47 protein-coding genes (2 of these 47 cut by a window edge) are annotated in these 57671 nt (G+C 41.6%); 19 read left to right on the top strand and 28 right to left on the bottom strand.

Features of this window, described 5'->3' with window-relative positions:
• The 3 genes in view from H0U71_01140 to H0U71_01130 are tightly spaced (at most 50 nt apart) and all read right to left on the bottom strand, a layout consistent with a single transcriptional unit that may run on beyond the window.
• Nucleotides 1-1105: the 5' portion of an enoyl-CoA hydratase/isomerase family protein gene (locus tag H0U71_01140; protein MBA2653659.1), read on the bottom strand. Its footprint begins 5 nt before the window's first position; only the first 1105 of its 1110 coding nucleotides appear in the window; its start codon is at nucleotides 1103-1105; its stop codon lies off the left edge, out of view.
• A 50-nt stretch (nucleotides 1106-1155) separates the two neighbouring features.
• Entirely contained in the window at nucleotides 1156-2793 is a 1638-nt protein-coding gene (locus H0U71_01135; GenBank protein MBA2653658.1) for an ABC transporter ATP-binding protein, read from the bottom strand.
• Nucleotides 2793-4199: an ABC transporter permease gene (locus H0U71_01130; protein MBA2653657.1), complete on the bottom strand. Its 1407-nt coding sequence runs from the start codon at nucleotides 4197-4199 to the stop codon at nucleotides 2793-2795. Before H0U71_01130 ends, H0U71_01135 begins: the two co-directional genes overlap by 1 nt.
• A gap of 140 nt (nucleotides 4200-4339) precedes the next feature.
• Between H0U71_01130 and H0U71_01125 the strand changes: the two genes are divergently transcribed.
• Nucleotides 4340-7159: an AMP-binding protein gene (locus H0U71_01125; protein ID MBA2653656.1), complete on the top strand. Its 2820-nt coding sequence runs from the start codon at nucleotides 4340-4342 to the stop codon at nucleotides 7157-7159.
• Nucleotides 7160-7186: 27 nt separating this feature from the next.
• Here H0U71_01125 and H0U71_01120 read toward each other — a convergent pair whose 3' ends face one another.
• The 4 genes from H0U71_01120 to H0U71_01105 are packed head-to-tail and all read right to left on the bottom strand — an operon-like array spanning nucleotide 7187 to nucleotide 11756.
• Nucleotides 7187-8161 carry an ABC transporter permease gene (locus tag H0U71_01120; protein MBA2653655.1) on the bottom strand — a complete coding sequence of 325 codons (975 nt, stop codon included), beginning with the start codon at nucleotides 8159-8161 and terminating at the stop codon, nucleotides 7187-7189.
• A gap of 24 nt (nucleotides 8162-8185) precedes the next feature.
• Nucleotides 8186-10333: an ABC transporter substrate-binding protein gene (locus tag H0U71_01115; protein MBA2653654.1), complete on the bottom strand. Its 2148-nt coding sequence runs from the start codon at nucleotides 10331-10333 to the stop codon at nucleotides 8186-8188.
• Nucleotides 10334-10365: 32 nt separating this feature from the next.
• A complete protein-coding gene (rimK, locus tag H0U71_01110) occupies nucleotides 10366-11277 on the bottom strand; it encodes a 30S ribosomal protein S6--L-glutamate ligase (GenBank protein MBA2653653.1) in 912 nt (303 codons plus the stop codon).
• A gap of 17 nt (nucleotides 11278-11294) precedes the next feature.
• On the bottom strand, nucleotides 11295-11756 hold the full coding sequence (locus H0U71_01105; protein MBA2653652.1) for an ATP-dependent zinc protease: 462 nt from the start codon (nucleotides 11754-11756) through the stop codon (nucleotides 11295-11297).
• A gap of 95 nt (nucleotides 11757-11851) precedes the next feature.
• Here H0U71_01105 and H0U71_01100 point away from each other — a divergent pair, with 95 nt between their 5' ends.
• The 8 genes from H0U71_01100 to H0U71_01065 all read left to right on the top strand — a co-directional run bounded on the left by H0U71_01100 (nucleotide 11852) and on the right by H0U71_01065 (nucleotide 23272).
• Nucleotides 11852-12808, top strand: a complete 957-nt coding sequence (locus H0U71_01100; GenBank protein MBA2653651.1) for a magnesium transporter CorA family protein — start codon at nucleotides 11852-11854, stop codon at nucleotides 12806-12808.
• A 263-nt stretch (nucleotides 12809-13071) separates the two neighbouring features.
• The gene (gene priA / locus H0U71_01095; GenBank protein ID MBA2653650.1) at nucleotides 13072-15273 is read left to right on the top strand and encodes a primosomal protein N'; all 2202 of its coding nucleotides are present in this window, start codon (nucleotides 13072-13074) and stop codon (nucleotides 15271-15273) included.
• Nucleotides 15274-15279: 6 nt separating this feature from the next.
• Entirely contained in the window at nucleotides 15280-16107 is an 828-nt protein-coding gene (aroE, locus tag H0U71_01090) for a shikimate dehydrogenase (protein ID MBA2653649.1), read from the top strand.
• A gap of 97 nt (nucleotides 16108-16204) precedes the next feature.
• A complete protein-coding gene (locus tag H0U71_01085; GenBank protein ID MBA2653648.1) occupies nucleotides 16205-19411 on the top strand; it encodes a hypothetical protein in 3207 nt (1068 codons plus the stop codon).
• Between the two features lie 57 nt (nucleotides 19412-19468).
• Nucleotides 19469-21508, top strand: coding sequence for an oligopeptidase A (gene prlC, locus H0U71_01080; protein ID MBA2653647.1), 2040 nt, complete (start codon nucleotides 19469-19471; stop codon nucleotides 21506-21508).
• Nucleotides 21509-21526: 18 nt separating this feature from the next.
• Nucleotides 21527-22210, top strand: a complete 684-nt coding sequence (rpiA, locus tag H0U71_01075; GenBank protein ID MBA2653646.1) for a ribose-5-phosphate isomerase RpiA — start codon at nucleotides 21527-21529, stop codon at nucleotides 22208-22210.
• 39 nt (nucleotides 22211-22249) lie between these two features.
• A complete protein-coding gene (locus tag H0U71_01070; protein ID MBA2653645.1) occupies nucleotides 22250-22705 on the top strand; it encodes a YbaK/EbsC family protein in 456 nt (151 codons plus the stop codon).
• Between the two features lie 39 nt (nucleotides 22706-22744).
• Nucleotides 22745-23272 carry an HPF/RaiA family ribosome-associated protein gene (locus H0U71_01065; protein MBA2653644.1) on the top strand — a complete coding sequence of 176 codons (528 nt, stop codon included), beginning with the start codon at nucleotides 22745-22747 and terminating at the stop codon, nucleotides 23270-23272.
• 60 nt (nucleotides 23273-23332) lie between these two features.
• Here the strand turns inward: H0U71_01065 and H0U71_01060 are convergent, their stop codons facing one another.
• The gene (locus H0U71_01060; protein ID MBA2653643.1) at nucleotides 23333-23788 is read right to left on the bottom strand and encodes a host attachment protein; all 456 of its coding nucleotides are present in this window, start codon (nucleotides 23786-23788) and stop codon (nucleotides 23333-23335) included.
• A gap of 279 nt (nucleotides 23789-24067) precedes the next feature.
• Between H0U71_01060 and H0U71_01055 the strand changes: the two genes are divergently transcribed.
• Complete coding sequence (locus tag H0U71_01055; GenBank protein ID MBA2653642.1) at nucleotides 24068-24925, top strand: purine-nucleoside phosphorylase; 858 nt, start codon at nucleotides 24068-24070, stop codon at nucleotides 24923-24925.
• Nucleotides 24926-24978: 53 nt separating this feature from the next.
• Here the strand turns inward: H0U71_01055 and H0U71_01050 are convergent, their stop codons facing one another.
• The 4 genes from H0U71_01050 to H0U71_01035 all read right to left on the bottom strand — a co-directional run bounded on the left by H0U71_01050 (nucleotide 24979) and on the right by H0U71_01035 (nucleotide 27506).
• Entirely contained in the window at nucleotides 24979-25767 is a 789-nt protein-coding gene (locus H0U71_01050) for a pentapeptide repeat-containing protein (GenBank protein ID MBA2653641.1), read from the bottom strand.
• The gene (locus tag H0U71_01045; GenBank protein MBA2653640.1) at nucleotides 25764-25934 is read right to left on the bottom strand and encodes a YheV family putative metal-binding protein; all 171 of its coding nucleotides are present in this window, start codon (nucleotides 25932-25934) and stop codon (nucleotides 25764-25766) included. The genes H0U71_01050 and H0U71_01045 overlap by 4 nt, the downstream gene beginning before the upstream one ends.
• The gene (locus tag H0U71_01040) at nucleotides 25934-26317 is read right to left on the bottom strand and encodes a DoxX family protein (protein ID MBA2653639.1); all 384 of its coding nucleotides are present in this window, start codon (nucleotides 26315-26317) and stop codon (nucleotides 25934-25936) included. Before H0U71_01040 ends, H0U71_01045 begins: the two co-directional genes overlap by 1 nt.
• Before the next feature lie 463 nt (nucleotides 26318-26780).
• Nucleotides 26781-27506, bottom strand: coding sequence for a 16S rRNA (uracil(1498)-N(3))-methyltransferase (locus H0U71_01035; protein ID MBA2653638.1), 726 nt, complete (start codon nucleotides 27504-27506; stop codon nucleotides 26781-26783).
• A gap of 50 nt (nucleotides 27507-27556) precedes the next feature.
• On the opposite strand from H0U71_01035, the gene H0U71_01030 reads away from it, so the two are divergent.
• Complete coding sequence (locus H0U71_01030; GenBank protein MBA2653637.1) at nucleotides 27557-28012, top strand: ArgR family transcriptional regulator; 456 nt, start codon at nucleotides 27557-27559, stop codon at nucleotides 28010-28012.
• On the opposite strand, the gene H0U71_01025 is transcribed toward H0U71_01030, so the two are convergent.
• On the bottom strand, nucleotides 28013-29383 hold the full coding sequence (locus tag H0U71_01025) for an NAD-dependent succinate-semialdehyde dehydrogenase (protein MBA2653636.1): 1371 nt from the start codon (nucleotides 29381-29383) through the stop codon (nucleotides 28013-28015).
• An 85-nt stretch (nucleotides 29384-29468) separates the two neighbouring features.
• Here H0U71_01025 and H0U71_01020 point away from each other — a divergent pair, with 85 nt between their 5' ends.
• Nucleotides 29469-30434 (top strand): RsmB/NOP family class I SAM-dependent RNA methyltransferase, encoded by a 966-nt coding sequence (locus H0U71_01020; GenBank protein ID MBA2653635.1) that lies wholly within the window; start codon nucleotides 29469-29471, stop codon nucleotides 30432-30434.
• 83 nt (nucleotides 30435-30517) lie between these two features.
• Here H0U71_01020 and H0U71_01015 read toward each other — a convergent pair whose 3' ends face one another.
• The 12 genes from H0U71_01015 to tkt all read right to left on the bottom strand — a co-directional run bounded on the left by H0U71_01015 (nucleotide 30518) and on the right by tkt (nucleotide 44670).
• Complete coding sequence (locus H0U71_01015; protein MBA2653634.1) at nucleotides 30518-31390, bottom strand: Kdo hydroxylase family protein; 873 nt, start codon at nucleotides 31388-31390, stop codon at nucleotides 30518-30520.
• Nucleotides 31391-31420: 30 nt separating this feature from the next.
• Nucleotides 31421-32740 carry a nitrate/sulfonate/bicarbonate ABC transporter ATP-binding protein gene (locus tag H0U71_01010; GenBank protein ID MBA2653633.1) on the bottom strand — a complete coding sequence of 440 codons (1320 nt, stop codon included), beginning with the start codon at nucleotides 32738-32740 and terminating at the stop codon, nucleotides 31421-31423.
• A gap of 16 nt (nucleotides 32741-32756) precedes the next feature.
• Nucleotides 32757-34460 (bottom strand): ABC transporter permease subunit, encoded by a 1704-nt coding sequence (locus H0U71_01005; GenBank protein MBA2653632.1) that lies wholly within the window; start codon nucleotides 34458-34460, stop codon nucleotides 32757-32759.
• Between the two features lie 61 nt (nucleotides 34461-34521).
• Complete coding sequence (locus H0U71_01000; protein MBA2653631.1) at nucleotides 34522-35130, bottom strand: YihA family ribosome biogenesis GTP-binding protein; 609 nt, start codon at nucleotides 35128-35130, stop codon at nucleotides 34522-34524.
• A gap of 113 nt (nucleotides 35131-35243) precedes the next feature.
• Nucleotides 35244-36374, bottom strand: a complete 1131-nt coding sequence (locus tag H0U71_00995) for an ABC transporter permease (protein ID MBA2653630.1) — start codon at nucleotides 36372-36374, stop codon at nucleotides 35244-35246.
• Between the two features lie 141 nt (nucleotides 36375-36515).
• Nucleotides 36516-37460, bottom strand: coding sequence for an ABC transporter ATP-binding protein (locus H0U71_00990; GenBank protein ID MBA2653629.1), 945 nt, complete (start codon nucleotides 37458-37460; stop codon nucleotides 36516-36518).
• Nucleotides 37439-38443: an HlyD family efflux transporter periplasmic adaptor subunit gene (locus tag H0U71_00985; GenBank protein MBA2653628.1), complete on the bottom strand. Its 1005-nt coding sequence runs from the start codon at nucleotides 38441-38443 to the stop codon at nucleotides 37439-37441. The genes H0U71_00990 and H0U71_00985 overlap by 22 nt, the downstream gene beginning before the upstream one ends.
• Nucleotides 38444-38710: 267 nt before the next feature.
• A complete protein-coding gene (locus H0U71_00980) occupies nucleotides 38711-38902 on the bottom strand; it encodes a hypothetical protein (protein ID MBA2653627.1) in 192 nt (63 codons plus the stop codon).
• Entirely contained in the window at nucleotides 38902-40329 is a 1428-nt protein-coding gene (gene pyk, locus H0U71_00975) for a pyruvate kinase (GenBank protein ID MBA2653626.1), read from the bottom strand. The genes H0U71_00980 and pyk overlap by 1 nt, the downstream gene beginning before the upstream one ends.
• A gap of 11 nt (nucleotides 40330-40340) precedes the next feature.
• On the bottom strand, nucleotides 40341-41531 hold the full coding sequence (locus tag H0U71_00970; protein ID MBA2653625.1) for a phosphoglycerate kinase: 1191 nt from the start codon (nucleotides 41529-41531) through the stop codon (nucleotides 40341-40343).
• 36 nt (nucleotides 41532-41567) lie between these two features.
• A complete protein-coding gene (gap, locus tag H0U71_00965; GenBank protein MBA2653624.1) occupies nucleotides 41568-42578 on the bottom strand; it encodes a type I glyceraldehyde-3-phosphate dehydrogenase in 1011 nt (336 codons plus the stop codon).
• A 97-nt stretch (nucleotides 42579-42675) separates the two neighbouring features.
• Nucleotides 42676-44670: a transketolase gene (tkt, locus tag H0U71_00960; GenBank protein ID MBA2653623.1), complete on the bottom strand. Its 1995-nt coding sequence runs from the start codon at nucleotides 44668-44670 to the stop codon at nucleotides 42676-42678.
• Nucleotides 44671-44825: 155 nt separating this feature from the next.
• On the opposite strand from tkt, the gene glmS reads away from it, so the two are divergent.
• Nucleotides 44826-46658, top strand: coding sequence for a glutamine--fructose-6-phosphate transaminase (isomerizing) (glmS, locus tag H0U71_00955; protein MBA2653622.1), 1833 nt, complete (start codon nucleotides 44826-44828; stop codon nucleotides 46656-46658).
• Nucleotides 46659-46736: 78 nt separating this feature from the next.
• Here the strand turns inward: glmS and polA are convergent, their stop codons facing one another.
• The gene (polA, locus tag H0U71_00950) at nucleotides 46737-49418 is read right to left on the bottom strand and encodes a DNA polymerase I (protein MBA2653621.1); all 2682 of its coding nucleotides are present in this window, start codon (nucleotides 49416-49418) and stop codon (nucleotides 46737-46739) included.
• 125 nt (nucleotides 49419-49543) lie between these two features.
• On the opposite strand from polA, the gene H0U71_00945 reads away from it, so the two are divergent.
• Nucleotides 49544-50170, top strand: coding sequence for a hypothetical protein (locus H0U71_00945; GenBank protein ID MBA2653620.1), 627 nt, complete (start codon nucleotides 49544-49546; stop codon nucleotides 50168-50170).
• 68 nt (nucleotides 50171-50238) lie between these two features.
• Here H0U71_00945 and H0U71_00940 read toward each other — a convergent pair whose 3' ends face one another.
• Entirely contained in the window at nucleotides 50239-51573 is a 1335-nt protein-coding gene (locus tag H0U71_00940; GenBank protein MBA2653619.1) for an MATE family efflux transporter, read from the bottom strand.
• 119 nt (nucleotides 51574-51692) lie between these two features.
• On the opposite strand from H0U71_00940, the gene H0U71_00935 reads away from it, so the two are divergent.
• Genes H0U71_00935 through H0U71_00915 form a run of 5 tightly spaced genes read left to right on the top strand, consistent with a single transcriptional unit; the run spans nucleotide 51693 to nucleotide 56999 of the window.
• Nucleotides 51693-53069 carry a cytochrome ubiquinol oxidase subunit I gene (locus H0U71_00935; protein MBA2653618.1) on the top strand — a complete coding sequence of 459 codons (1377 nt, stop codon included), beginning with the start codon at nucleotides 51693-51695 and terminating at the stop codon, nucleotides 53067-53069.
• Nucleotides 53062-54069 (top strand): cytochrome d ubiquinol oxidase subunit II, encoded by a 1008-nt coding sequence (gene cydB, locus H0U71_00930; protein ID MBA2653617.1) that lies wholly within the window; start codon nucleotides 53062-53064, stop codon nucleotides 54067-54069. Before H0U71_00935 ends, cydB begins: the two co-directional genes overlap by 8 nt.
• A gap of 12 nt (nucleotides 54070-54081) precedes the next feature.
• The gene (locus H0U71_00925) at nucleotides 54082-55008 is read left to right on the top strand and encodes a TIGR01777 family protein (protein MBA2653616.1); all 927 of its coding nucleotides are present in this window, start codon (nucleotides 54082-54084) and stop codon (nucleotides 55006-55008) included.
• Nucleotides 55009-55053: 45 nt separating this feature from the next.
• Nucleotides 55054-56067 carry a ferrochelatase gene (hemH, locus tag H0U71_00920; protein MBA2653615.1) on the top strand — a complete coding sequence of 338 codons (1014 nt, stop codon included), beginning with the start codon at nucleotides 55054-55056 and terminating at the stop codon, nucleotides 56065-56067.
• 59 nt (nucleotides 56068-56126) lie between these two features.
• On the top strand, nucleotides 56127-56999 hold the full coding sequence (locus tag H0U71_00915) for a hypothetical protein (GenBank protein MBA2653614.1): 873 nt from the start codon (nucleotides 56127-56129) through the stop codon (nucleotides 56997-56999).
• On the opposite strand, the gene glmU is transcribed toward H0U71_00915, so the two are convergent.
• Nucleotides 56996-57671: the final stretch of a bifunctional UDP-N-acetylglucosamine diphosphorylase/glucosamine-1-phosphate N-acetyltransferase GlmU gene (glmU, locus tag H0U71_00910; GenBank protein MBA2653613.1), read on the bottom strand. The gene runs 692 nt beyond the window's last position; the window shows 676 of its 1368 coding nt (coding positions 693-1368); its start codon lies beyond the right edge, outside the window — the gene reads right to left on this strand; the stop codon is at nucleotides 56996-56998. The genes H0U71_00915 and glmU overlap by 4 nt on opposite strands.

Here is a 57671-nt window from a genome sequence, read left to right as displayed (position 1 = left end):
TCACCACGGCTTTTTTCTCAAAGCTGAGTTCTTGTTTTAACGGTGCAAAAAACTCATTGATGATGTCAGGCGTTAATTCCTCTAGGTTATCCGGTTTCCACGCAGGGATATGCTCCTTGTCGATAATAGCTGAACGGATGCCCTCATAAAAATCGGGGTGCATTAAAAAACGTTGAGCAACACGATATTCGAGTTTCATACAATCATCAAAATCCATTTGCGAACCTAATAATAATTGTTTCAGGGTGACTTTGAGACTAGTAGGGGATTTCTCCAGCATTTTTGCAATGATGATTTGGCACCAATCGCTTTGTGATTTCACCAGTGCTTCTAAGATACCTTCAAGCGTATGAGCCGCAAAACACTGATTTATTTCTGCTCTATGTTCGAGTAGATGAGGTTTATAAATATCCATACTATCAGCATCCATGGTGTAGGAACCGATGATATCTGATACTTGCATATTAACATTGCCACTTAACTTCGTTTCAGCTAAGGCGGTAATGAGCGCTTCAAAATTTTCCTTCGGGACTAAATGATCAACCACTCCGGCATAAATCGCATCTGCGATATGCAACTTTGCGCCTGTCATTGCCATATAAATACCGGTATTGCCAGTGCATCGGGGTAAGAAATAACTGCCACCCACATCTGGGAAAAAACCAATACCTGTTTCGGGCATGGCAAAAACCAAATTTTCGGCAGCCACACGGTGGCTACTGTGCACAGAAAGTCCAACGCCACCGCCCATCGTAATACCATGCATAAGCGCTATGTAGGGTTTAGGAAAATGAAAAATACGTCGATTCATGCGATATTCATGCCAGAAAAATTTGCGAGATTTTTTGGCACCACTTTTACCTTGATCATAAACATATTTTATATCGCCCCCTGCACAGAAGGCTTTTTCTCCTTCACCCCGCACGAGGACGGCCTTAATGTGACCCATTTTTTCCCATTCCGCTAATTTGTCATCGATTGCGATACACATATCCAGCGTTAAGGCATTCAAAGCATCAGGACGATTCAAAGTGATAAGACCTACACTGCCTCCTGCGCCCATGATTTCTTCAAATAACAAATTGTCCTCAATGTTTTCTACCATGTTTTTAAACCTTCAATTCATTATGTTTGCTGATTAATTCATACCAAATGTTAGGTGCTTTCACTTATGATTTTTATACTCTTAGGAAGCATTGGTACCGCTTCGAGTAAATCTTGTGTATAGGGATTTTTGGGTCTACTCAATACTTCAGAGACTGAACCCGCTTCAACAATTTTACCCCCTCGCATCACTGCAACGTCATCTGCCATATAAGCCACCACAGCAATATTATGCGTAATGAGCAAATAAGTTAAGCCCATTTCTTTTTGTAATTTTAATAACAGCTGTAAAACTTGCATCTGCGCAGAAACATCAAGAGCAGACGTGGGTTCATCACATATTAACAGCTTGGGCTGCACGGCTAACGCCCTGGCAATGCATATCCGTTGTCTTTGACCCCCAGAGAATTCGTGGGGGTAACGAAATTTCACCTCGGGATCTAACCCCACCTGTTGTAAAAGAGTATTCACACGTTCATCTTTATTTTCGATGGGGATTTTTAAACTCCGTATTCCTTCCATAATAATGTCATTGATTACCATGCGGGGATTCATAGATCCATACGGGTCTTGGAATACAACTTGGATATCTTTTCTCGCTGAACGAAGGTTAACCCCCCTCAAATACGCCAAATCTGTATGGTCGAAATATATCTGTCCACCGGTAATTCTCGCTAGACGAGCAATTGCCATTCCAGTGGTTGTTTTACCCGATCCAGATTCTCCCACAAGTGCCAATGTTCTCCCAGCGCCCAGTACAAAATTAACATCATCTACCGCTTTAATGTAGTCCACTGTGCGCTTAAGAATTCCTTGTTTGATGGGATAATACACTTTGAGATTTTCAACCTTTAAGAGCGACTTTTCATTAGGGATGGCTTCACGTTTTGTATGTGCAAGCCAGGTCGGCAAGGAGGTGAATAATTTTTTACTGTAGGGATGCTGCGGTGATTCGAAGAAATTTTTGGAAGAAGCAGTTTCGACCACTTGACCTTTGTACAAAACCACAACTTGATCTGCAATTTCGTAAACAATACCCAAATCATGGGTGATGAAAATTAAACCCATTCCACGTTTAGCCTGGAGTGTTTTTAGCAATTTTATAATTTGAGCTTGCAAGGTAACGTCTAGCGCCGTTGTGGGTTCGTCTGCAATTAATAAACTTGGCTCCCCGGCCAATGCAATCGCAATCATTGCACGTTGTTTTAACCCCCCGGATAATTGGTGGGGGTAAGCTTTATAATAATATTCTTGTGTCGGCATTCCTACTTCTTGTAATAAAGAAAGCGTACGTTGGTAACTGTCTTTACGTGTTAAATCAAAGTGAAAATTTAGCACCTCTACAATTTGCTCGCCGATGGTCATTACTGGATTCAAAGCCGTGATAGCTTCTTGAAAAATGATAGCGATTTTCTTGCCGCGTACTTGTCGCATTTTCAATTCAGAAAAGGTGAGCAGATCTTGTCCTTGAAACAGTATGCTACTCGTAGGCACAATATTTATTCCGGGGGGCAATAACTGCATAATTGCAAGAGCGGTAAGAGATTTACCACTGCCTGATTCACCAACTAAAGCCAAGGTTTCGCTGCATTTAAGGGAAAAACTTACACTTTTAAGTAATGTTGTATCGTTATCTTCTAAGTGAAGTTTTAAGATGAGATCTTTTACATCGAGTAATAATTCGCTCATCACTCTTCATTCCGTAAACGAGGATCAAAGGCATCACGCAGCGCATCAGCAAACAAGTTTGCTGCCAATACTAATATGAACATGAAAATAAATGCGGCGCAAAGTGGCCACCAGACAATAGGTTCTCTAGCCAAATCTAATCGTGCACTATTAATCATGTTTCCCCAGCTGGGAGTAATAGGGTCAACCCCTACGCCAACATAGGAGAGCACTGCCTCAGCTAATACTAATGCACTAAAATCTAATACCACAGTGATTAAAATAATATGCATGACATTAGGGATAATATGGCGCCAAATTATTTTTATATTAACCACACCGAGTGCAACTGCTGCTTTCACATAATCCATCTCACGCAGCTTTAAAGTTTCTGCACGCAGTAAACGACAAAGACTCGCCCAACTCGTTATGCCTAAGATTAGGCATAGGGCTAATAGTCTTGCATCCGCTCTACTTTCAAGCGTGGGAAAAAATTCGGAATGATTAGAAATAAAAACTTGTAGTGAAAGTACCGAGGCAGAAATAAGCAGCACGCCCGGAACAGAGCTTAAAGTAGTATATACATATTGAATGATATCATCCCTCCAGCCCCCAAAATAACCGGCTTCAGTACCAAGTAAAATCGCAAAAGGAAGCATTACCAATGTGGTTAATGTCCCAATTATTAATCCTGTACGAATACTTTTGATTGTCTCGTACAGTATATCGTTTCCAATTTTATTCGTCCCAAATACATGGTAATAAGGAGATACCCCTTTGATAAAACAGACAACCCCTATGACAAAAAAAGTAGTGAATAAAATTTCACGCCATGCAATTTTAGTATCACCACGGACTATTTTGTTTAACGCGCTGAAGAAGGAAATTTTTTGTTTGCGAGCAAATCGAATGAGAAAAATGGTGAGTAGGAGAGAGGCGATGATTGAGCTAACAGCGACGGCTGCAACTGTTTTGTTAAATATATCAGCCGCTTTATCGTTAGGCGATTGCAAATACTTGCCCGCAAAAATTAACCGCGGATAAAATGTTTCTAACTTGCCATCAATAAACTCTGAGGTTTTTGTGCTGGCATAAATGGAAAAAGGAGCGGAATAGGTCTTTTCATCTTGTTGGCCTAGCGGACTTAATAAAACATCTAAAAGGCTCATCACTTGAGTAGATTCAATCTTGTGTGCGGTGGAATGAGGGTTTTGTATAATACGAAAATGAACTGAGTCAAGCACCGCTACTGCGCTATAAGCGACAAGAATGACCAACGCTATCATGCCCAACTTGCTTTGACCTACTCTAGCCCATTGTTCACGCCAGTGCTCTAAACGGCTTGTCCAAACCGTGAACAGCACCAACGTTGTGAGCAGAAGGTAAATGAGGAGGTCGCTCCATAATAAGACGAAATCAAATTTCACATTCTGTCCTTAGTTCACTAAATGTCGCCCCCCCTAAAGTAATTAGTTGGCTAGAGAGTAGCTATATATGTTCCAACATATATTTTTGTACATGATTTCATTACAATATTTCATTATATTACTCGGGATGAGCAATTGCGATGAAAAAACAAGCTCCGGCGCCCTCAAAGACGGAATTGCAAGTTCTTCATATTGTGAAAGACTTTTTAAATGAGCTCGAATCTGAACGAGCGTTGCGAGCAGTTGCTATCGATGCCTCCTTAGAAAAAGATCTGGGCATCGGTAGCCTTGAACGAGCTGAGCTTTTTCATCGCATTGAAAAAGCATTCGTCATTCAGTTACCTGATCAACTCATTGCAGAAGCAGAGTCTATTCGAGATATCATCCCTTTTATTGACGATGCTAATCCACCGGGGCGCATTCATTACCATGAATTCTTTCCCACTCTAGATGAGTCAATTGTCGACCCTTCCCAATGCGCGACATTAGTGGATGTGTTAATAAAATATGCTGAGCACGAGCCTAGCCGTATCCACCTCTATTTACAGGATGAGCAGGGCAAGGAAAAAATAATCCGTTATGGTCAGCTCTATGAAAAGGCACTGAAGGCTGCAAAGGGGCTTCGGCAACTGGGTCTTGAGCCTCGCCAGACGGTCGCTATAATGTTGCCTACTTGTGAAGCTTTCTTTTACGCGTTCTTTGGAGTGCTGCTTGCGGGGGGCTTGCCGGTTCCCATTTACCCGCCTTTCAGACCTGATCGCATTGAAGAATATGCGAAAAGAGAAGCTAAAATATTACGCAACGCTGAAGTTCGTATTCTGATTTCATTCGATGAAGTACAAATCCTCAATAGAATTTTGCGTAATTTTATTCCGACTTTAAAAGCAGTCGTTACCATTGATAACCTCATGACGGTCGATGCGCCTTTTGCCGAAACTTTACTCTCAGGCCCAGATAATGCGTTAATTCAATATACTTCGGGCAGCACAGGGGATCCGAAAGGGGTATTACTCACGCATTATAATTTACTCTCAAATATTCGCTCGATTGGGGAAGCGATCAATATTAAGCCAACCGATGTGACGGTAAGTTGGCTTCCTCTTTACCATGATATGGGGTTGATAGGATCATGGTTAGGTAGTCTCTATTTTGGAATTCCGATTACCATATTATCTCCCTTATCCTTCTTAAATCATCCCGAACGCTGGCTTTGGGCAATACATTATCATCGCGCTACACTTTCGGCCGGCCCGAATTTTGCTTATGAGCTCTGTGTGTCTAAGATCGAGGATCCTGTCATTGAGGGACTTGATCTCAGTTCCTGGCGCCTCGCTTTTAATGGTGCGGAGGCCATTTACCCGAAAACGGTTAGAAATTTCCTCCGTCGTTTTGGGCCATATGGTTTTAAGGCTGAGAGCCTTTATCCAGTCTACGGTTTAGCTGAATCTTCTGTGGCATTAACTTTTCCGCCTCTTAACCGACACGTGCGAATTGATAGAATTAATCGTGATCATTTTAATCATGAACAAGTAGCCACTCCTTGCGATAGTGCAGAACGAAATTGCATAGAATTTGTGTCATGCGGTAAGGCCCTACCTCATCACGAGATTCGAATTGTCAACGAGCAAGGAGCCGTGCTTAAAGATCGAGCCATAGGAACGTTGCAGTTTAAAGGTCCTTCCGCTATGCAAGGGTATTATCGACACCCGAAGGCCACTAAGGCAATTCATCATGATGGGTGGTGGGAAAGTGGCGATTTGGCATACCGTGCGGATGAAGAAATATTCATCACGGGTAGGAAAAAAGACATCATCGTAAAAGCGGGACGCAATTTGTATCCCCAGGAAATTGAGGAAATAACAGGTCAGATTAAAGGAGTAAGAAAAGGCTGCGTCGTTGCATTTGGGGCGGTTAATCTTAAGCATGGCACAGAACAATTGATCGTCATTGCTGAGACAAGAGAACAACGCTTACAGCAACAAGAAAAAATAATTAATGACATCATAGAAACTATCACCACCTCTATAGGTGATCCGCCCGATAGAGTGGTTTTAGTGCCCCCTAAATCAATCCCTAAAACCTCGAGCGGAAAATTACAACGATCCAATACAAAAGATTTATATCTTCAAGGCAGGTTAACCAAAAAAGTTACCCCCTCATGGTTACAGTTTGTAAAATTATTTTTATTGGGGGGAGGCAAAAGCATCAGCAGGGTAGCTGCAAAGTTATTCCGCACAATTTATACAGTGTATGTTTTGTTAATTATAATTATTACGATGCTGCCAACCTGGCTAGCATTATGGTTTTTACCGCAACACTCTGCGCGAGTGATCAGTAAATTCTGGGCGCGAACACTCTTGAGGCTAATGGGATGTCCGGTAACCATTAAGGGAGCCAAACATCTTCATAAAAATCAATCCACCATCTATGTCTCCAACCATATGAGTTACCTAGACACAGTTGTTTTGAGTGGCATTCTCCCCGCCGGCGTCTTAATCGTCGGTAAAAAAGAATTAGCTAAGGCTCCCATCATCAAAAAGTTCATCACTAAATTAGGGCACCTAACGGTAGAAAGAGCAGATTTTTTAGAAAGTATGTCAGATACTAATTTCATACTAACAAAGTTAATTGAGGGTAATTCTATATTATTATTTCCCGAGGGCACCTTCAGTTACGCGGCTGGTTTAAGACCTTTCAAACTGGGGGCCTTTAAAATCGCTACAGAAACGGGCTATCCCATTTGCCCCATAGCTATTCGTGGTACACGGCAAATTTTTAGAAGCTCGCGACTTTTTTTTCGACCCCATGCCATCCATCTCTGGATAGGAAAACCTATACACCCACGAAGTAGGGACTGGCGAGAAGCAACACGACTCAAAACAGTCACTCGGATAGAAATTGCCAAACATTGCGGCGAAAATGTTTTAGACATGGTCTCAACTCTTCCGGTCACCGAATAACAAAAAACCTGGCTAGTTAATATTATTTTAGAAACGCACTCGAGGATCAACAATCGTGTAGGAAAGATCTGTTAGAATCAGCCCTATAATATATAAGACTGTTCCCAAATAAACCATAACTCGTACAATTTCAAAGTCTTGCTGTCTTATTGCTTCAATCGTATAACTCCCCAAGCCAGGAATACCAAAAAAAGATTCCATAATTAAGCTACCTAAAAAAAGACTGGGAATTAACACAACAATGCCAGTTAAAATGGGAATGAGCGCATTACGTAACACATGCCGAAATAAAACAATTTGTTCTGATAAGCCTTTTGCCCGAGCGGTACGAACATAGTCTTTGTGAATTTCCTCTAAAAAAATAGTGCGGTACCATCGAGCACCTGCTCCTAAACCACTTATGATACCAACGACTACGGGGAGGATTAAAAACTTAATCGCCTGCACCCCGCTTTGATAACCTGAAATGGGAACCAGTTTTAGCACCCTCCCAATGACATATTGACCGCCAATAATATAAAACAGGGTAGAAATCGACATCATCGTCACACAGATTGTAAGACCGGTGATATCTAAATAAGTTCTGCGAAAGAAAGCTAAAAACATGGCAACAAAGATATAGACAAAGACGCCAACCACCAAGGTGGGAACCGCTAAAGCCAAGCTGGGCCACATCCGCTCACTAATATCAAAACTAATATCCCTTCCCGTATCAGACGTCCCAAAATCAAAAGCAAAGAGAGCGAGTGACTTATGAAAAAACAGTGTATCCGTAAATTTTTGAATACCACCCCGAGTAGGATTAACAAAAAGAGGTTTATCATAACCCTTGGATTGCTTCCAAAGACTTATCGCTTGAGGAGTCACATGTTTTTGCCCCAGCTGCATTCGCGCCATATCATCAGGTGAATTAACGATAAAAAATAAAACAAACGTTAGGAAATTAACTCCAATAATAATGGGTATTGCGTAAAGTATTCTGCGCAGAATATAAGCTAGCATGTAAAGGCTCTACATTGCTGTTGATTATTTAACACTCTTGCGCTCCTTTTGCGTGTAACGAATAAAAACCGGTAGGCTCACTATCAAAAAAATCAAAACTAGAACGCCAATCGGCCACAATACTTTCTTGTTCCACTCGTGGCGCAATTTATCGCGTAATACGGGATTAATTTTCTGGTACTTCAGCGCGTTATAACTCATCACATTAGGTTTTGAAGGATAGTCCCACACGTGATTTAGAATGAATTCTTCTTGATAGACACCCCAGACCCATGGCGCATCATGGCGTATAATTTCAAGCATTTTGTTAATTATTTGTTGCCTAGCATTACTGTTAGGCATGTTCTTCATGTGATCAAACAAAGCGTCAAATTCTTTATTGTAATAATTTGCAGCATTCTCACCCCCGTACAATGCCTTACTATTCGGGCCATAGAGTAAAAATAAAAAATTTTCAGGATCAGGGTAATCAGCAATCCATCCCCACATAAAAATTTGCCCTTTACCCAAACGGATTATTTCCTGGAAACGATTGTATTCGGTATTTCTAATATTTAATTGAATGCCTAACTTAGCAAATTGCTCTCGCATCCAGGCTAATAATGCCTTTTCATCTGGCCCACTTGTGGTAGCGACATCATAATTTAAGATGAGAGGCTCCCCGGTTACAGGATCAATACCATTGGCATAACCCGCCTCGCTCATCAAGCGTTTGGCCACTTCTATAGGTCGTCGGGTGGGTTTATTATTTTTCCAGGTAAAAAGATAATTATTAATTCCAGGTGCGCCAGTCTCATAGCCAAATATTCCCGGTGGAATAGGCCCCTGCGCTGGCAAGCCACGGCCATTTAAAAAGATATTAATGTACTCTTCGAAATCAACCGCTAAAGAAATCGCCAATCGTAATTTTCGAGCACGTTCGCTGTTACCGCCCACGACGTCATCCCGCATATTAAATCCCATGTAACTCATGGCCTGCATGACGGTGGTTTGTAGATAAACGCCCATTTTCTTTAAGCTCGGGGTTAAAATGGGTAAGCCACTACTATCGATTTGTATTGCTTGGTCAAAACTGTCTGAACTGATGGTCGATTGATCGTAATAGCCTTGTAAAAATTTGTTCCACCGAGGGATGGATTCTTTTTCTAACGTGAAAACCACTTGATTGATGAAGGGCAACTTTTTCCCCGCTTGATTTAAGTAGCCCAGGGATTTATCACCGGGCTCCCCTTCCACAGGAAAAAATTCCGGATGGAAGAGTGGATTTCGCACCAGGGTCATTCGCCGATTTGGATTGTTCTCTATTAGCATGTAGGGACCCGTACCTACTGGAAACCAATCGAAACTAATATTTTTTTCTCTCATCCCGGGTTGCGCATAGAATGCATCCACTTCCCACGGGATGGGCGCAAAAAAAGGCATAGCCAACCAGTACATAAATTGAGGGTAGACACCTTTTATAATAATTTGATAGCGATAGCGATCAATGGCTTTCGCACCCACTAGGGGGTATTTTCTTAAATCTAGCCATTTATTGTTGAGAGGTTTATTTTTTTGTAATAGCAGGGCGAAGTCAGATAACCCCACAATCTTGCTCGACATTATGCCAAAAATGGGCGAATTTATGCCAGGCGCGGCTAAACGTTTAATTTGATAAACATAATCATCCGCAATGAGTTCCCTCCTTTGTGCAAAGATAAATGCTTCCTTACCTGCGACTGATTGATGATCTTGAGCTTTTTGTTGATAAACAAAAGCTTCTTGCTGATTTTTTGCAAACGCGGGATGGGGTTGATAGTAAATTCCGGGTTTAATTTCCATTTCGTAAACGGTGAATGCAACCTGACTACTCGCTGCCGGTAATTTTTGTCCCGCTTGATCTAAATAAAAAACCTTCGGCATGTGTGCTGCCGTTAAAGGGATCAAGGTATAAGGTCTCTTCAGATAATGATATTGCAAGGGGGGTTCATAGATTTGGGCTATAAAGATGATTTCATCACTTGAATATGAACGAGCAGGATCGAGCGTCTTTGGTGATGCAGAAAATGACGAGTACCGAATGTTTGCTTTGGAATCTGTTTCGGAATAAGGATCATTCCAGGGATGATTATCACACGCCGCGAGAGAGAGTAATGCCAATGAAATTATTAAATTAATTATGAACCTTGGCATATAGCATCCATGCTGCTTACTAATACTTTATGTTATGACTTATCCTTGAGCTTTTTATCAGGGGGGCGTTTTTTAACATTGCTCTCGATAAATTTAATGATTTGACTGGCAACATCAATGCCAGTAGCACGCTCAATCCCTTCGAGACCGGGTGATGAATTGACTTCCATAATCAATGGCCCCCGCTCTGAGCGCAACATATCCACACCTGCGACCTGCAAACCTACACTTTTCGCCGCTAAAATAGCAGTATTTCTTTCTAGAGTGGTCAGCTTAATTTCTTTAGCGACTCCCCCTCGATGTAAATTCGAACGAAAACCACCGGGTTTTGCTTGACGCAACATTGCAGCTACCACTTTATTGCCAATAACAAAACAGCGTACATCTGCACCATTCGCTTCTTTAATATACTCTTGTACCAAAATATTCGCTTTCATCCCTAAAAAAGCCTCAATTACACTTTCTGCCGCAGTTTCTGTCTCCGCTAGTACCACCCCAATTCCCTGAGTGCCTTCGACTAGCTTAATGACCAATGGCGCTCCGCCAACCATCTTGATTAGATCACCAATATCATCGGGGGCGTGGGCAAATCCAGTGATAGGAAGACCCACTCCTTGCTGAGATAAAAATTGCAGTGCTCGTAATTTATCACGTGAATTAACAATTCCGGCAGAACCATTAAGGGAATATACCCCCATCATTTCAAATTGTCGTACCACGGCCGCGCCATAAAACGTGATTGAATTACCAATTCGGGGAATTACCGCGTCATAACAGTTAATTTCTTTACCTCGGTAATGAATGGTCGTTTTATTGGAGGCAATATTCATATAGCAACGCAGCGTGTTAACCACATGTACTTCATGGCCTCTCTTTTCGGCCGCTTCAATCAAGCGGGCCGTTGAATACAGTTTTGGTTTTCCAGATAAAATTGCTACTCTCATTGATTACGCTATTCTCGCTAGGTGTGGAATGACCGTGTAGGGTCAATAATGAAATGCTGTTGCAATGCTTTTCTGCCGAGCAACATCCGATAGATCATTGATGAACGATTCGTTAAAGTTATTTCGATGGAGCGAGAAAAATCCCCGATAATCATGGGTGTTTCTATCACATAACGCAATTCGCGATGCGCTCCTGAGTCGGTTACCATTCTAACATCGATCAAGTCTGAAACGCACTTTACTACCGTTTTGTCATTGCGTTGAATAGGGTGGATATCAAACCGGACTTTATCTCTTCCCTGTTGACTAAAACGCTCTATACCAAAGGCATGAAGTGAAGACGTGCGTGCGCCAGTGTCAATTTTAGCTTTTATACTGGAAACTCCCAGCTCTGGCAATATTACCCACTCTCTCCATCCTAAAACTATATACTTCTTCCCTCGATATTCGATTAATTTATGGGAGAACTTCTTGTCCATTTTACCTCTAATCAATTACAGTGATAATAAGATAATTTGATTTTAATAGCGATCTATAAAAGAATAAACGATGTTTCAATATAAAGAGCTTTACTATGGAAATCTGGCAATTTACAAAGCATAGCACTCAAATAATCAATGTACTCAATGATCTCCCAGAAGATAAATTAATCTGGATAGACGCTGAGGTGCGAGAGGTATTAAGTGTTATAGAAAAAATTGAGCACTTAACCACTTACCGCGTCCATGAGAACCATGTCGAAGATTGTTTAAATATAAATCATCCCTGCTTCTATGACAGCACCCAAGCCTATGACCTTCTTATTTTTCGCAGCTTAATTGCCAACAATACCCATAGCAGCATCGAAACAATGCCCGTTTCTTTTCTTATCTTCAAAAATTTACTGATAACTTTTAGCAATCACGATAACGCCATTGAGCGAGTAAAAAAACGGTTGCAAACAGCGCGCAAACATATCCCAACTGACTCACTTTTGCTAACTCTTTTACTTGTTGATGAGATTGTCGATAATTTCTTAGATTTACGTGGCCCCCTGTTGGAAAGATTTGACCAATGGCAACAAAAGCTTTTCACACAAACCAAGCAATCACTTGGTTGGATCAATTTTTTGAAATTTAAAACTGAAATTCGAAAGCTGAGAGTACAAAGTGAAGATCAACAAGAGGCGATGTATCAATGGCGCCAAGATAATGAAGTGGGCTTAGTTGAGAAGCTTGAAATTCATTTTAGTGACCTTGCCGATCATATCCATCGAATCATACGCTACACTACCCAGCTGGAAGGTGACCTCGATACCCTGATCCAACTTCATTATTCCCTCATTGGCAATCGAACCAACGAAGTCATGCGCACCTTAACAGTGCTCTCCGGAATATTCTTACCACTCAACTTAGTGGCAAGTATTTTTGGCATGAATTTTGCCCACATGCGAGTGTTTCAAATACCTGACGCGGAAAATATTACCCTCCTAGGAATGGCAATATTAGGTATCAGTTTATTGATATTTTTTAAATGGAAAAAATGGATCTAGATGAAAAGAGAGTGCCTTGGTGAGATATTGTCACCGCTGAGCTCTCTTTCGTATAATTTGGTAGTTCGTTGAGACACATTAGGCTTTTTACTTTACGTAAACTTGCTCACAATGTTTCAAACTAACTCCCCTTAATCATTCTAAAATGTTAGTTCAGGGATAAATACCTAACAACAAGGCACTTAATTAAAATATAGTACCGCTAGCTCTAAGATGCAAATAAATGTCGTACTCAGTGGATGAATTGATTATTATAGCCGACTATGGATAAAAAACACATTTTGCAAGTAGCACTTTCGACCCCCTTACGGCAGACCTTTGATTACTTATTGCCGCCAGAATTACTCAATCAGGATATAAAAGTAGGCACCCGAGTGAGAGTACCCTTTGGCCGTAGGCAGGTCATTGGAGTGATTCTCAACATTGTCGGGGCAAGCGCGCTCCCCGAACATAAACTTAAGCCTATCATCGAAATAATTGATACAGAACCCTTGTTTAACTCCACTATCCTTGAACTATATAACTTTGCTAGCCAATATTACCAGCACCCTATCGGTGACGTTATTTTTTCAAGTTTGCCGCCCTTGTTACGAGAAGGCGCGCCCGCTGTCTTGCCTGAAGATACTATTTTCACTTTAACGGAACTCGGGGCTGCCGCGACTGAATCAGCATTAAAACATGCCGTCCAACAACAAAAACTCATCCATTTACTAAAAGAACATCCCAATGGCTTGAGCCGAGAAGAATTGTTGGAAGCCTGCGGGCAGCAAAAAGCGCTTACCGCATTATTGGCGAAAGGTTTTATACGAAAGCATGTGCGTAAAGAATCCTCCTTATCGCCTAATAAAACCACCACCAGTTATTTCACTTTGAATGAATATCAAACCAAGGCCGTTGCAGCCATTCTGGATAATGAAGGATTTGCTACTTTTTTATTAGAGGGTGTGACAGGCAGCGGCAAAACAGAAGTATATCTACAATGTATTGATCAAGTGCTTAAGCAAAACAAACAAGCACTAGTTTTGGTTCCTGAAATTGGGCTTACTCCACAAACAGTCGCACGATTTCAATCTCGCTTTCCCGTCCCAATCAGTATATTGCATTCTGGGCTCAGCGATAAAGAAAGAGGCCATGCTTGGATAGCTGCACTCAAGGGAATCTCCCGTATTATTATTGGCACACGTTCTGCTGTCTTAACACCCTTACCCCAGCTTGGAATTATAGTTTTAGATGAAGAACACGATGCGTCCTTTAAACAACAATCAGGTTTTCGATATTCAGCCAAAGATTTAGCGATTATGCGCGGTAAGCTTGAATCTGCCCCTGTATTATTAGGGAGTGCCACGCCGTGCTTAGAGTCACTCTATAACGCTAAACATAAACGTTTTCAGCATCTCATCCTGCCTAAGCGTGCAGGAAATTCCGTTCAACCTCACTTCCACATCATTGATGTAAGAAATCAAAAACTCGATGAAGGATTTTCTAGCACTATCTTAGAAAGAATGCAGGAACATATTAAAAATTCTGGACAGGTATTAATTTTTCTCAATCGTCGCGGATTTGCTCCGACGCTGCTTTGTCATCATTGTGGTTGGATTGCAAGTTGTAGTCGATGTGACGCGAGATTAACTTATCATGCGCATCTCGAAAAATTGGTATGTCACCACTGCGCTAGCGTTCGCAGCGTCTTAAAACAATGCAATGCCTGCCAAAGCGCTGATTTATTATTTTTAGGTCTTGGCACGCAAAGATTGGAAAAGATTTTGCTGCAACATTTTCCAGGGGTAGCCATTACTCGAATTGACCGTGATAGTACCCGCAAGAAAGGCGCCATGGACAAAATGTTGTCCGGCATCCACAGTGGTGCCAGTCAAATCTTAATCGGCACCCAAATGCTAGCGAAAGGACATCACTTTCCTGATGTGACCATGGTAGCCATTGTGGACGTGGATAGTTGTTTATTTAGCTCGGACTTTCGGGCGAGCGAACGTCTGGGACAAATTATTGTTCAGGTCGCTGGGCGAGCGGGAAGATCAGACAAGCCCGGGGAAGTGTATCTCCAAACCCATAATCCCGAGCACCCCGTTTTAGCGCACCTACTAAAATCAGGCTATTCTAATTTTGCCGCTCATCTTTTAAGCGAACGAAAGTCTGCTGATCTTCCGCCGTATTCTCATTTAGTATTATTCAGGGCAGAAGCAACCGATGCCACGCTACCGCAACTTTTCTTAAATGATGTGCGTAGTTTGTTACTAGAAAATGAGCATCCCCTGCAAATATTCGGCCCCATCCCTGCACTTATGGAAAAGAAAGCAGGGAAATTTAGAGCACAGCTTTTAATACAAACTAAACAACGCAGTTTTTTGCAAAAATCCTTACATCCTAGAATAGAGGCTATTGAAGCACTTCCCTCTGGTCGAAAAGTGCGATGGTCTTTAGACGTAGATCCTATCGAAGTCTTTTAGAATTAAATGAAAGATCTGTACGCAGTCATGGGCAACCCTGTCACTCACAGCCAATCTCCTTTTATCCACACGCAATTCGCAAAACAAACCGGCCAATCGTTAAGGTATCTTAAAATTGAAGTCCCATTGCATGGTTTTCAAGTGGCACTACAAGAGTTTATTGTGCGAGGCGGCAAGGGTTTAAATATAACCGCCCCCTTAAAACAACAGGCTTTCACTGCAATGACGCAGAATACAAAAAGCGCCACAATTGCTCATGCGGTCAACACAATTAGTCTTCAGACCAAGGGAGAACTCTTTGGAGACAATACTGATGGCATAGGTTTACTGCGTGATTTAACGATTAACCATCGCTACTCAATTGCCAACAAAGCTGTCTTAATATTAGGCGGGGGCGGGGCAGTGCGTGGAATTTTGTTTCCTTTGCTGTCAGAAAAGCCTAAATTACTTATGTTAGCAAATCGGACCCTAGAAAAAGCAATCGCTATTCGTGATGAATTTCACGACATCGGTAAGATCGAGGTGAGTCGGTTAGACGACATTGAGGGAAGTTTTGACCTCATCATAAATTGCATGAACTTAGCGGATGAAACCCTAGATTTAAAATTGCCTCTAACGATTTATACAAAAAGTACCTTTTGTTATGACTTAATGTATGGACAGAGCGTCACACCATTCTTAAAATGGGCTGTTTCAAATGGTATCGCTCACCTTGCTAATGGTATTGGGATGTTGGTGGAGCAGGCAGCCGAATCGTTTTATATTTGGCGCGGTATTAAGCCTAATACCGGTCCCATCATTGAAATGTTAAAAGAATATAGCTATCAGTCATGATTTTTTAATTGGCGCGAACGTTCAGTTTTCATTGAAATTGGCCAACAAGACCTTCATCTAGGCTGATTTGTAGCACAACAAATGTTAAGGAAAAACAATGAAGAAATGGCTTTTATCACTCATTTGTTTAGGCTACATTTCCCCTTCGCTTGCCACCGAACATGCTTCCTTTTTAGTGACAGGACAAGATCTACAAGAAATGTCCTACTTCGATCATATTTTAGAAACCCCCAATTTCTTCGCTCGCGTCTATCCCGACAATCTTAACCCTAACTTAGTCTTAGTGCCGCGAGTAAACAGTGGTTTTAATTTTGGTTTGATTGGTTTTTATCAACGTCCCTATGACAATCAATTAGATTATGTCATTTCGGATCCTGTCAGGTCACTGTATCTCGTCAGTCCGGGCAGTACTATTCGCTCCTTGGATCCTGATCATGAATTTGGTTATGGTGCTTATATTGGCTATATCTATCCTTATTTGGGACGCGACATTCGCCTCGATTTTTTAAATTTTTCAGGGGTAGCCAATCATGCTACAACTGCCACTGGCGATGGCATACTCTGGACACCTTTGCCTTTATACGATGAAACGATACAAGCATTACACGCTACTTCCCGCCTTGATACGGATATAGAGCAAGGCAAATTAACAATAGGTCAACAAATTTACGGAGGCACACGATTCCAACTGCGCACTTCTTTAGGCGCGAAGTATTCTGCAATAAATCGTGAATTGGATACGACATATTTAAATGCTTTTCCACTTCCGGTTTTTGGTCCTGATTCATTTGGCAATTCCTATGTTGAGCAAAAAAGTCGCTTTAGCGGAGTGGGACCCGCGGTGCAAATCGATGGCAAATATTTTTTCACCAAAGAATTTGGTTTGGTGGGACATTTAACCGATGCCATTTTAATAGGCAGCATTCGAAGCGAACTGCGTTACACCGACGATCAATTTCCACCAGGATCAACCGCCATAAATCTCAAATCTACGGATCGAGTAGTCCCTAATATTGATGGACAACTTGGCTTTATTTTTCATCATCCTTTTTGTGGCACCACGACAAGTTTAGATATTGAATTGGGCTATGAAATAAATCATTACTTTAATGCAGTGGATACGTATCGAAGCACCGGTATAAGCTTCCCGACTCCTTTTCATTTAAAACATGTCCATGATTTAAGCTTGGATGGCCCTTATTTTTCAATTGGCCTTTCCGGCATTGCTTGCCCAACAGATGTGGTCATTGATCCTATATTGGTGAGCGTGCCTCAATTAGAAGGCGGCTTTATTTTTGGTGTGGGCGCGAGTTATTTAAGTGTGGAACATAATCAATTAGATTACGCCTTACTCGATACCACCGCGGTAAGTTTCGCGGGTCCTCCTGCGGTTCCCAGCCTAAATACGTCACTAAAAAATGTCGCTATGGACTACGCCTATGGTGTTATGCTTTCAGCGGGTTATATTTTTCGCAATACTCCTTATGATGTCATCGTTAATTACCGTCAAACGCAAGTTTCAGACCACGACACAGTCATAGCACCGCCAACCGGCGTTATCTGGACCATTCTTAGCACGCCCGTTTTCCTCACTCCTGATAGCCGCGCTACAGCGCTTGAAGCGCGCGCTAAAGCCACCTTCAATTTGCATGATGGCAATATGGAGTTTGGTCAAACGTTAAATGCCAATTCCCTCGTGTGGTTGCGACTTTTTGAGGGAGTGCAATTCGCTTCCATCAATTCCAATTTACATACCACCTATAATCAAGTAAGCCCTCAAGGCGTTCTTGGTTTTGTTTTTCCCCAAGAAGATGTTGTTCAAAAAAGTAGCTTTACCGGCATAGGACCCCGTTTAGGGTTTAATATGACATTACCTATTGGCGGGTTTGCACTTACTTCGACGCTGGCGGGAGGACTGTTAGTAGGATCCATCGATAGTAGTTATAAAGATGATATAGCTGCCATCACCGACCTTGATGAAGAAGACGATACATTACCCGCCTCTCTAGGGGTAAGGGTCGACTCTGAAACCCAATCTTCACCGTTCATGGATCTTAAAGTCGGCTTAGCATTCACTACCAGTCTCTTTAGCAAAACAAGATGGACTTTTGATCTAGGCTATATGGCCACACATTATTTTAATGCAGCCACCACATTTAGGCATGCCACCGATAATGCTGCCGTCTATATCAAGCAGGTACATGATATTACCGTCGACGGGCCTTACCTCAATCTTACCGTCTCAGGATTTGGAGGTTGCCCTGATGATTGTACAGTGCGACAACCCTATACGGCATTTGCTCCTATTTTACGCGGTGGCTTTGAATTTGCTGCAGAGAGTTTTTACTTGCAAGCACATACCCCAAATATTGATTATGGTATTGCAGATCCTCTACCCGAGTTTATCCCTTCGCTGGGAGGCGGTGTTTTTACTCCTTTATCGATTAATCCAAGTGCTCGCTCTCATATGAAAATCCTCTCACCTGATTACGAGTTCGGTTACCGTCTCCATTTTGGATATATTGTTCCGCTTACCGCAAATGACATTTCGCTTAACTATGCTTCCTATAAATCGAGTAACAGCGAAACAACTTTTGCGCCGCCTGATGGAGTTATTTGGACGATCTCCAATGGAAATTTTGCTGAGCTTGGTGTGCCTGATGTGTTTGTTCAATTTCCTGCATTTGCCAATGAAGCCCAAGCCTCGGTCGCTTTTACTTGGGAAACAGGTAATATCGAAATTGGACGACGTCTTAAATTCTATCACTTGATGACACGCTTCTTTGCAGGCTTGTCTTACGCTAAAATCATCGAAAAAATTGATATTCTTTATACAGATGGGTTTACCAATGGTTCGCCAATTGCTCCCTTCCTTCCTATCGAAGTGGCAACCGACACCCTCACTCAAGACAATTCATTTTATGGAATAGGGCCGCGTCTGGGTATGGCCGGTGATTTGGCCATTGGGTGTGGCTTCTCCTTCATTGGACAGTTCGGAACCGACTTATTAATAGGGAATATCGATAGTAGCATGCTAGAGAGCGCTTCCTCAGGCTTTAGCACGGCACTCAATCCAGAGAAACGTACCCGTCTTGTGCCTGCAATGGATGCTAAAGTGGGCTTCGCATATACCATGGCACTCCGAGATTGTGCTCAAATGGGCTTAGAACTAGGCTATCAGTTCAACCATTACTTCAATGTAAAAGACAGCATGCGTTTTACAGATAATTTCTCAACATTCATTAAACAAGATCAAGATATAGGATTTTATGGTCCTTATATAAGACTTCAGGTTAATATTTAAGCATTACAATTAGCTGATAGAGGAATAGCTCCTCGGAGCACAATTAAAAAGGTTAGTATGTCGAATCCATTATTAAATATGTCTTCTTTACCGAAGTTTACTGCGATTGAGCCGAAAGATATCGAACCGGCACTCGATCAAATCCTAAACGAAAATCGCCATCAGATTGAACAGCTACTGCAGCAAAAAAATGATCGAACCTGGGAAAATTTAATGGTTCCGCTCGAAGAAGTGGATGATCGACTAAGCCAGATGTGGTCAGTGGTGAGTCATCTTAATTCAGTGCGTTCTACTGAAGCCTTGCGGGCAGTATATGATGCCTGCTTACCCAAGTTGACGGATTATGCGACTGAAATGGGCCAGAATATTGGTTTATACAACGCCATTAAGTCTATTGCAGAACAATCGATGTTCGAAAAATTAAACTATGCCCAACAAAAAGTCATCGAGAATGAATTGCGAGACTTTGAGCTGGCGGGTGTCAGTCTTTCTCCCGAAGCACAAAAAAGATATGGCGAACTGCAACAACTTCTTTCAATGCTTACCGCCAAATTTGAACATAATTTAATGGACGCAACTCAAGGTTGGACCAAAATTGTTACCGATGAAAAAGAATTAAAGGGTTTGCCTGAATTAGCAATCGTTGGTGCAAAAGAAGCGGCTGAAGCGCTGGAGATGGAAGGATATTTATTTTCGCTAGAACAACCTTCTTATGCTGCTGTGCTAACTTATGCGGACTCCAGTAGCTTCCGCCATGAAATGTACATCGCTTACACCACGCGCAGTTCAGATCAAGGCCCTAACGCAGGTAAATGGGATAACACTGAGGTGATGAAGCAAATTCTCATCGCGCGTAAAAAATTAGCCGAAGTGCTGGGCTATGCCAATTATGCTGAGCTTTCGCTTATTCCAAAAATGGCAAAAAAACCTGAGGAAGTTATCCATTTCTTAAACGCGCTCGCACTCGCAAGTGTAGAGAAAGCGAGAGAAGAATATAATGAACTCAATGGATTCGTTAAAGAAAAATACGCCATTGAAAAAATAGCTGCGTGGGACGTTGCTTATTACAGCGAAAAATTGCGTGAATTCCGCTACAACATTTCACAAGAAGACCTCAGACCCTATTTTCCCGAAGATCAAGTCGTGCAAGGCCTTTTCAAAATAGTAAATAAGTTATTTGGTATCGTTATCCATGAAGTACAAGGAGTAGAAGTTTGGCATCCCGATGTTAAATTTTTTAATATTTACGGTCAAGATGGCGAACTTCGTGGACAATTTTATTTGGACTTATATGCACGCCCCAACAAAAGAGGCGGCGCCTGGATGGATGAGTGTCGCGTTAGGCGGCTCATTAACTCGCACGTTCAAACGCCTATCGCTTATTTAACCTGTAATTTTAACCGACCTGTCGGCGGTGACCCTGCTCTTTTTACGCATGACGATGTGCAAACACTGTTTCATGAATTTGGCCACGGACTACACCATTTGCTCACCAAGATTGATTATGCTGAAGTCTCTGGAATCAATGGTGTACCATGGGATGCCGTAGAACTACCGAGTCAGTTTTTAGAAAATTGGTGCTGGGAAAAACCTGCACTTGATTTAATGGCCTGTCATTACAAAACAGGTGAGGCACTGCCGCAAGATTTGTTCGACAAAATGATTCGAGCTCGTAATTTTCATTCAGCCATGCAAATGGTGCGACAACTTGAATTTGCGATTTTTGACTTCCACCTACATATGTTTTTCAATGAAGCAGAAGAACAACAAATACAACGATTTTTAGATGAAGCACGCGAACAAGTGTGCGTCATTCCTATTCCAGAGTTTAATCGTTTTCAACATGGCTTCTCTCATATTTTCTCTGGGGGATACGCAGCGGGATATTATAGTTACAAATGGGCAGAAGTTCTCTCAAGCGACGCTTTCTCAAAATTTACGGAGCAGGGTATTTTCGATGAAGAAACTGGACGATCATTTATGGAAAATATTTTAGAGCAGGGCGGCGCAAAAGATCCTATGGAACTTTTCATTGCATTTAGAGGACGTGAACCGTCTGTGGAAGCTCTGTTAAAACAAGCTGGAATTTATTCTTAACACGATAAGGACACCTGTATGAATGCCAACGAAATGAAAAAAAAAGCGGCTGAAGCTGCGCTTCAATATCTCCCTGAAGAGGGCATCATAGGCGTAGGGACAGGAACTACAGTCCAGTATTTTATTGAGGCCCTCGCCAAGGTTAAACATCAAATTGAAGGCACCATTGCAAGTTCTAAAGCCACTGAAAATGAGCTGAAAAAATTTGGCATTCCTGTATTTGAGTTAAACACAGTTGATCAAGTAGCTTTGTATGTGGATGGCGCTGATGAGGTCAATGATTATTTCTACCTTATCAAAGGTCGCGGAGGTGCACTGACGCGTGAAAAAATTATTGCCACAGTAGCCAAAAAATTTGTTTGTATTATTGATGAGTCGAAAAGAGTTTCGGTGTTGGGTGTTGATTGTCCCGTCCCTGTCGAAGTTATACCCATGGCAAGAAGCTATGTGGCCAGGCAACTGGTAAAATTGGGTGGTAGCCCAGTTTATCGTGAAGGATGCATTACCGATAATGGCAATATCATTCTCGACGTCTATAATTTGAAAATAATGGAACCTTTGAAATTAGAAGATGAGATCAAAACAATCACAGGCGTTGTTGATAATGGCTTATTTGCGCATCGGCCTGCAGATGTAATACTTATGTCCACGCCAGATAGCGTTGAATCATTCAAAAGAAGCTCTGATAAAATAAAGCTATAATATGAGTAAGTAGCTCTCTTTTTACAGGAGGTCACTACAATGGCTAAACATATTGTGAAAGATTTTTTAGATAAAAATCATGTTAATTATTCAGTAATTCAGCATACACCGGCCTATACTGCACCAGAAATTGCCGCTAATTGTCACATTTCTGGTAAGTATCTTGCAAAAGTAGTCATTATTAAAGTAGATGATAAATTTGCAATGGTGGTTGAACCCGCACATCAAAGAGTGAATTTAAAATCCTTGAAAGAGCTCTTAAAAGGCTCGAAAATAGAATTAGCAAGCGAATCTGAATTTCAAGATAAATTTCCAGATTGCGAAGTGGGCGCAGTGCCCCCGTTTGGTAATTTGTACGATATGGACGTGTATGTCTCAGAGAAATTAACTAAGGATGATCAAATTGCTTTTAGTGGAGGAAAACATACGGAGCTAATAAAGATGTCTTATAAAGATTTCGAAAAATTAGTGCACCCTAATATTTTAAAACATTGATGAGCTAAAAAGTTAAGACAATTATAAGAAGGGGTTATTATGCAATTACCATTAGAAATTACTATTCGCGACATTGAGCACACCGAAGCAATTGACACCAAAATCAGGCAAAAAGCTGAAAAACTACATCATTTATATGATCGCATCATTTACTGTCGAGTTGTGGTTGAAGCGCCACAAAAAAACAAACATCAAGGAAAAGAATTTCAAGTTAATATTGAAGTTGATGTCCCCGGTAAAGTGCTAGTAGTAAATCGTCACAGTCATCGCAATGAAGATTTGTATGTGGCAATTCGTGATTCGTTTAATGCGATGAAACGCCAACTAGAAGATTACGTCGATATTTTGCGAGGTGCCACTAAAAGTCACCAACTGCAACTTACCGGCAAAATAGTGCGTTTGTTTCCCGATTATGGATTCATTGAAACCTCAGAGGGCAATGAATATTATTTTCACGAAACAAATGTTCTCCAAGTTCCTTTTGCAGAGCTCAGCATAGGAACCACTGTGCATTTCTTAGAAAATAACGCGGGTGACAGTTTGCAGGCCCATCAAGTTACAACGTAAGTTGTAACTATTAGCACTAAAAACCTGCCCGGTAGTTAGTAATCTAGAGTCAACGTTTCTCTACGCGGCATTGCGAAATGATAGCTTGCCATTAAGGTAATGCGGCAAATCATATTCTCTTATTTTTGTGTAATCTTTATCGAGGGTGTTGCTAATTAGATTTTTTACATGGTGATTGCAACATTTATTCAACAAGCCCTGAAAATGAGGCGGCGCTACCAGAATAAGATTAGTATAACGATTAGTGGCTCTCCCTAGGTTGAGCTTTTCAGCTAATTCACGCGCAAAACGCAGGGCTTCTGCTTGCTTCGGATTAAATGTCTCTTCAAAAGAGCTGAGCGGGGTAGAGGTCGATTTACGATAGCGACCTGGCACGTCAGTGACTAGACTCGCAATTTTTTTGCGGCTGGCAGGATGGAAAAATTCATCGATGAGCAATATCTTTTTTGTGACTTTTTCTGCTTGAAATAATCGAGCTTCACTCGCGTTAGCAATTAAGATCCAGGTGGTTTTCATAATCAACCTCCTTAGTGTAATCGTTGAGATAGCCATGAGCTCCGTCTCATTAATAACAGCCCTTTAGAAAATTATAGCTGTATAATCTGTTAAAAATGAGGTCTACGGGCTGCTGGTTAAGCGGCAATGACTTCTTTTTTTTAATAATGCACAGTTGTATTTAACTAGACTACAGAAAGGTTCTTGATAAGACAGGAAATAAATGGGATTATTTGCGTGCTTTTGCAGGTCCCGTAAAATTTAAAACTGATCCTTTCATAACCTATACGAAAAAAATGAATGAATATTACTTCTCCCCATCAAGCAGCAGAGTTAATTAAAAAACGTGCTGGCAAATTCTCGCCTCAATTGGCCCTTGTGTTAGGTTCAGGCCTAAACAAACTTGCAGACATGCTCAATAACCCTATAGTTATTCCCTATAGTGAAATTCCCGGGTTTAGTGATACGAGCGTCGCTGGGCACCAAGGTAATTTAATATTAGGATTACTCAATGGCGTGCCAATTGCATGTCTTCAAGGTCGTTCGCATTCCTATGAGGGGAAGAATAGCGCTGCTATCTCAACGCCTATTCGCACCTTAAAACTTCTCGGCTGCGAGTCTATCATTTTAACCAATGCTGCGGCGTCCCTCAGAAAGGAAGTCACTCCGGGTAATTTGGTATTAATTAGTGATCACATTAATTTTCAGTTTCAAAATCCCTTGGTAGGCGCTAACGATGACTCTTTTGGTCCCCGTTTCCCTTCTTTACAAAATGCATACGATAGTGAATTCATGGAAATAGCTTCTCAAACTGCTTCTGAACTCAATATCAATATTTCGACGGGCGTATACCTCGCTACGTTAGGACCGTGTTATGAAACCCCAGCAGAAATTCGGGCATTTAAAATTATGGGCGCGGATATGGTGGGAATGTCTACCGTACCCGAAGTTATTATTGCCAGGCACTGTAATATGAAAGTGTTAGCGATCTCAACGATAACGAATATGGCGGTAGGAATGAGCGATGAATTCCTAACACATGAGAATGTTCTGCGAGTTGCAAAGATGGCGGCTGAAGACTTAAGTCAATTAATTATTGCACTGATTAATAAAATTACCGTGTCGAATCGGCAAGTAGATTCTGATGTCTGCACCTAGAAAACGTGTCCTGGAATAACATCGCGTGTCACCCAGGACCTCCCAAATCTCAGTTATTGACAATCCCGATTACTGATACTGCTTGATAATTTTGTATGGCATAACTTTGCATTAATAAGCTGATCTTCAGTTAGATTTTCATTATTAAAAGTCGTTCCCGTTAAATTAGCACTCAAAAAATTTGTGCCTTTAAAGCTATTCTTAGGATCTTCATCGCAAGGGGTAAGTTGTGCCTTCATCAAATCTGCAAAGCTGAAATTTGCTTGGGTGAAATCGGCATTAAGTTTGCTGTTTATTAAATTAGCATGTGAAAAATTACTGAAAGTAAACATAGCACCACAACCACCCATAGGAGGGGAAACTGAAATATTGTTCATTTGAGCATGGCTAAAATTGCAGTTTTTAAAAGAAGCTCCCTTCATAATAGTTGCGTTTTTGAGATTAGCATTTTCGAAATTAGCATAGTCGCTCATAACGGCGTTTAAATGTGCATTCGCTAGATTTGCCCGACTAAAATTGGTTCGTTGCATAATAATCTGGCCCACTTTTTCATGAATTCCCGGCCCGAAATCCGATGGGCTGAAATAAGCATTTTGTAGATTTGCGCCTGAAAAATTCGCGTTTGAAATGTTACAGATAATGAAACCCTTATTATCCATCTTTACTTTCTGAATATTTAGCGTGCTTTTATCGCCTAATTTGAAGTTTGAAAGGTTAGCATTTGATAAATCCCCGCCTGGACAGCTGCAAGTTTCCTGCAGTCTTTTCAAATCTTGGGGGTTATATCCCAGAGCACATTGCATTGACGAAACAAGAAAGAGGCCTATTAATATTTTTTTCATTTTGGAGTCCCATTTAAGTTATCAGTCATCGGTGTTAAGAGTCGAGTATCTGTATATCCACAACTAACGCACTCCACCCTGTGCTCTGTGGGTAATTTTTCCAAACAAATTTTATCAAGTGATTTGCAGGCAGGGCACATCGCACCTGCTATAAAACGTTTCTGCATTAGTAAATTCCAGGCGCCATAGAAGTAATAAGCAATAATGCACCTATTACTGCAATGTTAGCGTAAAAGATAAAAGAGACATTTCTGCGCTGTACTCCCTCCATTTTCCAATAATTACACACTAAAAAATTAGCGACCAAGGTAAAAATAATTAAGGCAATCGAGGCAATGACAGCGTAATAATTAAAAATAATAGCCAGCGAGCCTACAATTTGCGTGGCAATTACGGCAAATAAGACTAGATTAGGAAAGGGAATTTTCTTGAATTTAATTAAGCCTAAGACTTTGTGCCAATGAAGTGCATTGTTGATCCCTGCTTTTAAAAAATAAGAAGCAAGTAAGAAACGACCGAAGAGAGGAATAAGAAAGGTCCAATCTGTCATAAAACAACTCAAAACTTAGGGGAAAGAGTTATTGTACAAAATGAACACTGAAAAGCTAGTTTTAAATAAAAAAGGAGGCAATTGAATGATCAACCGCCCCCTCCAGGCAATCCTTGCCTGAAAACTGACACAACACTCCTTTGCTTAGCTCTCACTCCCTGAGCAAACCATAAATTTCCATTTGGTATCTACCACAAGCAAATGCTTATGCTGCTATCCTAGCCACTCCGTCCCAATTCCATGGGCACTCTAATGCAATCAGCTAGAGTTACAAGATACCAAAGTAAAAATTACAGTATTGAAAAATACCTGTGAATTTAACAATCATTTAGAATCAATCATTTAGAATCAATCATTTAGCTATTTTATTAGGCCAAATTAATTGAATAAATAATCCCTAACAAGCATATAGACTACAACTGCAATCGCGAATTTCCCACAGAATTGAATTGAATGACTCGCCTTATAGATCGCCCCACAACGCTTGAGCAACACTTATAGCAGACACTGCGGCCGTTTCTGTTCTAAGAATTCGAGGACCAAGAGAGATACCGGTGAAGTTATATTTGTTCGCCAGAGAAATTTCATTGTTTGATAAACCGCCTTCGGGACCAATAATGAGTAATATCTCTTGTGCAGCGGGAAGATGAGACAAGCGCTGGCTACTGTTAGGATCGCAGAATAATTTCATCTCCTGCCTGGGATGATAAATCCAGTCCTCAAATTGAACAATGGGATTTAGCGAGGGCAGGCTGCTACGACCCGATTGCTCACACGCGCTAACCATAATCTTTTGCCAATGCACTAAACGCTTTTCTCTGCGACTTGCATCCAGTTTAATAGAGCAATGCTCTGTGATAATAGGCGTGATTTCTGTCACCCCGAGCTCGACTGCTTTTTGGATCGTCCAATCCATTTTTTCACCCCGTGAAATTCCCTGGACTAAATGAATTTTAAGCGGCGACTCTTTATGAACATTAATGGACTCTTGTATCTCTAAGGTGACTATTTTTTTGGAGCAGTCCGTCAGTATTGCAAGATAATCTTTACCATCACCATTGAACAATACGCTTTTCGCCCCTACCTTTAAGCGCAAAACATGCAGTATGTAATGGCTAGTTTCTTCGCAAAGCTTAACAATGGTATCTTTACTTAATGGACCATTGTAATAGAATCGAGAAATTCGCATAAGTAGTCCTGTTATTTAATCGCTCTAGATCAACATTATCGGATAGCTATATGGCAAAATCTTCAAAGATGCTTGAGGACATGAAAAAATTATTAGTAGAGGGGACAGCCGCTACTCAAGAAGGTATCAAACAACATTTGATAAATCTAGGTTACGAAGTCAATCAGGCGAAAATTTCTAGGCTTCTGCGAAAATTAGGTGCGGTGAAGACGAGCAATGAATATGGCCATGTAGTGTATCTTATGCCCAAAGAACCTGCCCTGCCGCAGGCCAAAAGTCTACTGTCTAATCTGATTATTGACATTAATGCTAATGAGTCACTTATAGTAATACACACTAGCCCAGGTTCTGCTTCCCTTTTTGGACGTTTAATTGACCACAACATGGTTAAACTAAAAGTGCTTGGAACTGTGGCCGGAGATGACACCTTAATTGTCATTCCTAAATCGGTTAAGCATCTAGCACAAACACTTTCCGACATCCAAGAATTATTAGCCCAACTGTAATTACTCTACTATCACGCTTTTAATATTTACAAACTCTTGGATCCCATATCGAGAGAGTTCGCGTCCGTAACCACTATGCTTGATCCCTCCAAAGGGCATTCGAGGATCTGACTTTACTAACCCATTTACAAAACAACTTCCTGCCTCTAATCGATTTGCTGCAATGTCTTCTCCTTTCTCGCGGTTTTGGGTGAATACAGCCGCGCCTAAACCAAACTCGGAGTCATTAGCAACAAAGACAGCCTCTTCTTCATCTTTCACGGGAATAATGGCCGCAACGGGTCCGAATAATTCTTCTTCATACGCCGGCATCCCTTTTTTAACATTGGTAAGCACGGTGGGCGGATAATACGCGCCCGCTAAATTTGGTATTGATCCTCCGAGAAGACAAACAGCCCCTTTTTCTATACTTTCTTTTACCTGTCTATGTAATGCATCGCGTAAATCATAACGTGCTTGAGGGCCCATCTCTGTGTCTTCTTTAGCAGGATCGCCCATCTTTACTTCACTCATTTTTTTAACAAATAAGTTTTCAAATTCTTCCTTGACCTCTTCCACCACAATGAAACGTTTGGCAGCAATACAACTTTGTCCCGCATTGGTAAGACGACTCGCCACACAGATTTCTACTGCAGCAACAAGGTCGGCATCAGCAAGAATTAAATAAGGATCGCTGCCGCCTAATTCATAAACGCCTTTTTTTAAACAGGAACCGGCAATTTCTCCTACAGTCATTCCAGCTCGGGTACTGCCAGTTAATGTCACTGCGGCTATTTTCTTATTAGGAATCGCCTCATCAATGACTTGATTGCTAACGATCACAGATCGAAACACATTCCGAGGGAATCCTGCTTTGGAAAATACTTCTTCAATGGCTACAGAACAACCCGTGGTATTAGATGCATGTTTTAGAATACCCACGTTACCCGCCATTAAACCGGGCGCAGCAAATCTAAACACCTGCCAAAAAGGGAAATTCCACGGCATAATAGCTAATACCACGCCTAGGGGGGGGTAGGTTACATAACTTTTGCTCGCCCCAGTTGCTACCATTTCAGGCGCTAAAAAACTTTCAGCATTTTCCGCAAAATAATCGCAGCACCACGCGCACTTTTCCACCTCACTAATGCCACTTTTAATGGGTTTCCCCATCTCAATCATCATCAATTCAGCATATTCGCGAGAATTATTACGTAAAATTTCGCCTGCTTTTCTCATTAAACTACTACGCGTTTTAAAAGAGGTTGATTTCCACTCTTGAAAAGCGTTAAAGGTACTATCAATAATGGTATTTAATTCGGCTTCGGACATTTCTTCGTAGGTTTTGACTAAGTTGCCATTTGCGGGATTTCGTATTTCAATAGTGGACATGTAACCTCCTGTAAAATAGTCTAGCAATGTAGTCGCTTTGACCAATTCAATAACATCGATTATACAACATTTTTTAGTAAGAATTATGAAATCAGATTACCCAGATCTCCCGGGCCTGCCGCCCCTATTCATGCAGCGTCTGCAAAACATCCTCTCCCCTGAGAATTATGAACAGTATCTACATTTTTTAGCAGCCACAAAAACAACCTGCTTTCGTGTAAATACGCTTAAAATTTCGATTGCTGAACTCATTGATCGATTGCATGCTCAAAAAATTATTACGCACCCTATTAGTTGGTGTGAGGAGGGTTATTCGGTAGCGAACGACCAGAGGCGCATGCTCACAGAAACAACAGAATTTCAAACAGGTCTGCTTTATATTCAGAATCCCTCTAGCTTATTCGCGAGTTTAGTATTAAGCCCAAAACCCGGTGAAGAAGTGCTAGATTTAGCAGCAGCTCCAGGCGGTAAAACGTTGCACCTCGCTGCCTTGATGAAAAACGAAGGTAGGATTGCCGCAGTGGAAGCCGTAAAAAATAGATTTTTCCGCTTAAAAAATAACATTGCTAATGCGGGCGCTAACATAGTTCAAGCCTATCACAAAGACGGTGCTTTAATTGGCCGTTTAGTTCCTAAGCGATTTGATCGTGTATTGCTGGATGCCCCCTGTTCTTCAGAGGGTCGCTTTGACTTGAATAATCCCGAATCTTATTTGTATTGGAATGAAAAGAAAATTACGGAAATGACTCGCAAACAAAAACAGCTTATTTATTCAGCGATACAATGTGTTAAGCCCAATGGAATTTTAGTTTACTGTACGTGTTCATTTTCTCCCGAAGAAAATGAGGCAATTGTACAATACGCATTAGATAAATTTGGGCAAGCCATAGAAATACTGCCTATTACTGTTCCTTTTCCAAACTTTCAAACTGGGTTATCAAGTTGGAAGAATGATTTTTTCTCCCCCGTAATGGAAAATGCAATCCGAATCATTCCAGATGCAATGATGTCAGGTTTTTTTATCTGCAAGATGCGTATCAATTCTTTTTAATGCAGTTAAGGCTTAAGCATCTAGCACGTCGCCCTGCAACCTACCCTCACCCGCGAATAAGCTAAGGAGAATTGAGGATGAAGTTACAACAAAGGTTTTCGCAAAAATTTCTCAAGAATTTTACAGGGAGATTTCTCTATCTCGTCGAGGGCATGAGGGGGCACATAAAAAGTTTGCTCGAAGGTAAATTGGCCTGCCATTGCAGCGTGAGACACTTGATCGGTATATACAATCCAGGAACTACCTGGCTGAAAAAGTTGCTGAGTTTGGGGCACCTGTTCTTGATACTCCATATCAGCCTTCATTGCGTTGTGCAGCTGTAACATGTAATGATCATAAGGGGTCCGTTTCTGCTTCGTTATTTTTAAAGCATTTAACATCGTGGCAGCACCCACCACCGGTGCTCGCAACTTCGGGTAGAAATATTCAATTACTTTATTAAAAGGGGCACCAATTCGCCAGACTCGTGGATGCGCTGGATTCACATTAGTGAAAACACGCAAGATTCGTTTTCCTTGAGTGGGAGTGGAAGGAAAAGCATCGACGTGAAGCCTTGTATCATCTTTACGATAGGAAGGACTTACTCTGCCCATTATTTCAACAGGACGAAAACTGGTACGCCCTTGTTCAACCTCGTCTTGATAGAGAGGAAATAAATTGGTCAACAATTGCTTGGTATAAGTGGCATAACGGTTGAGCATCTGAGTGAGCTGTATCGATTCAGTTTTGGTACAAACTGCCCCTTGAAGCATCGAGTGATTCCAATCAAAACTAACATTTTTAGTTTTTGGACTAGCATAGTGATGAGACAAAAAAACTTTTTCTTGAGGAAACAGTCTGAAAGATAACTCAGGCAAATACATTACCTCCCCTGACTCCAGGGCAGTTAAAGCAAACTGTTGTGTCTCCTGAGAAACAGGTTCATCCCAATTTAAAAGATTTAGCGTTTGCAACATTTCAATCACTCAATGGTAGAATTAATATCCTTATTCTGGGTTTTCAAGACTAAGCATACCTGTGTTGTAATCGTAAGCAAAAATTTCAGCATAACGACCCCACTCGATGACAATCTTTAATACCTCTTCTGCCGCTTCCTCGCTCAGGTAGTCTTCTAACTCTCTTAGAAATCTGTCTTCTGAAGCGACATGTCCCGGTCGCTCGTCGAGCACCCTTCGAATATGGCGGGCTAGTGGAACGTAACTTAATAGATGGGCCGCAAAAATCTGTTTGCGGCGGAGAATATCCGCCTTGGCAAATAATTTTCCAGCGCCAGTTAATTCGATATCTCCCTTTGAAACATAGGCAAAACGCATTATTTCAAGGGCTTCGATGATATGAAATAAATCATCTACATTCAATTGCAAATCTTCGGCTAACTCGGGGAGATCGACCTTATCTTTATAATCCGGAGAGTCTAATGCCTCTAAAAAACCGGTCAACTCAGAGATTTCCACATCGGGTAACCGATACCCAAGGCCAATAGTTTTGTATCGGACCCCCGCTACACTGACACGATCAGCTGAAGGCGTGGTCATTAAGGTATAAATATCATCGACTAACTTTCTAAACTTTGGATCTTGATCGTTGCGAGGATGGGGTAAATCGACTTGTAATTCGTCCTTAATATAGCCTGGATTAGCGCCAAAAATGAGTATCCGATCAGCTAAAATTGCTGCTTCTTCAATATCATGAGTGACACAGATAATTCCCTTAATATTGGTTTTCTTCTCGGTCCAAAGATCCACTAGATCGCTGCGTAAGTTATCTGTGGTTAATACATCCAATGCAGAAAAAGGTTCGTCCATTAAGAGAACTGTTGGATTTACGACCAAGGCTCTTGCAAAGCCAACACGTTGGCGCATTCCGCCTGATAATTCTTTGGGGTAGGCTGACTCAAAGCCATCCAATCCAATGATATCAATAGCTTCAATAGCCCGCGCCCGTCTTTTTGCTTTTGCGACCCCTTGCGCTTCTAAACCTAACTCAACATTCTGGAGTACGGTTAGCCACGGCAATAAAGCAAAACTTTGAAATACCATGGCCATCCCCTTTACAGGACCCTTCACGGGTTTACCGGCATAAACTACATCACCAGACGTTGGAGGAATTAAACCCGCAATAATACGCAGTAAAGTAGATTTTCCAGACCCGGATTTACCCAGCAATGCAACGATTTCATTTTCTTGTAGAATGAAATTAACGTCTTCAAGAACAAGCAACTCTTGGTGATCGCTTTTTCTAAATGACTTTTTTACCCCCACTGTTTCAATAAGGTTTTTTTTAATGTCAGTAACAATATCAACCATTATGGTCCCTAATAACTTATTCTAGGCTACATCGTTGTTCAGCAACATTATACAAAGGCTTCCAGAGTACCCGGTTAATAAATATTACAAATAAACACATCACGGCGGTGCCCAGAGCAAGGCGCGGAAAATCACCTTTCGTTGCTTGTTCGGTAATATATGCCCCTAAACCCGTGGCCAATAATTTAGTATGCCCCCAATTTACGGCTTCGGCGATAATACTTGCATTCCACGCACCGCCTGCTGCAGTCACCGCACCAGTCACATAATAGGGAAAGATGCCCGGTAAAATTATTCTTTTCCACCAGAGCCAACCCGTGACATTGAAATTACTAGCCACTTGTTGCATTTCTTTGGGTAACGCACTTGCGCCAGCTATAACATTAAACAGGATATACCACTGGGTTCCAAGAACCATTAAAGGCGAGGTCCATATTTCTACGTTTAGGTGATAGGTAACGATAAGCATCACGACGACTGGAAAGAATAAATTGGCTGGGAAGGCGGCTAAGATCTGGATAATAGGTTGGAAAATATCGACAAATTTTGGTCTAAGTCCAATCCATACGCCAACTGGAACCCAGATGATGGAACATATTGCAATGAGAACCATTACCCGAATACCGGTTAACAAGCCGAGATAAATCACATAGACACTCTCGCGCCAAGACACATACTGAAATACGAAATGTATGAGAATATAGCAAGCTACTCCTAACATCGCTGACAGCAAAATGTACCATGTTGCAATTATCCACCGGTGCCAAATACCTTTATGAGCCGAGACCGTCGACGTATTGTTTCTGTACAGACGTAAATTAACAAAAATGCTCCAAAACTTTCCGGCTAAAACACTGGTACGCCGCATCAATCGGGTATGCTCGAACAAATTGACTAGCCACGCTCTGCCTCCCGAATACTCCATGTCTTGTTCAAACTTGAAGCGATTCGCCCAATTACTCAGCGGTCTAAATAGCAATTGATCATAAAGCAAAATCACAATCAACATGGCCACGATGGCATAGAGGACACTGGGTGCATCAGCTTTCATGACAGCAAGAGAAATATAGGAACCTATTCCAGGCAACATGATATTTCGATTAGCGACAGTTATAGACTCGGCGGCAACCACAAAAAACCAGCTAGCGGACATGGAGACCATAATATTCCACAGCAAACCAGGCATAGCAAACGGCACATCGACGCGCCAAAAACCTTGCCAAAAAGAGAGATGAAACATGGATGCGGCTTCACGCAGATCGTGCGGCACTGTTCTCAGACTTTGGTAAAAACTCAACGCAATATTCCAAGCTTGAGAAGTAAAGATTGCAAAAATAGCTGCACATTCCGGTCCCAACATGCTTCCAGGGAAAAGTGCGATAAAACCAACAATGGTAATAGAGAGGAATGCCAAGACAGGAACTGATTGCAACACGTCTATTAATGGAACGATTAAACGTTCTGCATGTTTATTCTTAGCCGCTAATGTGCCAAAAATGAAAGTAAATCCTAGGGAAAAAACCATGGCAATCAACATGCGCAACACGGAGCGTAAAGCATAGTAAGGCAAGTTCCAAGGATCTAACGAAATGGGAATGGTTTCACCTACCTGATAGGGTAGGCCCATTTCTCTAACACCCCAAGCAATTAAGACAATAACGCTTAACACCAATAAGATGGCGGCGAGATCCCAATAATTAGGATAGGGCAGTGCAGTCATATCAATTTTTGCGAATGTTTTTTTTGGTGAAAATGACACTACACCGCCCCATTAAATTTTTTTAATCTATAACTTTTGCCTCAAACCAACTGTCTAGTTGCATGAGCGCCTCTTCTAAACCTGTTTTATTCAAGGAAGAAAAGAGTTGCACCGTGACGCCGTTCGTCGTCTCTAAAGCCTTACGTACCTCAATAAGCGTATTAATAGCTGCGCCTCGACTAAGTTTGTCGGCTTTAGTCAAAAGAATATGAATCGGTAGATTCGATAGCGCAGCCCAAGCGATACAGTGTTTATCATTCTCTTTCAGAGGATGGCGAACATCCATAATGAGAACGAGTCCTTTGAGACATTGTCGGGTTTGCAGATAATCATTAATCGTTCTTTGCCACCGTTGCTTAACACCTAAAGGTACTTTTGCATAACCATAGCCTGGCAAATCAACAAGACGCCGATGATCATCTAATTTAAATAAATTAATCATCTGAGTTCGACCCGGTGTTTTACTGGTCCTAGCCAATGCTTTAAGGCCAGTAATAGTATTCAATGCACTTGATTTACCTGCATTTGATCGACCGATGAAAGCCACTTCTGTGCCCTCATCAGGAGGGAGTTCTGCAAGGGTTGGAGAACTAAGCAAGAATGTAGCGTTATTGTAATGTGGTCTTTTCATTTTTTTTCTTCATGGGAGTAAAGCAGAGTAGACCTATCTTAGCGAAATTTTATCCAAGCGTCGAATAAGAAAAGAGTTTTGTTCACTGCCTTAGAAGGAAACTCTCTTCTGCGCTAATCAAGTGTCCTGTGATAACGTTTAACACCCCAAAAAAGCACAACGATAGTGAATAATATAATTGGCCACACATTCGGCCAGATTTCAGATATACCATTACCTTTTAGAATAATACCGCGCACCACTCGAACAAAATAGGTCAGCGGTAATGCACTTCCCACCCACTGCGCCCAAGTAGGCATGCCGGTGAAAGGGAAGATGAAGCCAGACAATAAAATAGAAGGCAGGAAAAAGAAAAAGGCCATCTGCATAGCTTGAAGTTGATTTCTAGCAAGACTGGAAAAGGTTAAACCTATGGAAAGATTTGCAGCAATAAAAGGTAAAGCAGATAAATATAATAACGCTATACTGCCTTCAATTGGCACCTTGAATAAAAAATATGAGGCTGCCAAAATTAAGGTAATTTGGATATATCCCACCATAATGTAAGGCGTTATTTTGCCTAACATCACTTCAAGTGGCTGGACAGGTGTGGCTAATAGATTTTCCATCGTACCACGCTCTCTTTCGCGAGTGATGGCAAGACTGGTAATAAGCACCATGGTCATAGTCAACACCACGCCTAATAATCCGGGGACAATATTATATTGAGTGATATTCTCCGGATTATATTTTGCATGAATGATCACGCCTGCAGGCCCCGGTTGATTTTGCAAATTCGCCAAGCTTCCCCGCAAAACGCTGTTATAGACAGATTGAGTTAATACATTCACAGCAGCACTCGCGCTTCCCGTTGCGACAGGGTCAGTTGCGTCCATCTCTACTAAAATATTGGGACGCTCGCCTCTTAGGAAACGTCGAGTAAAATCACTCGGAATATTGATCACAAAGAGTGCATCCCCTTTAGCGAGCAAATCTCGGGCTTCTTGTTCATTTTTTGCTTCTTTTACAATACGAAAATATTCAGTATTTTTTAAACCTGCCAAGAATGCGCGAGTATAAATACTGTTGTCGTTTGAGAGCACTGCTGTTGGCAGGTTTTTAGGATTAGTGTTGATCGCAAACCCAAACAAAATGAGTTGCATAATTGGGACGCCGATCAGCATGGCGAAGGTAAGCCGATCCCTTTTCATCTGGATAAATTCTTTTCTTATTATGGCCAAAAGCCGACGTGACGAAAATTTCATACAAAACTAACTTCCATGTTGATGGCGTAACTACTCGCCCCGTCCACTTTTGGCCTGATAGCCAACGAATCTCTTTGGGTGCTGCGAGTAGATCCCAACTTAAACTCGTCAATAACCAAACCTTTCTGGTAACTATTAAAATCACGTTTCCACTTCGGGCCCCAGCGGAAAAGTTATTGTTTCATTACTCACCAAATTTATGAAGACATCTTCGAGACTTGTGGGCATGGGTTGCCATAGATTATCTTTAGAATATTTTTCGGCGACGTTTACTAATGCAGCTTCAGATCTACTTGAAACATGCAGTGACTGACCATATGAAATGACTTGCTCAATACCACTTTCTTTTTGTATGTGTTGGGCTAAGGAAGGTAAATTTTCACCGGTAACTTGCCACGTTATAATCTTTGATTTTTGGATAATTTCATTCGCTGTGCCTCTTACCAACACATTTCCTTTCATAATATAGGTGAGACGATTACATCGCTCAGCTTCATCCATATAATGCGTGCTAACTAAGGTGGTTATTCCTTTTGTTGCCAGATAATGCACTTGATCCCAAAAATCCCGTCGCGCTTTGGGATCAACACCTGCGGTGGGTTCATCGAGCAGCAACAGTTTTGGATTATGTAATAATGCCGCGGTTAAGGCTAAACGTTGTTTCCAACCGCCAGACAACTGCCCAGCCAACTGGTTTTGTCTTTCAGCTAAACCTAATTCATCTATCGCCTCCTTTACCCGCTCTTTAACATCCTTCATACCATAAATGTTGGCGATAAATTCTAAATTTTCATAAATGGTTAAATCATCATACAGGCTAAATTTTTGAGCCATATAGCCGACTTGCTGTTTGATTTTATGTGCTTCAGTAATGATGTCATACCCCAGACAAGTGCCACTGCCTCCATCCGGGATTAATAAACCACATAACATTCGAATGGTGGTAGTTTTACCGCTACCATTAGGCCCCAGAAATCCAAAAATCTCGCCTTTATTAACTTGTAATGAAACGTCATTCACCGCAGTCTTCCCCTGAAAATTTTTTTTCAGGCCTTGCACATCAATTATTTTTTCATGAGTTGCCATAAATTAATTCCGAAAAAATATTTTCTTTTATGTGTCTGCAGGGGAATGTAAACATCCACTGGCTGACCAGGAGTCACTTTGGCCGCTACCCCAAGGGGCAACTTTGCTTGAACACGGTACACTAATTTAATTCTGCTTTCGCGGCTAAAAATAACAGGGGGGGTGTACTCTGCTTCAGGCGAAATATAATTAATATAAGCCGTAAATCTTTGGTTACACCCATCACAATCGAACTCGACCCGTGCATTGAGCGCAAGTTTGGAGCGAATAGGCTCTGGGACATAAAATATTAAACGGATGTAACGAGGTGCCAATAATGAAACAACTGCCTGGTTCGCAGCAACTTGTTCTCCCTCATTAAATAACGTGTCAAATACAAGGCTTGCTTCCGGGGCTGTAATTGTTTTTTGTTCTAGTCGCCATTTTGCTTCTTGTAACGTAGCCTCTGCAGCCCGTACTTGTTCAGCTTGCTCTAATATTCGATATTGTCGTTCTCCCAACTCTGCTTCTTTAAGATTCTCTTCAAACTGTGTCACTTTTTGTTGGGTGGATTTAAGTTTTGCCAGTGCATCATCATAGTCAGATTTGCTAACTACTGCTTTCTGGTAGAGCTGTTCAGTACGACTGAAATTGCTTTTAGCTAACTCAAGATCAGCTTGTGCTTGCTCCCGTTGCGCAATAATGCCCCCCAATACGGTGGAGCGCTCGCCCGACATGTAGTCTCTTAGCTTAGATTTTTCTGCATCAAGATTGGATTTTGCTTTTTTAAATGCGGAGGATTCAGGTTCAGGATCTAAATCAAACAACCGTTGATCTGCCTTAACAGATTGCCCCCGTTCTACATGTAATTTGAATAACTTTCCTGAAACAGTCGATGCCATCAAGGTATATTCACCCTCTACATAGCCTTGTAAAGGCTGACCTTCATAGTCCGAGCAACTTCCTAGCAGGAAAAGTAACATCGTAAAAAAGATAACTTTCAACTGGCTCTCACTTATTATCCTAACTATTTGATAATAGCAGTTGAGTAACCGAGTTTCCTAGGGAGGCCCTAACGTAGCCTGGATGCAGCGCAGCGGAATCCAGGTTGTTGACACTCGTTGCCAGTAAAAAACCCGGATTTCGCTGCGCTACATCCAGGCTACATTAGAGTACCTGGATGAGCGTTGCATCATCTTACCCACCTCACGATCTTTAATGTAGCCTGGATGCAGCGCAGCGGAATCCAGGTTGTTGATTGTAGTTAACTTTCAATTTTTTAATAGATAAACAAGAAAGGCAATAATAGCGATTAAACAGAGGGCCAAAATTCCCAAGGTGAAAATGCTTTTATTAATATTTTCCGCTGAAAATACCTGTGGATTGCGTTTTATTGATTGATAGGTGAACCATAAAATAAATCCGGCGCCTATGATAAGTAGCACCTGGGTGAGTGTTTGCATCATTTCTTACCCACCTCAACGATCTTCATTGAATTGGTGCCCCCATGCACCCCCATCGCAGACCCCTTAGTGACAATAACAAGGTCGCCCTTACTTACTAGGCCTTTTTGTAGTAACTCTTCTACGGCGCGTTTATTTATTTCAGGGCGGTGAATTTGGGTAGCATCGAAATGAATAGGATAAACTCCTCGAAATAAGGTCATTTTACGAAGAGTGCGCAGATGTCTACTCAATCCAAAAATAGGTATCCCGGAGCGAATACGCGACATCCATAAAGGGGTGGCACCGGATTCAGTTAATGCCACTATTGCTTTGATATTCATGTGGTTAGCAGCATACATAGTTGCCATAGCAATGGCTTCATCAATGCGACCAAAATGACTTTCCACACGATGTTTAGAGACTAACGTTCTAGGGTGTTTTTCAGCGCCCACACAAATGCGAGATACTGCCTCAATTACTTCTACCGGATAGGATCCCACTGCTGTCTCAGCAGATAACATAACGGCATCTGTGCCATCCAATATCGCATTCGCTACATCGGAAACCTCCGCACGTGTAGGGACACTGCTGTGAATCATCGACTCCATCATCTGTGTCGCCGTTATAACAGGTCGGTCTAACGTGCGCGCCCGATGAATGATATGTTTTTGGACGCCAGGCACTGCTGCCTCACCAATTTCAACAGCAAGATCGCCTCGCGCCACCATCACTCCGTCAGACGCGAGGATAATTTCGTCGATAGCATTGACCGCTTCTTGACGTTCAATTTTGGCAATAATGCAGGCATTGCCCCCTGCTTCATGAATGAGATTGCGGGCTTCTTTGATATCTTCTGCAGTACGGGGAAAGGAGACCGCAATATAGTCCACTTCTAAGCTACAAGCGGTTTTAATGTCTTTTTTATCTTTTTCTGTTAATGCCTTTGCAGATAAGCCACCACCTCTACGGTTGATACCTTTATTGTTCGACAATAAGCCGCCTACTTCAACTCGACATTGGATTTGGGGGGAGCTGACTTGTTCAACATGCAACACGATACGTCCATCATCTAATAATAAGGTATCACCTGCAAAAACGTCATTGGGTAATTCTTTATAATCTATCCCAACCGCTTTTTCATCACCCTCTCCGGAGGCCATTGCCGCATCTAAAATGAAACTGTCACCACGAATTAAGGTAACTTGGCGATTTCTAAATTTCGCAATACGAATTTTGGGACCTTGGAGGTCGGCAAGGATAGCGACTTCTTTGCCCACTTTTTTGGCAACTTCTCTCACCCGATTAACCCGGCCCTCTTGTTCCCCTGCCTCACCGTGTGAAAAATTTACGCGTACCACGTCGACGCCTTGTTGCAACATCTGACAGAGAATATCTACATTATCGGAAGAAGGGCCTAGTGTGGCCACAATTTTGGTGCGTCGCATAAAGTACCCTTTTAATGAATAGTTATATCGTTTTTTTCATTACGACGTTCTAAAATGGCGATTGCCGGTAACTTTTTCCCTTCTAAAACTTCCAAGAAGGCTCCGCCTCCTGTTGAAATATACGAGATACTATCCTTAACGTGGTATTTTTCGATCGCAGCGAGCGTGTCCCCGCCTCCCGCTACGGTATAAGCTTGGCTATTTGCAATTGCTTTTGCTAACGCTTCAGTGCCACCGCTAAATTGCTCCCATTCAAAGAGTCCTACGGGTCCATTCCAAAGGAGCGTTTTGGCATTCTGAATAATAGGCAATAATCGTTTTATAGTGCGAGGCCCAATATCTAGAATAAACTCATCCGTAATCTGATCTATGTCTAAGATAACGGCTTTGGCTTCCGACGAAAAGTCTTTAGCCACCACAACATCTTCGGGCAATGCAATTGTTTTATTATTCTGCTCAGCAAAATTTAACATTTCAATCGCTTGGGGGATAAGATCAGGCTCATACAAAGATTTACCCACATTATATCCTTTCGCAGCTAAAAAAGTATTAGCAATGCCACCGCCGACAATTAAGACATCGACATCCTTTAAAATATTTTTGAGGATACTTAACTTTGTAGATACTTTTGACCCGCCGACAATAGCCACTAAAGGTTTGGCAGGTTGTTTCAAAATTTGTTGCAGTGCATCCATCTCAGACACCAGTAAGGGGCCCGCACAGGCGACAGGGGCGTGCTCAGCCACACTATAAGTGGAGGCTTCTTTTCTATGCGCTGTTGCGAAAGCATCCATTACAAAAATATCGCAAAGATCGCCTAATTTTTTTCCAAGGAGGGCGCTATTTTCTTTTTCTCCTTGCATAAAACGTATGTTTTCAAGCAACACCACCTGTCCGGGCTGTAAGGCGATGGTATCGAGTTTATCGATTAATTTTACAGGCTGACCTAGTCGTTCACTTAAATAAGTTGCCACCGGCGCCAGAGAAAAATCAGCGTCATAATATCCTTCTTTAGGCCGTCCCAGATGCGACATTAATATTACTTTGGCATTTTGTTGGCACGCCATTTGTATTGTAGGCAATATGGCTTCAATACGTGTGGTGCTGGTAATTTTTCCGTTTTCAATGGGAACATTGAGATCAACTCTGATGAGAAGTTGTTTATTGTTCAAATCAAGATCAGCCATTTTCAATGGGGACATTGCAAACCTCTTTATCAATTAATTCGGCATCCTTCCTTATTTCGCCTTCATCCAAGCTGCAGCGGTATCTAACATTCTATTAGAGAAGCCCCATTCATTATCGTACCAAGAAAGAACTTTAACCGTTTTGCCTATCACCTTGGTTAAAGTGGAATCAAAGATAGAGGACGCGGGGTTATGATTAAAATCGATAGAAACAAGGGGGTCTGCGTTATAACTAAGCACTCCTTTGAGTTCGCCTTCAGAGGCGGACTTAAGAATTTGATTAACTTCATCGACACTCGTTTCGCGTTTAGCTTCGAATGTTAAATCCACAATAGATACATTAATGGTGGGGACGCGTATAGCGAACCCATCTAATTTACCTGCTAGTTCAGGCAAGACTAGTCCTACGGCCGCCGCTGCACCGGTTTTTGTTGGAATCATTGACTGAGTAGCTGAGCGAGCGCGACGCAGATCTTCATGATAAACATCAATCAATTTTTGGTCATTAGTATAAGCATGGATAGTTGTCATCAATCCATTTACGATGCCAATCTTTTCGTCCAAAGGTTTTACCAATGGTGCCAGGCAATTTGTGGTGCAAGAAGCATTGGAAATGATTGTGAAGCTGGACTTTAATGTATGCTGATTGACACCATATACGATGGTGGCATCAACGTCTTTTCCTGCCGGAGCCGAAATAATAACCTTCTTAGCGCCCCCTCTTAAATGCGCTTCTGCTTTTTGACGAGAATCAAAAAACCCGGTGCATTCTAAAACAATATCAACCCCTAGCTCACCCCAAGGAAGCTTTGCAGGATCCCTTTCAGCAAATACGCGAATTCTATCGCCGTTCACCACCATCTCGTTATTGTCTACAGACACATCACCTTGGAATTTTCCATGTACAGTGTCGTAACGAGTGAGATGAACATTGGTATTAACATCCCCCAAATCATTAATGGCTACAATCTTCATATCTTGATGGTTTTTTGATTCATATAAAGCGCGAAGAATATTTTTTCCTATACGCCCATAGCCATTGATTCCTAACTTTATCGTCATGGTATTCCCCTCTCATAATAAAAAAATTCATTCTTCATCGCCCCTACGGGCCCCTTTCTTAGGAGAAGAACAGTGAAGAAAGCGCTAACAAAAATGGTTATTTGTTTAATAAGGTTTTTGCAGTTGTAACTACATTTTCAGTCGTAAAACCAAGTGTTTTAAAGACATCTTTATAGGGAGCAGATTCGCCAAAACGATCAATACCAATCACCTTGCCGGTCAAGCCTACATACTTGTACCAAGGAGCGGTTGACCCTGCCTCAATCACGATACGACACGTGCTTTCACTCGGTAAAACATGTTCACGATAATCATTGGGCTGCTCTTCAAAGACCTCTAAACAGGGCATAGAGACAACACGCACTGCTATACCATCCTGCTGCAACTTATCGGCTGCTTCTACTGCGAGCGATACTTCGGAGCCAGTGGCGATTAAAATTAAATCAGGGGCGCGATCAGTGCTCGTTAATATATACCCCCCCCTAGCTATCTCATTGAGATTATTAGCATGTGATTGAGGAGCAATATTTTGCCGTGACAAGAGAAGACAAGACGGCACTTTGTTTTCTATTGCATATTTCCAGGCAACGGCCGTTTCCACAGCATCTCCAGGTCGCCAAACGTAAAGATTGGGAATTAGACGAAGCATGCTTATATGCTCGATCGGTTGATGAGTGGGCCCATCTTCTCCGAGTCCAACAGAATCATGCGTTAAAACATAAACCACATGGGCCTTCATGAGGGCGCTTAAACGCACCGCGTTTTTGCCGTAATCCACGAAGGTTAAAAAAGTGCCGCCATAAGGCAGTAACCCTTTATGCAGAGCTATCCCATTCATAATGGCGAACATTCCGAATTCTCTGACGCCGTAATAAATATAATTGCCACTAGGAGTTTCATTACTGAACGTGTGAGAGCCATCCCACAATGTTAAATTTGATCCCGTAAGATCCGCTGATCCCCCCATCATTTCGGGTAAAAGCGGTCCGAATGCATCGAGACATAATTTTGAGGCTTTTCGTGTGGCCATTTCTTGATGTTTGTCATTAAGCTGGCTAATAAATTTAGTGCTTTCTTCCTGCCAATTGTCAGGCATTTTACCTTCGATACGTCTTACAAACTCTTTCGCCAGCTCAGGGTATGATGCCAAATAAGCATCAAATTGCGCTTGCCACAACTGTTCGGTTTCCCTGCCTTTATCCTTGGCATTCCATCCTTCATAAATATCACCGGGAATGCTAAAGGGAGGAAACTCCCAACCCAGTGCCTTTCTTGTAGACCTTATTTCCTCTTCTCCTAAAGGAGCCCCGTGTGCTTCTGACGTTCCTGCTAGGGTAGGAGCTCCGTAGGCAATAACCGTGCGGCAACAAATTAAGGTCGGTTTATCTTCTACCGCTTGAGCTTCTAAAATAGCTTGGCGTATTGATTCAGCATCATGACCATCCACATGCGGAATGACGTGCCATCCGTATGCGTTGAATCGGGCAGGGGTGTCGTCTTTATACCAATTAGCCACTTCACCATCAATTGATATGCCATTGTCATCATAGAAGGCAATTAATTTGCCTAGGCCTAAAACACCTGCCAAAGAACAGGCTTCATGGGAAATCCCTTCCATCAAACAACCGTCTCCTACAAACACATAGGTAAAATGATTGATGATAGAAAAATCAGCTCTATTAAAATCGCTCGCTAATTTTTTTTCTGCAATAGCCATTCCTACTGCATTGGCCAATCCTTGCCCAAGCGGCCCAGTCGTTGTTTCGACACCCGGGGTAAGACCAAATTCGGGATGTCCAGGCGTACGCGAATGTAATTGGCGAAATTGTTGCAAATCTTCAATGCTTAAATCATAACCGGTTAAATGTAATAAGGCGTAATGAAGCATGGCACCATGGCCATTTGAGAGGATAAATCTATCTCTATTAATCCAATTTGGATTAGCAGGATTATGCTTCAAAAAATCATTCCAGAGGACTTCTGCAATATCTGCCATTCCCATGGGCATTCCCGGATGTCCAGAGTTTGCTTTCTGTACTGAATCCATAGCAAGAGCACGAATAGCATTAGCAAGGTGTCGGCGGCGTGGCATGAATTTCTTAGCTCCATGGGTAGAATCGATATCAGAACGTTGCAAAAGATCGTCTGTATGCATAAAGAATTACCTAATTAATTGCGGGTTACACTGGTTTTTTGATAGAAAAGATATTACGTTATCAGAATAGAATAATCAAAGAGGAATCACATATGTGTGGGATTGTAGGCGCTGTTGCGCAAAGGAATGTTGCTCCCATTTTATTGGAAGGCCTTAAGCGCTTGGAGTATAGAGGATATGACTCTGCAGGCATTGCAATTTTAGATCCCAATAATCAAACACTACAGCGCATTCGAACCCAGGGGAAGGTGTGTGAACTGGCAGATGTTTTAAACCTAACAGACATTCCCGGACACACCGGCATTGCCCATACGCGTTGGGCAACCCATGGAAAACCCAGCGAGCTCAACGCACATCCCCACATTTCTAATGACTATATCGCTATTGTCCACAATGGAATTATTGAAAATCATGCGCTCTTAAGAGCGGCCCTATTGGAATCAGGCTACTCTTTTAGTTCTGAAACTGATACCGAAGTAGGTGCGCATATCATTCATCAATACTATATCGAACATAAAGATATACTTGCTGCCGTTCAAGCTGCGGTCAAAACATTTAAAGGTGCGTATGCATTAGGAATCATGATTAAAAACGAGCCGAATCGCCTCATTGCTGTGAGAAGTGGCTGCCCATTAGTTGTCGGACTGGGAATTAAGGAACATTTTTTTGCTTCAGATCCGCTGGCTTTAATGCCCGTAGCCCAGCAATTTATCTACCTTGAAGAAGGGGACATTGCCGATGTTAGAAGAGACCATCTCATCATCTATGATAATTTGGGTAACCAAGTCTCTCGGAAAATTCATACCTTGAATATTCATCAAGATTCTGTAGAACGAGGCCCCTATCGCCACTACATGTTAAAAGAGATCTTTGATCAACCACAAGCTATTCGCGATACCCTGGATGGCCGTCTCGATGACAACAAGGTGATTGTCGATACCCTGGATAAAACCCTGGCCGATATCAGTCGTATTGAGCGTGTGCAAATCGTCGCTTGCGGCACAAGTTATCATGCGGCAATGGTAGGTCGATATTGGCTGGAGAGTCTTGCCGGCCTTCCTTGTCAAGTCGAAATTGCCAGCGAAAACAGATATCGTCAGGGCGTGGTCGAGGCGAATTCTTTATTCGTGTGCATCTCTCAATCCGGAGAAACCGCCGACACTCTAGCGTCTTTGCGACAAGCTAAATCTATAGGGCATATGGCAACATTAGGCATTTGTAATGTCTCTCAAAGTTCCCTAGTTCGTGAATCTGATCTAATACTGATGACCCGAGCAGGCATGGAGATCGGTGTGGCATCAACAAAGGCATTTACTACGCAGCTTGCCACCTTATTCTTGTTAACCCTGCTATTAGGCAGAAACCGTAAAATTAGCGCAGAACAAGAGCAATATTTTGTTCAAGAACTCCGCTATTTACCCTCTTACGTAGAGCAAGCGCTTGCCTTGGATGACGTGATTAGACAACTAGCCCGAAAATTCATTGATAAACAACATGCCTTATTTTTAGGGCGAGGATTACATTTTCCCATAGCCATGGAAGGAGCGCTCAAACTCAAAGAAATTTCTTATATTCATGCGGAAGCTTACCCCGCTGGAGAATTAAAACATGGTCCACTCGCGCTAGTAGATAAAGAGATGCCTGTGATTGCTGTAGCACCTAATGATGAATTGCTCGAGAAATTAAAATCGAATATTTGCGAAGTACAAGCTAGGGGTGGAGAATTAATTATATTTGCTGATCAATCTGCAAACATTCCGGAGTCAGAACATACCCATGTATTTCACATGCCCACCGTGAGCAAGGAATTGGCACCAATACTATATACTATTCCACTCCAATTATTGGCGTACCATGTTGCTGTGTTAAAAGGCACCGATGTGGATCAGCCACGAAATTTAGCGAAATCGGTTACTGTAGAATAATATTGCACGTGTTCAGCGAAGTGCCCTCTCGATGAGAAGTTGCTTCATCGCATCCAATTAACGTTAACAACGGATACGTTAATGTGCCTCATCCCAATTATTTCCAATTCCTATATCAATTGCCAATGGAACATCTAATTCAATAGTATTCACCATAAAAGATGTAACTTTCGCAATCACTTCATCAACTTCCGACTCGGGTACCTCAAAAACCAATTCGTCATGTACTTGCATTATCATCTTGGTGCCGAGCTTAGAAGTTTGCAGCCAGTTATCAATATGAATCATCGCCATTTTAATAATCTCAGCTGCTGTTCCTTGCAGAGGTGCATTGATTGCCGCTCTTTCAGCAGCCTTCTGCCGTTGTAAATTGGTGGCATTAATTTCGGGTAAATAAAGACGTCGTTTTTGTAAAGTTTCTACATAACCATGTTGGTGGGCAAAAACACGTGTCATTTCCATATAACCTTTGATTTTAGGATAACGCTCAAAATACCGCTCGATATAGTTTTGCGCGGTTTGGCGATCTATGCCTAATTGACGCGATAACCCGAAGGCAGACATGCCATAAATGAGTCCAAAATTAATGGCCTTTGCACTACGTCTTTGGCTGTGGGTCACCTGATCAATAGTTAATCCAAAAACTTCTGCTGCAGTAGCAATATGAATGTCTTGGTCATTGGCAAATGCATGCAATAAACCCGGGTCTTTTGCTAGATGCGCCATAATTCGCAGTTCGATTTGAGAATAGTCGGCAGACACTATTTTATGGTGGGGTGATGCAATAAAGGCTTGGCGAATTCTGCGCCCCTCCTCAGTTCTAATAGGTATATTTTGAAGATTGGGATCAGTTGAAGAAAGACGTCCAGTGGCTGTAACCGCTTGATTGTAACAAGTATGCACTCGCCCTGTTTTGGGATTAATCTGCAGAGGAAGTTTATCCGTATAAGTCGTTTTGATTTTATTTAACGTACGATATTCAAGAATAATGCGCGGCAAAGGATAGTCATGCGCTAATTCTTGTAAAATGGCTTCCGATGTTGAGGGCTGTCCGGTAGGCGTTTTACTTAAGATGGGCAGCTGTAATTTTTCATAAAACACTGTTTGTAATTGCTTGGGTGAACCTAAATTAAATTTGCATCCCGCTAAAGTGTAGGCTTCTTCTTCTAATGACTGGATGCGCTTGGTTAGTTCGATACTATGTTGATGTAACATCTCGGCGCTAATCAACACCCCCTCATATTCCATGCGCGCTAATACTCTGAGAAGTGGCATTTCTAACGTAACTAAGATTTTTTTCATATGTTGATCGTTAGCTATTTTTTCCCACATAGTGTGGTGTAATTGAAAAATAATGTCCGCGCTTTCAGCGGCATATTGAGTCACTTTTTCAATATCTAATTTGTTACAGATAATTTGCTTCGCCCCCTTACCCGCAACTTCTTCATAACTGATAGATTGTCTTCCTAAATATTTTAGTGATAAGCTATTTTTATCATGACGCGCAAGCGAACTATTTTGCACGTAGGACTCTAACATCGTGTCGTACATTTGATTACTCACTTCTACTCCGTAATGCAGCAATACATTCAACACAAATTTTAAATTCTCTCCAATAAGAATTTTGTTTTGATCTTGAAGAATTGGCAAAAGCGCAGCTAAAACTCTCTGGGTATTTAGCTGTGCTGGAGCGTCCTCGTAATCATGAGCTAAGGGAATATAGATTGATTCTTTAGGCGCAATTGCAAATGCAATACCCACTAATTCAGCCAACATTGCATCGTAATGCGTCGTTTCAATATCAAACGAATAAATGTTACAAAGCGACAATCGTTCTACCCACTTTGCAAGATCTGTTTCGTTTAAAATTACGTGATATTTTTCATGCGCATGACTGACTTGCTCCGAGAGTAATTCTGACAACCATGTTTTGAATTCTAAATGTTTATAAAGAGCAAGGAGTAATGCTTTATCCGGTTCTTGTTTAGTGAGATCGGGTATTTTTTCGGCTAAGTTTATATCTGTGAAAATGGTGACCAGTTTTTTTGAGAGTGAAAGGATAGGCAAATGTTCTCGTAAATTTTCTCCGACCTTACCTTTTATTTCTCCGGCGTGCGCTATGACACCTTCAAGGGATCCATACTCAGCTAGCCATTTAACTGCGGTTTTTGGACCTACATTTGGTATACCAGGGACATTGTCTACTTTATCCCCTATTAAAGAGAGGTAGTCGACGATCTGTTCTGGAGGAATACCAAATTTTTTGATCACGCCTTCACGGTCAAAAATTATGCCATTCATTGTATTAATTAGGGTCACAGTAGGGCTCACTAGCTGCGCCATGTCTTTGTCACCCGTAGAAATGAGCGTTGACATGCCTAACTCGGTTGCCTGGTTCGCTAAAGTACCAATCACATCATCTGCTTCAATTCCATCCTCGATGATAATGGGCAAACCCATTGCCTTAATAATTTCAAAAATATGTCCCACTTGCATGGATAAATCGGTTGGCATAGGAGGGCGGTGCGCTTTATATTCACTATAAATGGCATCCCGCTGTGTTTTGCCTTTCGGGTCAAATATGACCGCCATGTAATCAGGCTCATAATCATTGATAAGTTTTTTGATCATACTTATCACCCCATAAATAGCGCCTGTAGGTTCTCCCTTAGTATTTGCTAATGGGGGTAAGGCGTGAAATGCCCGATAAAGATAGGATGAACCATCAATCAAAACGACTGGCTTTTGAGATAACGTCACTTATATTTCTCTTTAGATGTTATTAACAATTGTATGCCTCTAGATGTTCTTGCCAAATATCAAATAGTGCTGAATAGTTACAGTTATATTACAGTTTTTTCGTCCCAACGATGAGGGAATACTACTTGAAACGCTTATATGTTCTTATATTATTATTAATGGGAACTAATTCCTACGCTGATTTGTGCAATAGCACAACCGCTTTTCCCACAGCCTATTATCCCCAATGGTTTGCATTAATCTATTACGGAAAAATGACTAACGATAATTTAGGTGAAGTAATCGCATTCAATTATTCCTTAAACAAAGATACGCTTTACTCATTAGAAATAGGCAAGGAGTTAAATCCTTGCAATCCAGTCCGACGCTTTCTTCAACCCATCATGAGCTCGGTAGATTTCAGAGGTAATTTTACTGTTCTGCAGGATACCTATGGCGATATCTTAGAGTTTAATCCTTACATTGCTTTCAATTGGTATCATTTTCCCTGGCGACACAAATTTAAAACCACCATTTCTGTAGGGGAGGGGATATCCTATGTCACCAAGGTACCTTACTCGGAAGAAAAAAATTCAGAAGAGGCAAAAAAGTTATTAAATTTTTTATTACTCGATCTGGCCTTTGGTCTTCCTAGTCATCCAGAATGGGAGATCATTGCTCGTATTCATCATCGCTCAGGGGCATTCGGTCTTTACCATGCAAACAATACCGGCTCTACAGCAGTCGGATTAGCGCTGCGTTATTGGTTCTGAAATCTTTCACAAGGCGATTGCATTCCTTGATTTCGCTTCGCTACATCAAGGAATGCAATCACTTCAGTTTATTTATGTGTTTGCAGACGCAGTTGTAGCAAGATTGCGGAGCTTGCAATACCTAGCGCCAAACCCCACCATAATCCCACCGCCCCATAGTGATAAATGAAACCAAACACATATCCACTTCCTATTCCCATCAACCAAAATGAAATTAACCCTAAAAACATCGGCACTAATGTATCTTGAAATCCACGCAGCGCACCATTTGTTATTAATTGCCCCGCATCAATAATATGGAATATGGCTGTAATGGCCAGTAGTTTTACAGCCAGCTGAAGCACAGGTTGATTTTGAGCTATGTGCACATTTAGAAAAAAATGAACGAAAAATTTTGGAAAAAACCAAAATAGGCAAGCGGTTATAAATGCTAAACCTAGGCCAGAGCCGATAGCAATGTAAGCGACGCGAAAGGCAGACACCCTTGTTGGATCTGCTCGAGCCTGGCTCACCTTTACGGCTACCGCTTGTGCGATCCCAATAGGTATCATTACAAATAGGTACATGCATTGAATGGCTATTTGGTGCGCTGCAAGTGCAACGACACCAAAGTAACCAATAAGTAATGCGACAATCACAAATAAGAGTTCTTCAACCACAAAACTCGTTCCAACGGGAAGCCCTAATTTGACAATACGTTTTAGCGTATTCCAATGTGGAAGTGTAAATTGCAAAATTTTATAATGATAAATATTGCGATGCAGCGAAAGATAGAGCGCTAATACAAGGAAGGATAGCCAACAAACAATTGAAGTAGCCAACCCTACTCCGAATATTTTCATAGCCGGTAAACCTAATCCACCATAAATGAACCAATAATTTAACATTATATTTACGGGGATGGTTCCAACAGAGATAAACATAACAATTTTAGGTCTTGAAATGGCGGTGGAAAATTCTCTCAAACCAATAAAACATAATTCGGGTAGGAACCCCCAAAAAAGTCCGTGCAAGAGACTTTTTGCCCCCCGAACGACTTCCACCGGCTGGTGGATAGCTAATAATATATGATGCGCGTTCCAAACGACTAACAGAGCAGGAATACTTAAAAATATGGCAAGCCAAATTCCTTGCTGACTAATCGTTTGTACTTTCATCTGATCTTTTTTACCAAATGCCTCTGCGGCTAATGTTCCTACAGCAGTAAGAACACCCATACATCCCACCAAGATAATAATATAAATAACGTTACCCACTGCAGCTGCGGCTAATGCTTGAGGGCCTAACCTTCCGAGCATAACGGTGCTAATAACCTGCATTGCCATGTATGCTAGTAAATTAAAAATTAAAGGGAGGGCCAGATGAAAAATACCCTTAAATTCTCGGGTAATGGAGTTTCTCATAGTTTGTCTAATTATTAAGTAAGGTGAATTTAAATATATTTTAAAAAAATGATTTAGATATTATACATTTATTCTCGATCATGGTTTAATAAAACCTGTTTTTTTAGGAGAAAATCAGCGTGTTTACAACGTTAATTTTATCTCGCATCCAATTTGGCTTTACGATTGGATTTCATATTTTGTTCCCCACCCTGAACATTGGTTTAGCTATTTTCATTTGTATATTTGAAGGTATTTGGCTAAAAACTCAAAATCCTAAATATCTCCAAATCTGTAAATTCTGGACAAAAATTTTCGCACTTACCTTTGGCATGGGCGTGGTCTCTGGTGTTGTACTCTCCTATGAGTTAGGAACTAATTTCAATGGCTTCACTAATGCAGTAGGTGAAGTGTTAGGGCCACTTTTTGCCTATGAAGTCATGAGCGCTTTCTTCTTGGAGGCAGGATTTCTCGGCATCATGTTGTTTGGCTGGAAAAAGGTAAATCCTAAAATTCATTATTCCGCTACTTTGCTCGTGACAATCGGCACCATTATCTCTGCGTTCTGGATTTTATCAGCAAACTCTTGGATGCAGACTCCCACGGGATATTATTTGATAGGCAATAAGTTCATAGTAAAAGCGTGGTCTGAAGTTATTTTCAATCCTTCTTTCATCCCTCGTTTTATTCATATGATACTCGCTGCACTCTTAACAACCTGTTTTGTCATTACCGGCATATCCAGTTGGTATATTCTAAAAAAACGCGCTATCGATTTAGCAAAACCCTGCCTGGCCATAGCGATTTGTCTGGCGGCAATCGTAGGGCCCTTACAGCTGTTTGTGGGTGATCTTATGGGCCTCAACATCTACCATTATCAACCTCTAAAAACCGCAGCCATCGAAGCTAACTGGAATACGATGCAAGGCGCCCCCTTTGTTGTGTTTGCAATTCCATCGTCGACTCAAGGCAAAAATCTTTTTGAAGTGAAAATTCCTTATGGTGCGAGCTTAATTAATACACATTCATTTCAGGGTACACTCATTGGGCTAAATTCAGTGCCTAAAGCTGACCAACCCGTAGTGGCCCCCACGTTTTTCGGTTTTCGTATTATGGTAGCCATAGGGATGCTTTTTATCCTGACTGCCTGGATGGGCGCAATTTTGCTCTACCGTAAAGCACTTTTTACCAAGAACTGGTTTCTACGTCTCTGTATCTGGATTAGCCCTTTAGGTTTTATTGCAGCAATTGCTGGGTGGATTACCGCAGAATCGGGACGGCAACCCTGGATCGTTTATGGATTAATGCGCACTGCGAATGCAGCCTCAAACATCCCCATGGAACATGTTCTTATTTCCTTAATGCTTTTCATTGTGGGCTATGGTTTTGTTTTTAGCTTTTATCTCTATTATTTATTCAAAACCATTCGGAAAGGACCGGAGCATTTAGAGATCCCCACATTAACATTAGGTTACATGCCTCAACCTAACGATGAGGTTTTAGATGATAATGAATAATATGCTGCCCCTAATTTGGGCAGGTCTAATTGCGTTTGGCGTCATCGTCTATGTTATTTTAGATGGGTTTGATCTTGGCATTGGAATTTTATTTCCCTGGGTCCAGGATCATGAGTATCGCAGTATTATGATGGATACCATCGCGCCTGTCTGGGACGGTAATGAAACGTGGCTAGTATTCGGGGGCGCAACATTGTACGGGGCTTTTCCCTTAGCTTATAGCACTTTGTTGCCTGCATTATATATGCCTATTATGGTCATGCTAGGCTCTCTGGTTTTTCGCGGCGTTGCTTTTGAGTTCAGAATTAAAGCCCATAAAAGTCTTTTTTTGTGGGATTTAGCCTTTGCAGGTGGATCCACCATGGCCGCTTTTTGTCAGGGACTCATACTAGGCACTTTTATCCAAGGCTATTTTTTAATTCCAGGCTCAGCCGAAGCTTATGGTTGGTTAACCCCTTTTAGTATGGCGACTGGAATCGCCGTTGTTTTTGGCTATGCATTGCTAGGGTCAACCTGGCTCATTATGAAGACAGAAAACAATTTACAAAAAACCATGTATCAAGCCGCCAAAATTTTACTTTTTTGCGTTGCGGTTTTTATGTTTATCGTCAGTATATGGACGCCTTTCATTCACCCAGACATTAAAATTCGCTGGTTCTCATTGCCTAATTTTTTCTACTTACTGCCTCTTCCCGCTGCAACAATTATGACCACTTTATATGCGGCATATTGTCTCAAACATCCAACGGGTAAAAAGGAGGGATTGCCCTTCATTTTGAGCGTGTTGCTATTTATATTTGGTTATATCGGCTTAGGAATAAGCACATGGCCATATATAGTGCCTCGGCAGCTAACATTATGGGAAGCGGCTGCCAATCCTAAAACGCTCTTATTCCAATTAGTGGGGGCTATTATTCTGTTACCTTTATTAATCACCTATAGTATCTACGCCTATACCGTATTTAGAGGGAAGGTGCATGCCGGAAGCGGTTACCATTAAACGAGGCAAAAGATGAAAATAATTATAGCAGGGGGCACAGGGTTTATTGGTCAATCATTAGCTCGCTATTTTTTAGCGAGTGGCAATGAGATTATAGTTTTAGGAAGAAACATACAGAAAATTAAAGACATCTACCGCAATCAAGTCGTTGCCCTGACCTGGGATAGGTTTAATCAAGAGAGTCTATCCTTACTCCATAACGCGGATCTCATCATCAATCTGGCCGGCACAAATATTGGTGAAAAACGCTGGAGTAAGGAAAGGAAACAAGCAATTATTGAAAGTCGTGTACACACTACCCACACAGTGGCAGAGAGCTGCGCTAAACTCGGCGAGCAATCACCGCCCCTGTTCAATGCAAGCGCGGTAGGAATTTATGGACAACACAACAAGGTGGCCCAACCCTTAACTGAAGAAGCTGCTGATCGTTTTACTCACAATACAGATTTTTTACATCAAGTTGCGCAGCAATGGGAAGAGGCCACTCTTCCAGCTAGCAATGCAGGTGTTAGAGTAGTGAATATGCGGTTTTCATTGGTGCTCGATAAAAAAGGTCTGCTTGGTAAACTCAAGCTGCCGTTTTCTTTAGGTTTAGGCGGTCCAATTGGCACCGGAGATCAACCGCTCGCTTGGATTGAACTTGACGATCTCATCGCAGCAATTAATTTTCTTATCACCCAACCCACTATTCAAGGGCCAGTAAACTTTGCTGCTCCTGGCTGTATATCGCAAAAACAATTTGCCAACGCATTTGCCAGCATTTTACATCGACCCGCTATTTTAAAAACGCCTGCTTTTTTGATTAAAACACTATTAGGTCAGATGGGTGAGGAATTACTACTGAATGGTCAATGTGTGGATCCTCAGGTATTATTATCTCACGGGTTTAAATTTACGTATTCAGATATTACTACAGCGTTAAGACATATTTACCAATGATTAAATACGAGAACGGCTCCCGTAACACAATGGCAAAGATAATGTATGAGTAATACCAATCCCCCCAAAATAGGTGTGTTGATCACCAATTTAGGCACCCCTGACCAACCGACCCCCTCTGCAGTAAAAAAATATTTAAAAGAATTTTTGTGGGATCCATTCATTGTTCAAATTCCAAGACCTTTGTGGTGGTTAATCCTAAATGGGATCATTCTTCGCACGCGGCCTAAAAAATCGGCAAAACTTTACCAAAAAATTTGGACTAAATCTGGCTCGCCATTATTAGTTTTTAGCTCGGAATTGGTCAGAAAACTACGTGGCGCTATGACAAGTCGTGGCTATACATTCAAATATGCGCTGGGTATGCGTTATGGCGAACCTTCGATTAAACAAGCATTGATAAATCTTCGTGAACAGGGGGTAACTCAGATTATTGGATTCCCACTTTACCCACAATATTCAACCACTACGACTGCTTCTACGGTCCACGCCATTAAAAAGCAATTGCAACAACTTAAATGGGAACCGACATTACATTTTATTGAAAATTATGCATATGAGCCCAGTTATATTTCTGCGTTGGCTCATACCATTCATAATCATTGGCAAAAACAAATACCCGGACAAAAATTGCTATTTTCGTTTCATGGGATTCCTAAAAAACTCATTGCCAAAGGTGACCCCTATTTTGATCAATGTTTAGATACCGCAGCCCAAGTTGCTTCAAAATTAAATTTAGAGGAAAAAAAATGGGGTGTGGTCTTTCAATCTCGCTTTGGTCGTGAAGAGTGGTTACAACCTTACTGTAATAAGGTGCTACAAGATCTACCGAAGGAAGGATATAAACATATTGATGTAATTTGTCCCGGATTTGCGGTCGATTGTTTAGAAACATTAGAGGAAATGGCAATAACAAATAAAAAGATTTTTCATCAAGCAGGCGGGCTCATTTACAATTACATTTCTGCTTTAAATACAACTGATCTACATATCCAATCTCTATCTGACATTCTCATCAAAAACGCTAACCTAAAGCCATTTACCTCTACCCTAGGATGACAGGGGCTTCGTTGCAAAGGTATACTATCTTAGGAAATCAATTACCCAAGGGATAATGCATGCAACTTTATTTACGCGGATTATTATTTATTATTTGCTTAGCATACAATTATTCCGCTTCTGCTACGTCCGTTTTTCATGGCTATATCACCGACTTAAGCCCCCCATATATTTGCAAACTTAAGCTTAAAGGGGCTGAAGGGGTTTCGCTGAGCAAAAAACATTATTATTATTTCAGCGGCATTTGTTCGATTAAAATCCCCGTGGGTACCCGGTGGATTTATCAAAACTTATGGGCGGATGTGGTGGCTGAATGGGACGGTGACCAAAATTGGGGCAAGGAAACAACTACCTTTTCTTCCAGTAAACAAACAGTTGTTGCAGAATTACGATGTGATGACGACCCCTGGCTTACTAAAGCACAATGCTCTCTAGAGGCTTATCAAAATAATACTCAGTACACTAATTTGGGGGGCGTTTATAATGAAAGAACCGGCTTATACCCTCCTTTTGAAACAATAACGGGTCAATACCCACCGTTAGCTCGCAACCAAGCCATTTTACAAGAAGCGATTGCTCTATCCCTCTCTGCTGCCAGACACAAAGAAGACGTGGCGCAAACTGTTTTTAATCAAACCTTTAGTGATCAACCCTCTCCCACAGTACCCGTCGTTAAAACGGTGCGACGCAAAGTCACTAAAATCTATCGCAAGCCTAAAATGGGCAATTTACGGGTCGATTGCTGTTTAAAATTAAATAAAGAATGTGGCAAACCCGCTGCTGATTCATTTTGCCGGTCGATGGGTTTCAAACAATCGGTGAATTGTAAAATAGATAGTAATCGCTGTACCCCCACTTTTATCATCGGTACTCAAACGATTTGCAGCCAACCTTTTTGCAAAGGTTTTGACGAAGTCGAGTGTTCCAATTAGTCTAAGGATTCGCCTTTCTTCTTGGACCAGCCATTAATAGTGGTTTGTTTAGCTCTACTTAGAGTCAATTGAGCGTCAGGGGCGTCTCGAGTAATCGTTGAGCCTGCGCCGATATAGGCATTTTCACCTATAGTAATGGGCGCCACCAGTTCCGTGCCAGAACCAATAAAGGCACCATCTTTAATGAGAGTCTCAAACTTATTGATGCCATCATAATTACAGGTAATTGTGCCTGCTCCCACATTTACTCTCTTACCTAAGGTTGAATCCCCCAGGTAGGTAAGGTGATTCACCTTGCTAAAGTCATCAATTTTCGTATTTTTCAGCTCCACAAAATTTCCGATGTGAACTTCTTTGCCCAGTTGCGTGTGAGGTCGTATTCGCGCAAAGGGGCCAATTTGACAGCCATCCTCTATAACGGCATCCTCAATGACACAATTCGATTTTATGATTACATTTTTGCCTATTTTTACATTATTCAATAGGGTATTCGGTCCTATATAGCTACCTTCGTCAATAGCTACTTCTCCGCTCAAGATCACATTGATGTCTAAGGTTACATCGTTAGCAATATTTAGTGTGCCTCTACAATCAAAACGTGAAGGATCAATGATAGTTACACCTTGTTCTAGCAACTCCAGCGCTTTTTGGCTCTGATAATAGCGCTCTAAC

The sequence above is a fragment of the Gammaproteobacteria bacterium genome (genome assembly GCA_013697705.1).
Classification (GTDB): Bacteria; Pseudomonadota; Gammaproteobacteria; order UBA6002; family UBA6002; genus UBA6002.
Note: the sequence above shows the minus strand (reverse complement) of the source record. Positions and strands in the feature narration are given on the sequence as shown.

Bases quoted from the DNA above. Each gene is read 5' to 3' on its own strand.
- H0U71_01000 (MBA2653631.1), bottom strand. From the start codon at position 35,130: ATGAAAAGACCACATTACAATAACGCTACATTCTTGCTTAGTTCTCCA.
- H0U71_01035 (MBA2653638.1), bottom strand. From the start codon at position 27,506: ATGCGAATTTCTCGATTCTATTACAATGGTCCATTAAGTAAAGATACC.
- H0U71_01055 (MBA2653642.1), top strand. From the start codon at position 24,068: ATGAATATTACTTCTCCCCATCAAGCAGCAGAGTTAATTAAAAAACGT.
- H0U71_00970 (MBA2653625.1), bottom strand. From the start codon at position 41,531: ATGTCCCCATTGAAAATGGCTGATCTTGATTTGAACAATAAACAACTT.
- H0U71_01105 (MBA2653652.1), bottom strand. From the start codon at position 11,756: ATGGACAAGAAGTTCTCCCATAAATTAATCGAATATCGAGGGAAGAAG.
- hemH (MBA2653615.1), top strand. From the start codon at position 55,054: ATGAGTAATACCAATCCCCCCAAAATAGGTGTGTTGATCACCAATTTA.
- prlC (MBA2653647.1), top strand. From the start codon at position 19,469: ATGTCGAATCCATTATTAAATATGTCTTCTTTACCGAAGTTTACTGCG.
- H0U71_00940 (MBA2653619.1), bottom strand. From the start codon at position 51,573: ATGAGAAACTCCATTACCCGAGAATTTAAGGGTATTTTTCATCTGGCC.
- gap (MBA2653624.1), bottom strand. From the start codon at position 42,578: ATGACGATAAAGTTAGGAATCAATGGCTATGGGCGTATAGGAAAAAAT.
- H0U71_01115 (MBA2653654.1), bottom strand. From the start codon at position 10,333: ATGCCAAGGTTCATAATTAATTTAATAATTTCATTGGCATTACTCTCT.
- H0U71_01125 (MBA2653656.1), top strand. From the start codon at position 4,340: ATGAAAAAACAAGCTCCGGCGCCCTCAAAGACGGAATTGCAAGTTCTT.
- H0U71_01070 (MBA2653645.1), top strand. From the start codon at position 22,250: ATGGCTAAACATATTGTGAAAGATTTTTTAGATAAAAATCATGTTAAT.
- H0U71_01030 (MBA2653637.1), top strand. From the start codon at position 27,557: ATGGCAAAATCTTCAAAGATGCTTGAGGACATGAAAAAATTATTAGTA.
- H0U71_00990 (MBA2653629.1), bottom strand. From the start codon at position 37,460: ATGGCAACTCATGAAAAAATAATTGATGTGCAAGGCCTGAAAAAAAAT.
- H0U71_01050 (MBA2653641.1), bottom strand. From the start codon at position 25,767: ATGAAAAAAATATTAATAGGCCTCTTTCTTGTTTCGTCAATGCAATGT.
- H0U71_01100 (MBA2653651.1), top strand. From the start codon at position 11,852: ATGGAAATCTGGCAATTTACAAAGCATAGCACTCAAATAATCAATGTA.
- rpiA (MBA2653646.1), top strand. From the start codon at position 21,527: ATGAATGCCAACGAAATGAAAAAAAAAGCGGCTGAAGCTGCGCTTCAA.
- H0U71_01010 (MBA2653633.1), bottom strand. From the start codon at position 32,740: ATGGTTGATATTGTTACTGACATTAAAAAAAACCTTATTGAAACAGTG.
- H0U71_00925 (MBA2653616.1), top strand. From the start codon at position 54,082: ATGAAAATAATTATAGCAGGGGGCACAGGGTTTATTGGTCAATCATTA.
- H0U71_01135 (MBA2653658.1), bottom strand. From the start codon at position 2,793: ATGAGCGAATTATTACTCGATGTAAAAGATCTCATCTTAAAACTTCAC.
- H0U71_00980 (MBA2653627.1), bottom strand. From the start codon at position 38,902: ATGCAAACACTCACCCAGGTGCTACTTATCATAGGCGCCGGATTTATT.
- cydB (MBA2653617.1), top strand. From the start codon at position 53,062: ATGAATAATATGCTGCCCCTAATTTGGGCAGGTCTAATTGCGTTTGGC.
- H0U71_00915 (MBA2653614.1), top strand. From the start codon at position 56,127: ATGCAACTTTATTTACGCGGATTATTATTTATTATTTGCTTAGCATAC.
- H0U71_01120 (MBA2653655.1), bottom strand. From the start codon at position 8,161: ATGCTAGCTTATATTCTGCGCAGAATACTTTACGCAATACCCATTATT.
- pyk (MBA2653626.1), bottom strand. From the start codon at position 40,329: ATGCGACGCACCAAAATTGTGGCCACACTAGGCCCTTCTTCCGATAAT.
- tkt (MBA2653623.1), bottom strand. From the start codon at position 44,670: ATGCCACGCCGCCGACACCTTGCTAATGCTATTCGTGCTCTTGCTATG.
- H0U71_01045 (MBA2653640.1), bottom strand. From the start codon at position 25,934: ATGCAGAAACGTTTTATAGCAGGTGCGATGTGCCCTGCCTGCAAATCA.
- H0U71_01060 (MBA2653643.1), bottom strand. From the start codon at position 23,788: ATGAAAACCACCTGGATCTTAATTGCTAACGCGAGTGAAGCTCGATTA.
- aroE (MBA2653649.1), top strand. From the start codon at position 15,280: ATGAAAGATCTGTACGCAGTCATGGGCAACCCTGTCACTCACAGCCAA.
- rimK (MBA2653653.1), bottom strand. From the start codon at position 11,277: ATGAGAGTAGCAATTTTATCTGGAAAACCAAAACTGTATTCAACGGCC.
- H0U71_01015 (MBA2653634.1), bottom strand. From the start codon at position 31,390: ATGTTGCAAACGCTAAATCTTTTAAATTGGGATGAACCTGTTTCTCAG.
- H0U71_01085 (MBA2653648.1), top strand. From the start codon at position 16,205: ATGAAGAAATGGCTTTTATCACTCATTTGTTTAGGCTACATTTCCCCT.
- H0U71_00995 (MBA2653630.1), bottom strand. From the start codon at position 36,374: ATGAAATTTTCGTCACGTCGGCTTTTGGCCATAATAAGAAAAGAATTT.
- glmS (MBA2653622.1), top strand. From the start codon at position 44,826: ATGTGTGGGATTGTAGGCGCTGTTGCGCAAAGGAATGTTGCTCCCATT.
- H0U71_01020 (MBA2653635.1), top strand. From the start codon at position 29,469: ATGAAATCAGATTACCCAGATCTCCCGGGCCTGCCGCCCCTATTCATG.
- H0U71_01005 (MBA2653632.1), bottom strand. From the start codon at position 34,460: ATGACTGCACTGCCCTATCCTAATTATTGGGATCTCGCCGCCATCTTA.
- H0U71_01040 (MBA2653639.1), bottom strand. From the start codon at position 26,317: ATGACAGATTGGACCTTTCTTATTCCTCTCTTCGGTCGTTTCTTACTT.
- H0U71_01025 (MBA2653636.1), bottom strand. From the start codon at position 29,383: ATGTCCACTATTGAAATACGAAATCCCGCAAATGGCAACTTAGTCAAA.
- H0U71_01065 (MBA2653644.1), top strand. From the start codon at position 22,745: ATGCAATTACCATTAGAAATTACTATTCGCGACATTGAGCACACCGAA.
- priA (MBA2653650.1), top strand. From the start codon at position 13,072: ATGGATAAAAAACACATTTTGCAAGTAGCACTTTCGACCCCCTTACGG.